Raw genomic sequence first — 57,671 nt, forward strand, 5'->3', positions numbered from 1 at the left:
CACCTTCTCCAGTCAAAAAAGCAGAAAAGCATCCATATGCAATTGTAACGATTGCAATGGGCGAGGGAGTTGCTGAATTACTTCGTTCAATTGGTGCTTCTTATGTTATTGAAGGCGGTCAAACAATGAACCCTTCAACTGAAGATATTGTGAAGGCGGTACAGGAAATTGGTGCTGAAAAAGTATTAATTTTACCGAATAACAAAAATATCGTCATGGCAGCAGAACAAGCAGTAGAGCTTTTAGATATAGAAGCGGCTGTAGTTCCAACGAAAACAATCCCTCAAGGTATGGCAGCGATTTTATCGTTTAATCCAGAGGCGACAGTTGAAATGAACCAAGCAACAATGACAGAAGCTTATGCAAATGTTAAAACAGGTCAAGTAACTTATGCAGTTCGAGATACATCTATTGATGGTGTGGAAATTCATAAGGACGATTTCATGGCTCTTGCAGAAGGTAAAATTGTATTATCTACTCCGGCATTAAAAGATGCCGCTGAGAAGGTAATTACTGATTTAGTGGATGAAGACGCAGAAATTGTAACAGTCATTTATGGTGAAGATACAACGGAAGAAAATGCTTCAGAATTAGTGAAATTTATAGAAGAGAATTATCCAGAGGTTGAAGTAGAGTTATTTAATGGTAAACAAGGATTATATCCGTATATTATTTCAGTAGAATAATTCGATGCTACTTTGTGAATGAGTAGATAAAGCAGTGCACACAATGTGTACTGCTTTTGTTTATGGTACAAAGAGACTAGGGGATTATATTGGATATAAATCAGCTGGAATAAACGATTTGGTGTGCGTATCCAGAAGACAATGCATTTGTAAATGCTAGAATATCAGCAGTTTGAAATTATTGTTTATTTGGAGTAGACAAAAGTTAATCAATATTTCCACTGTGTAAATTATAGTCGCTTAAATTTTCTGAAAGTTGATAAAGAAATGCTTTGCTTTTATAGTAACTATCAAGCATTATATAAGTAAAAAATCAAAAATATTATATAGATAGAATAGAGGGGTGTTAGTATGAAGTTTACTTCAGTATTTGATATTATTGGACCGGTGATGATTGGACCTTCTTCTTCCCATACGGCAGGTGCGGCACGAATTGGGCGTGTTGCTAGAGATTTATTTGGAAGACAACCAAAGTGGGCAAAAATACACTTATATGGTTCGTTTGCGGAAACGTATAAAGGACATGGAACAGATGTAGCTTTGATTGGTGGTCTATTAAATTACGATACATTCGATGAACGAATAAAAACAGCTTTTGCCGATGCAGAAAAGGCGGGATTAGACTATGAGTTTATCCCAGAAACAGCTAACATGGAACATCCGAATACGGCTCGCCTTGTAATTGGCGATGATGAAGGAGAGATGTCCGTTGTTGGTATTTCGATCGGTGGAGGTAAAATTGAAGTTAGTGAGGTTAATGGCTTCAAGCTGCGACTAACAGGTGGCATGCCAGCAATTCTTGTTGTCCATGATGATCGAGCTGGCTGTATTGCCAATGTGGCAAATTGCTTAGCGATGCATGCGGTCAATATTGGGCATATGGAAGTTTCACGTATTGAACGTGGTTTAACAGCCCTTATGGTAATAGAAGTCGATCAAAACATCGAGGATAAAGTATTGCAACAAATTTCTTTAATACCACATATTTCGAAGGTTTCTAAAATTAATAACTAAGGAGGTGTCCCAATATGGACGTATTGTTTCATAATGTTCGTGAACTAGTTGAACGAGCAGAGCAAGAAGGAAAACTAATTTCTGAAATTATGATAGAGCAAGAAATGTTAATAACTGGACGCACTAGAGAAGAAATTATACAGCAAATGGACAATAATTTGACGGTGATGGAGGAAGCTATTGAAAGAGGCTTAAATGGTGTTAAATCTGTAACGGGCTTAACAGGCGGTGACGCGGTATTGCTTCAGAATTACATTGCGCAGGGAAATTCATTGTCAGGAGATTTATTACTAGATGCGGTAAGTAAAGCGGTTGCGACAAATGAAGTTAATGCGGCTATGGGGACAATTTGTGCTACCCCAACTGCAGGCTCGGCTGGAGTTGTACCAGGGACATTGTTTGCAGTGAAGAACAAGCTAAATCCGACACGTGAGCAAATGATTCGTTATTTATTCACATCGGGTGCTTTCGGCTTCGTAGTTGCCAATAATGCTTCGATTTCAGGTGCTGCTGGTGGCTGTCAAGCAGAGGTTGGCTCAGCTGCTGGAATGGCGGCGGCTGCAATTGTTGAGATGGCTGGTGGTACCCCGCAGCAATGTTCAGAAGCATTTGCCATTACACTCAAAAATATGCTAGGGCTTGTTTGTGATCCAGTAGCTGGATTAGTAGAGGTTCCTTGTGTTAAACGGAATGCTATGGGAGCGGCGAATTCACTTGTGGCAGCGGATATGGCACTTGCGGGGGTTACAAGTCGCATCCCGTGTGATGAAGTGATTGGCGCGATGTATCGAATTGGACAATCTATGAGTCCGAATTTAAAAGAAACTGCTCGTGGAGGCCTAGCTGCAACTCCAACAGGTAAAGCTATTAGCAAAGCCATTTTTGATAATGGCAATTTAGAAAGTATTAAGTCACTTCAAAAATAAAAGATAGTAAACACGCTTCCTCAGGGGGAGCGTGTTTTTTTTGAGGTGAAAATGAAAAGCGTAATGGTGAAATGGTACGGGTGGATATTTTGGACAAAGAGTATAATTTCTCTTGTTGATACTCCCAATTCTAGTCTCATCACCATAACGTGTGGTTGATTTCCGTTCCGACTGGAGCGGCAGCAGCACCGATGTTGGTCACGAAGGCGTTATCACAGGATGTGATACTCTTAGCTTTTGTTCCCCTTTTAGATAAATTGAAGTTATGGGGAAATTGGATGAAAAAGTGATAATTTTTTCGATATAATTAACTTTCAATCAATTATTAATGAATTGAATTGCTATCTTACTTAAAATGAAAAGTTATATAATGATGTGGAGAATAATACGTGTTCAAATGTTTAAACGCTAACAACGATATAATGAAATCTTAGGGTAATCGTAAGAAAGGGGAAACTCATATGCTGAAAAATAGTATAGTGATACGAATGACTGTAGATAAAGTACTTGTGGTGAAAAATTTAGAAGGGGCTGTCGTGCAAGGTGACTGATTTAACGAACCCCGTTACTAATTTAAAGGGAATCGGGAAAGAAACAGCAGGACATTTAGAAGCATTGGGCATCGAGACAGTAGCGGATTTATTATGGACGTTTCCGCATCGACACGAGGATTTTCGTTTAAAAGATTTGGCGCAAACACCACATAATGAACGTGTCACTGTTGAGTGTAAAGTTGAGCGTGAACCAACAGTATTGTTTTTAGGTCGCAATAAATCACGATTACAAGTGACGGTGCTGGCAGGTCGACATTTAGTGAAGGTTGTTTTTTTTAATCAAGGATACTTAAAGCAAAAGCTTGTACCTGGAGCTATTATTACCGTTACAGGTAAATGGGACCGAGGCAGACAAGTTATTAATGGAACGTCTGTAACATTTGGTCCTAAGACAGATCAAGTTGACTTTGAACCTGTTTATAGTTTAAAAGGTTTAATTCCGCAAAAACGTTTTCGTAAATATATGCGCCAGGTGCTAGATGAGTTTGGTGCTGATATACCTGATGCTGTTCCACAGCGCTTACGCACGGATTATAAGCTCGCTACAATACGTGATGGGCTTGAGGGAATCCATTTCCCTATTGATGCAGGACATGCAAAGCAGGCTAGAAGGCGCTTTGCTTATGAAGAGTTGCTAAACTTTCAACTACGTATTCAGGCGTTACGTAAAATTCGAAAGGACAGTGAGCACGGTACTGTCATACAGTTTGATTTGCAAAAGATACGTGCCTTTATTGCATCGTTACCATATGAATTGACTGGTGCGCAAAAACGCGTTGTCAATGAAATTTGCAAAGATTTAAAAGAGCCACATCGTATGAACCGCTTACTCCAAGGTGATGTAGGGTCAGGGAAAACTGTTGTCGCGGCAATATGTTTATATGCGGCTATAACTGCTGGTTTTCAAGGGGCATTAATGGCACCAACGGAAATTTTAGCAGAGCAGCATGCTGAGAGTTTGAAGGAATGGTTTGAGCCATTTGGCGTACGTGTAGCTTTATTATCGGGATCGACAAAGGCGAAGGAGCGTCGCTTGCTTTTGGAAGAACTAGTAAATGGAGATATCGATATTTTAATTGGTACACATGCGCTAATTCAGCCAGATGTCGTTTTTTACAAACTAGGTTTTGTTATTACAGATGAACAGCACCGTTTTGGTGTTGAGCAGCGTAGAATATTGCGTGATAAAGGAGAAAACCCAGATGTGCTCTTTATGACGGCAACACCAATTCCTCGTACACTCGCTATTACAGCATTTGGAGAAATGGATGTTTCAATGATCGATGAAATGCCGGCAGGGCGTAAGCAAATTGAAACACATTGGATGAAAAAAGAGCAATTTGGCTCTGTGATGTCAAAGCTAGAATTAGACCTTGCCGCCGGTAGACAGGCGTATGCTATTTGTCCGCTGATCGAGGAATCAGACAAGCTAGATGTACAAAATGCTGTAGAAATCTATGAGCAGCTTGCAGCGTATTTTAATGGGCGTTACAATGTCGGATTAATGCATGGTCGCCTATCTGCGGATGAAAAAGACACTGTCATGCGAGCCTTTAGTGAAGGAACTATTCATGTGCTTGTGTCTACAACCGTTGTTGAGGTTGGGGTTAACGTGCCGAATGCAACGTTTATGATTATTTATGACGCTGAACGCTTCGGCTTAGCACAGCTACATCAGCTACGAGGGCGTGTTGGACGAGGAGAACATCAGTCGTATTGTGTGTTGCTTGCCGATCCAAAATCCGATGAAGGTAAAGAGCGAATGCAGTCGATGACGGAAACGAATGATGGTTTCCGCCTTGCTGAAAAGGATTTGGAACTACGTGGTCCAGGGGATTTCTTTGGTCGTAAACAAAGCGGCTTGCCAGATTTTAAAGTAGCGGATTTAGTGCACGATTATCGAATACTTGAAACTGCGAGAAAAGATGCGACGGATATGATTGAAACAGATTCTTTTTGGCGTGATGATGAGTATAAATATTTACGTGACATGCTTGAAAATTCTGGCGTTTTACAAGGAGATCGCTTCGATTAGTTGAATATTAATGTTCAATTAGGAATGTGAGCACTTGTTTATAAAACAAGTCTTGCATTCTTTTTTTATACTCTATATACTGATATTAGTACCAAGTGCTAATAACAACTAAAAAGGTGGCGAATGATGTTGAGACGAACGAAAAAAGAGCGACAGCGACTATTATCCGAAACGATAGCTGATAATCCATTCGTCACAGATGAACAGCTAGCAACACAGTTTCAGGTTAGTGTCCAAACAATTCGTTTAGATCGTATGGAGTTAGCGATTCCGGAATTACGAGAACGAATTAAAGATGTTGCTTCAAAAACCTATGAAAATGAAGTGAAATCACTACCGATTGATGAAGTAATCGGAGAAATAATTGATATTGAATTGGATAATCGTGCATTATCTATTTTTGACGTAAAAGAAGAACATGTTTTTCAGCGCAATGGCATCGCACGTGGACATCATTTGTTTGCGCAGGCAAACTCATTAGCGGTAGCAGTTATTGACGATGAACTAGCATTAACAGTACATTCTAACATTTCCTTTGTGAAACCTGTTAGAGCTGGAGATCGTGTTATTACAAAAGCAATCGTTATCGGACGTGATGAAAAAAGTCATCGTACAAAAGTAGAGTTAACGTCCACTGTTAACGGTGAAACAGTTTTTGTTGGTGAATTTGATATGTACCGCACGAAAGGTAAAGGTGAACAACAATGAAATTAGCGCTTGATGGAATGGGTGGCGACAACGCACCGAAATCAGTTGTTGAAGGTGCTTTATTAGCATTAGAGCAAATTCCGAATTTAGAAATTCAATTATATGGTCAGCAGGAAAAGCTTGAACCATTTATAAAAATACATGATCGATTAACTGTAGTACATTGTGGTGAAGTTGTCGAAGGGACAGACGATCCAGCACGCGCGGTTCGTCGTAAAAAGGATTCATCGATGGCACGAATGATGGATGCAGTTGAAGAAGGTAAGGCGGATGCTTGTCTTTCAGCTGGTAATACAGGTGCTTTAATGGCAGGAGGCTTATTTAAAGTAGGACGTATTGAAGGCATTGCTAGACCTGCTCTAGCTACTACACTTCCTACTTTAGATGGTAAGGGCTTTTTAATGCTTGATTTAGGAGCAAATGCAGACGCGCGACCGGAGCATTTATTGCAATATGCAATTATGGGCGATATTTATGCGAAAAAGGTAGGCGGCTTACAAAAGCCACGTATCGGCTTGTTAAATATCGGTACCGAGGATAAAAAAGGAAATGAATTAACGAAGGCGGCTTTTGGTTTATTAAAAGAAGCGGATTTAAACTTTATCGGCAACGTAGAAGCTCGAGATTTACTTGAAGGGGTAGCAGACGTTGTTGTAACAGATGGCTTTACAGGTAATATGGTACTTAAATCAATAGAAGGTACTGCTGGTGCGTTATTTTCAATGTTAAAAGAGGCGTTTATGGCTTCAACAAAAACAAAAATTTCGGCAGTACTTATGAAAAATAATTTACGTGACCTAAAAAACAAAATGGACTATACAGAGTATGGTGGTGCAGGCTTGTTTGGTTTACAAGCACCTGTGATTAAGGCACATGGCTCATCCAATGCTAAAGCAATATACAGTGCAATTCGCCAAGCGAATACGATGGTTGAGCATACAGTCATCTCGACAATTACAGAAACAGTACGTCACGTAGAAATCGATTAACTTTTTTTAGCAGATGTTTTTTTGTACCGAAAGCCTAGCGACAAGTACAGGTGTCCAAACACCCGCTGAAATATAGGAACTCAGTCTAAGAACGCCACGTCCTGTGGCATTACCGAAATGACCGACATCGTGTTGGCCTTCGTGCAGGCCTGAGCTCAAAGCCGATTCCTATGCCGAGGCATAATTGATTAAAAAAGGGGATTAATGAGAAATGACGAAAATAGCATTTATTTTTCCAGGCCAAGGTTCTCAAGTAGTGGGGATGGGGCAAGAGTTTATTGAGAATTCGGCAGAAAGTAAAGCATTTTATGAGCGTGCAAATCAATCACTTGGCTTTGAGTTATCTAAGCTTATGCTAGAGGGACCGGCTGAGGAGTTAACGTTGACTTACCATGCTCAACCTGCACTCCTAACTACAGGTGTGATGGTTGCTGAAAAATTACGTGCAGCAGGTATTATGCCAAATTATACAGCTGGACATTCACTTGGGGAATATGGCGCATTAGTAATCGCTGGTGTGCTATCGTTTGAGGATGCCGTGTCTGTTGTGCATAAGCGTGGACTTTATATGAATGAAGCTGTGCCTGCAGGGCAAGGTGCTATGGCTGCCATTTTAGGGATGGAGCTTGAGGCATTGCATGCAGTAACTGAAAAAGTATCTGTAGCAGGTGATCCAGTTCAAGTTGCAAATGTAAACTGTCCTGGACAAATTGTTATTTCTGGCACAAAGGAAGGCGTTGAAAAAGCTTCTTTAGCGGCTAAGGAAGCTGGTGCAAAACGAGCAATTCCTTTAGTTGTTAGTGGTCCATTCCATTCAGAGTTAATGCGACCATCATCTGAAAAGCTGAGAGAAACGTTGGCTGATATATCATTGTCAGTTCCGCAAATTCCAGTAGTCGGTAATGTAATGGCGAAAGAGCTAGAGGATGTTCTGGCTATTCAACATGAATTAGTAGAACAAGTATATAGTGCTGTGCAATGGGAAGCATCTGTGCGTGAAATGATTTCGCAAGGTGTGGATGTCTTTATTGAATGTGGACCAGGCAAAGTATTGAGTGGATTAGTGAAAAAAATCGATCGTTCTGTCACGACATACTGTGTTTATGATGAAACATCATTAGAGGCTGTACTAGAAGCATCGAAGGAGTGGACGATTAATGCGTAAATTAGAGGGTAAAGTAGCTGTTGTAACTGGTGCTTCACGTGGAATAGGACGTGCTATTGCATTAAAGCTTGCTAATGAGGGTGCTAAAGTTGTCGTAAACTACAGCGGTTCTCAAGCAAAAGCCGAAGAAGTTGTCGCAATGATTCAAGAAAATGGTGGCGAGGCAATAGCTGTACAAGCAAGTGTTTCAAAAACAGAGGAAGTTACAGCGTTAATGGATGCAACGGTGAAAACATTCGGCTCGCTTGATATTTTAGTAAATAATGCGGGGATTACACGTGATAACTTGTTAATGCGTATGAAAGAAGATGAATGGGACGATGTGTTAGATACGAACCTAAAGGGCGTATTCCTTTGTACAAAAGCAGTAACACGTCAAATGATGAAGCAACGTGCAGGCCGTATCATTAATATTTCATCCATTGTCGGTGTAGCTGGTAATGCGGGGCAAGCTAATTACGTAGCTGCAAAAGCAGGTGTTATTGGATTAACTAAAACGACTGCTAAGGAATTAGCATCACGTAATATTTTAGTAAACGCGCTTGCACCAGGCTTTATTGAAACTGAAATGACTGATCAACTACCAGAAGATATAAAGCAAGGTATGCTTACGCAAATTCCGCTAGCGAAACTTGGGCAGCCTGAGGATATTGCGAAGGCTGTAGCTTTCCTAGCTTCAGATGATGCCAACTATATGACGGGTCAAACGTTACATATAGATGGCGGCATGGTCATGTAATTTCAATTAGTCATAAATAATGATTTTTTGTATAATCATTTGAGGGGAGGTGAATGATTTGACTACAGTATTAGAACGCGTAACAAAAGTAATCGTAGACCGTTTAGGTGTTGAGGAAAGTGAAGTTACTCTAGAAGCTTCTTTCCGTGATGATTTAGGTGCTGACTCATTAGACGTTGTTGAGCTTGTAATGGAGCTTGAAGACGAATTCGATATGGAAATTTCTGATGAAGATGCTGAAAAAATCTCAACAGTTGGTTCTGCAATTTCATACATCGAAGGTAAAATCAACTAATTCGTTTTAACTTTATAGCAGAAATTAATCACCTCTAGCGGTGTTGACATGACTGCGGTCATTTTACAATAAAAGTTTATGATTCAATAAAGTTAAAGCCTTTGGCAGAAATTACTCTTGCTTTTCTTTCATGTGAAGAGCAGAAAATGCTAAGGTGTATTTTTAAAAAAAGGGACGAAATGGTTCGTTGTGCGAACTGTGAACGTCCCTTTTTTTTATTTTGGAAAAAAATTAAATGATTAAACTTCCAAAACATTGCATTTAAGCCGAAATACTTTTGCATAAATGCCTTGAAAAAGGTACACTTAAACGGTAGAAACTATTAGGAAGGCAGATTGTTCAATGGCTATGAAAAGAAAAGGAACTATGCAGAAATCTGGCGTGCTTCCTGAAAAAGTACGCAATCAATTCGAGCTGTTACAGCATGAATTAAATATCACATTTAGTAATAAAAATTTATTGTATCAAGCATTCACGCATTCATCTTATGTGAATGAGCATCGCCGTAAATTGTTTACGGATAATGAGCGTCTTGAATTTTTAGGAGACGCAGTACTTGAACTGTCTGTTTCTAAATACCTTTTTGAGAAATACCCTAATATGAGTGAGGGTGAGTTGACGAAGCTACGAGCATCTATAGTATGTGAGCCATCACTTGTTATCTTTGCAAATGAATTAGGTTTTGGCCGCTTTGTATTACTCGGAAAAGGTGAGGAACTAACAGGTGGACGGGAACGCCCAGCGCTACTTGCAGATGTATTTGAGTCATTTGTTGGCGCCCTTTATTTAGATCAAGGCTTACAAACGGTTGTGTCCTTTTTAGAACGAATCGTATTCCCGAAAGTAGAAGTCGGTGCTTTTTCGCATGTGATGGATTTTAAAAGCCAATTGCAAGAAATGGTGCAGCAAACAAATAACGGTCTTCTTCATTATGAAATTGTTGATGAAAAGGGTCCAGCGCATAACCGTACCTTTGTATCGAGCGTACTGTTGAATGGACAGGAGCTTGGAATTGGTCGTGGGAAATCAAAAAAAGAAGCCGAGCAGCAAGCAGCGCAATGTGCAATGCGTACGATGCGTGAACGCACTGCAAAAGAGGAGGCTTAATAGATGTTCCTAAAACGACTCGAAGTGATTGGCTTTAAATCTTTTGCGGAGCGCATTGGAATTGATTTTGTACCCGGTGTTACAGCAGTGGTTGGACCAAATGGCAGTGGAAAAAGTAATGTCATCGATGCCATTCGTTGGGTACTTGGGGAGCAATCGGCAAAGTCGTTACGTGGGGCAAAGATGGAGGATGTTATTTTTGCTGGGAGTGACTCACGTAAGCCACTGAACTTTGCAGAGGTAACGCTTATTTTAGATAACACAGATGAACAGCTTGCTTTTTCATATACAGAAGTCAGCGTAACAAGACGCGTATACCGTTCAGGTGATAGTGAATATTTACTTAATAACCAGCAGTGTCGCCTGAAGGATATTACGGACTTGTTTATGGACTCGGGACTTGGGAAAGAGGCCTTCTCCATTATTTCGCAGGGCCGTGTCGATGAAATTTTAAATAGCCGACCTGATGACCGTCGTTCAATTTTTGAAGAGGCAGCTGGCGTGTTAAAGTATAAACTAAGAAAGAAGAAGGCAGAGCATAAGCTTGTTGAAACAGATGAAAATTTGTATCGTGTTTTAGATATTTTACATGAGCTAGATAGTCGTCTAGAGCCGTTAGAAATTCAGGCTTCAAGTGCAAGAGATTATGTGCAAATGTCAACAGAGTTAAAGGATTTTGATATCGCCATCCTTGTGCACGATTTAAAAAATTGTGCACAATCTTTGCATGCTCTAAAAACTGAGTACACAGAACTTTATGAAACAGAGCAAAAACAAGCTCATCATATTTCTTCGATAGAAAAGCAAACTGCCAGTATACGTAAGCTTTTAAAAGAGCTAGATGATTATTTAGATACTACTCAGGCTGAGTTTGTTAATGCAACGATGGAGGTAGAGCGTTGGGATGGTCGTAAAGCGTTAATGGCTGAAAAGCGACAAAATGCTTCTAATCAACTACTTCAATTAAATACGGCATTACAAGAAGCAAAAGATGAGGTTGAGTCTCTTATAGCTCAAGAACAAGAGAAAAAAGAGTTGTTTGGTGAAAAGCAGCAAGAGGTATCGGAGCTGAAACAAGGCATTAAGCAATTAGAACAATCTTTAAATCGCTCTGTTTCTGAAATTGAACAAGAAATTGAAGAACAAAAAAACCGATATATCGACTCCTTAAACGAAGAAGCAACGGTAAAAAATGAATTAAAAAATATTGAACAACAAATAGTGCAGCAAAAAGCGATGGCGGCACGAATGTCAGGCCAAACGGATGAAATCGGGCAAGAACTTTCGCAAGTTTTAGCGGAAAAAGAGAAGCTAGTTGTTGCGCATACTACAACAACAAGCGAATTACAGGAAAAGCTTGAGCAATATGAAGCATTGCAAATACAGCTTAAGAACGTGAATGCATCGTTTAATGAAAAGCAGGAAATGCTTTATAAAGCTTATCAGCATCAGCAACAACTTAAGGCTAGAAAAGATACGTTAGCTGAACTGGAAGCTGATTTCTCTGGGTTCTTCCATGGAGTAAAAGAAGTATTATTAGCGCGTGATAAAGGTGAATTAGCTGGGATTGAGGGAGCTGTTGCTGAGTTAATTCAAGTGGATGGGAAATATTCACAGGCTATTGAAACGGCATTGGGGGCAGCCTCTCAGCATATTGTGACAACCGATGAACGATATGCTCAACAGGCGATTCGTTGGTTAAAACAAAAGAGAGCTGGACGCGCAACATTTTTACCGAAGACAGTTATCAAGTCACGAAAAATTAATCTATCTATGATTCAGCTAGCTACTGAGCACCCAGCATTTGTTCAAATGGCTGATGCACTTGTCACGTTCGGTGAAGAGAACCGTACAATTGTCGAGAACCTCCTTGGTAATGTCATCGTTGCATCAAGTTTAGAAGGTGCAAGTCAAATTGCTCGATTATGCGGATTTAGATATCGTGTTGTAACACTTGATGGTGATATCGTCAATGCGGGCGGTTCATTAACAGGTGGTGCAACGAAGCAACAATCTTCACTTTTTACAAGGAAAGCAGAATTAGATGGTTTAATAGTAAAGCTAGAATCGTTGGAAGCAACTATTTATAGTGCTGAACAGTCTGTCTCGGATGAAAAAGAGAAGCTTGCAGTATTGCGAGACAAAGTAGAGCAATTGAAACTTGACGGTGAACAACTTCGAAAAGATGAAATGCAGCAAGCGAGTCGTATTCGTGAGTTAGAGGTTGTCGAGAAAAGCTTATCGGCACGAGTATCTTTTGCTTCTAATGAAACGCAAGATGTAAAAACTCGCGAAGAAGCATTATTAGCTCAAAAGGAAGTGGCCACGGAGCGTTTAACTTCATTAGCGACAGAGCTGTTAGAAATAAATGAAACAGTGGAACAGCTAAGTAAAGTGAAGCTACAAAGTGAATCGGAAAAAGATGAACTTCGTGAGCAGTCAGCAGAAAAACGCTCGCAGTTAGCGGTAATGCAGGAGCAAATGTCACAAGTGCAAATTGCTACAGCAGAGTTAGCCCTACAATTAAACAAAGCTCGTCAAAAAGTCGACAATATTTCTCAGGAAATAATCTGGCTTCAATCTGATGAATCGACAAATCTTTTAAGCGATGAAGAAGTAGATGAGCAGGTTGCTACGTGGAAAGTGAGAAGAGATTCTCTGCAGGATACTATTTCACAGAAAAAAGATGAAAAAGTAGCACAACAACAAGAGCTTACTACTTTAGAAGAACAGTTGAAAGAATTGCAACGTACGCATAAAGGTTATCTTGAGGCAATCCGTGCAAATGAATTGAAGCGAAGTCGCGTAGAATTCGAAATCAATAATTTCAATGAACAGCTAGATGAAAATTATCAGCTAACATTTGAAGAAGCTGAAGAATTAGCTCTAGCCATTGAAGATGAAGAGCATATGCGACGTCGAGTGAAATTATTGAAGAAATCTATAGAAGAGCTAGGTCCGGTTAACTTGAGCGCCATTGAGGAGTACGATCGGGTACTTGAACGCCATTCATTTTTAACTGAGCAGCGTGAGGATTTACTTGCTGCACAGGAAACTTTGCATGAGGCCATTAAAGAAATGGATGAAGAAATGACGCTACGATTTAGTGAAACATTCTATGCCATTCGAGAGCAATTTAAACGTGTATTCCGTGAATTGTTTGGTGGAGGTCAGGCAGATTTAGTATTATTGGACCCTCAAAACCTGCTAGAAACAGGTATAGAAATTGTAGCTCAACCACCAGGGAAAAAACTACAAAACCTAAGCTTGCTTTCAGGTGGCGAACGTGCACTAACTGCAATCGCTTTATTATTCTCCATTCTAAATATACGACCTGTACCTTTCTGTATTCTCGATGAGGTAGAGGCGGCTTTAGATGAGGCAAATGTCGTTCGATATAGCCAATATTTGAAGAAATTTAGCCGTAATACGCAATTTATTGTAATCACACATCGTAAAGGAACGATGGAGGGAGCAGATGTGCTGTATGGTATTACAATGCAGGAATCTGGTGTATCTAAACTTGTTTCAGTAAAATTAGAAGATGAACCCGTACTTGCGGAGCAAAGGAGCGAACAAGCATGAGTTTTTTTAAACGTTTAAAAGATAAATTGGTAGGCAACCCAGTCGAAGAAGAAAAAGTAAAAGAGATTACTGAAGAAGAAGTTGTTGAACAGAAGCAAGACGAAGCAACTGAGCCTGCTCAAATTGAAGCAACAATAGAGGAAGTTGAAAAAGTCGAGGAAGTTTCTGTAACAGAAAGCTCAATTGAAACAGAAATTCCTGAAGAAATTGACCAAGAACAACTTGAGCAACAAGAAGTACAAGAGGTCGCGCTAGTGGAAGAACCAGTAGAGGAGAAAAAGCCTTCTGCATGGTCTATTACACAAAAGTTCAAGGCTGGACTGGAAAAAACGCGTAATTCATTTACTTCAAAAGTGAATGATCTAGTTGCTCGTTATCGAAAAGTAGACGAAGATTTCTTTGAAGAATTAGAAGACTTATTATTACAGGCGGACGTTGGCTTTGAAACAGTAATGGAGCTAATGGATAAATTACGCTTCGAGGTTCAGCGTAAAAATATTAAAGATACAAACGGAATTCAAACGATTATTTCTGAAAAGCTTGTGGAAATTTATGAGCAAGGAGAAGAAGATTTAATCGAACTTAATATGCAACCTGAAGGGGAGCTTACTGTCATTTTATTCGTTGGGGTAAATGGTGTTGGGAAAACGACTACTATCGGTAAACTTGCCCATCGTCTAAAATCACAAGGTAAAACAGTTGTTTTAGCGGCAGGTGATACATTCCGTGCTGGTGCCATCGACCAATTACAAGTTTGGGGAGACCGTGTTGGCTGTGAAGTGATTAAACAATCGGAAGGCTCAGATCCAGCAGCGGTTATGTACGATGCTATTCGTGCAGCGAAAAACCGTAAAGCAGATGTGTTGATTTGTGATACAGCAGGGCGCCTGCAAAATAAAGTGAACTTAATGAATGAGCTTGAGAAAGTTCATCGAGTAATCTCTCGAGAGATACCGAATGCTCCGCATGAAGTACTATTAGCATTAGATGCAACGACAGGTCAAAATGCACTTGTTCAAGCACAAACATTTAAGGAAGCTACAAATGTAACAGGAATCGTTTTAACAAAGCTTGACGGCACTGCTAAAGGTGGTATTGTCCTTGCTATTCGAAATAAATTACACATTCCTGTGAAGTTTGTAGGTCTTGGTGAAAAGATGGATGATTTACAACCATTCGATGCAGAACGCTATGTGTATGGTTTATTTGCGGATGGTTTAGATAAAGAATTACAAAATAATGAGGATTAACAAATAATTGTTAATTGAAGCGCTCGTCTGTGCAGGGGAATCGCGTTGTTTAAAAGGGAAATACTGGCTATAGGTGAAAAACGCCTAAAAAGCGGTTAATTAAGGCTTTTAGACAAGGAGATTACCTTGACACAGACGGGCGCTTTTCGATATGATACAAATGACTAATAACGGGAGGAGAAACATTCGATGCTACTTGAAAAAACAACACGCATGAACTTTCTCTTCGACTTTTATCAAGCATTATTAACAGATAAGCAACGAAGTTATATGGAGCTATATTATTTAGATGATCACTCGCTTGGAGAAATCGCTGAATCGTATGGAGTTTCCCGCCAAGCTGTTTATGATAATATTCGTCGAACAGAAGCGATGCTTGAAGAATATGAAGAAAAACTATGTTTATTGGAAAAATTTCAACAACGTACACAAATGCTTGCGCAGCTTACAACAGGGATTACAGAACAAAGTATGACAGGTGAAGAGCAGTTGGCGCTTATAGAACAGTTGAAAGAATGGGATTAGGAGGCGAAAGCAATGGCTTTTGAAGGATTAGCGGAACGACTCCAAGGAACGATCCAAAAGATTAAAGGTAAAGGTAAAGTATCGGAACAAGACGTTAAAGAAATGATGCGAGAAGTCCGATTTGCTTTAATCGAGGCGGATGTTAACTTAAAAGTTGTCAAAGAATTCGTTAAAAAGGTCAGTGAACGTGCTGTCGGCGTGGATGTTATGCAAAGCTTAACGCCAGGTCAGCAAGTTATTAAAATCGTACAAGAGGAATTAACAGAATTAATGGGTGGCGAGCAAAGCCCAATCAAATTTAATACAAAGCCACCGACAGTTATTATGATGGTCGGCTTACAAGGTGCGGGGAAAACGACTACTACTGGTAAATTGGCAAATGTGTTACGTAAAAAATATAATCGTAAGCCATTGCTAGTTGCTGCTGACGTTTATCGTCCAGCGGCTGTTCAACAGCTACAAACATTAGGAAAGCAGTTATCCCTACCTGTTTTTGCGTTAGGAACTGATGTATCTCCAGTAGAAATCGCACGACAGGCAATTGAGTTGGCCAAAGAAGAACATCATGATGTTGTGATAATCGATACAGCAGGGCGCTTGCATATTGATGAAGAATTAATGCAAGAGTTAAAAGATATTCGTGCGTTAAAAGAGCCGGATGAAGTGTTCCTAGTTGTAGATGCTATGACAGGTCAGGATGCTGTAAACGTGGCAGAAAGTTTTAATGAAGCAATCGGTATTACAGGGGTTGTTTTAACAAAGCTTGATGGTGATACACGTGGTGGTGCGGCGTTATCAATTCGTTCCGTTTCGCAGAAGCCGATTAAGTTTGTCGGTATGGGTGAGAAGATGGATGCGCTAGAACCTTTCCATCCAGAGCGTATGGCGTCTCGTATATTAGGTATGGGTGACGTTTTATCGCTTATAGAAAAGGCTCAGGCAAATGTTGATGAAGCTAAGGCTAAAGAACTAGAGGAAAAATTTAAAACTCAGAGCTTTACATTCGATGATTTTGTTGAGCAATTGCAGCAAGTAAAGAAAATGGGTCCACTTGAGGATATTTTAAAAATGTTACCAGGTGCCGGCAAAATCAAAGGTTTAGACAATGTTAAAGTTGATGATAAGCAAATGGGCCGCGTAGAAGCGATTATTTATTCGATGACACCTGCTGAAAAGACGAATCCGGAAATCATTAACGGTAGCCGTAAAAAGCGCATAGCGAAGGGTTCTGGGACATCAATTCAAGAAGTAAATCGTTTAATAAAGCAATTTGATGAAATGAAAAAAATGATGAAGCAAATGACAGGCATGGCAAGTGGCAAAGGAAAGAAAAAGATGAAACTACCAGGCTTTGATTCATTGTTTAAATAATAATTTTTAGGTGTTAAGAAAAAACACTTTACAAACAACCTAAACATTGATAATATACTATCTTGTGTGAAACTTATTCGGAGGTGCTATTAAAATGGCAGTTAAAATTCGCTTAAAACGTATGGGAGCTAAAAAATCTCCTTTCTATCGTATCGTAGTTGCAGACGCTCGTTCACCACGTGACGGTCGTTCAATCGAAACAGTTGGTACTTACAACCCACTAACTCAACCAGCTACTGTAAACATCGATGAAGAGAAAGCTCTTAAATGGTTAACTGACGGTGCAAAACCATCAGATACAGTGCGTAACTTGTTCTCAGAACAAGGAATCATGGAAAAATTCCATAACCAAAAATTCAGTAAATAATCGGGGGCGACGTCTTTGAAGCAGCTGATTGAAGCAATCGTTTTACCGTTAGTCGATTATCCAGAAGAAGTTCGTATTGAGACGGATGAAAATGCAAATCGAATTGTTTATAAACTTTTTGTTCATCCAGAGGATCGAGGGAAAGTCATAGGCAAGCAAGGGCGAGTAGCGAAAGCAATTCGTACAATTGTTTATTCAGCGGCGGGTAGTCACCATCAAAAAAAGACCTACGTCGATATATTGGATTGATAGAAAAGATTTTCACGCTCTTTTACATGCAACAAGCACTGGAGAGTCCTGATAGGTATGTTTACATGCACTTAGGAATTCGAAGTGGCTTTGAGGTAAAGCGGAAAATCTGGACTACAAAGGAAGGAGCTTGCCGGTTCCTTCCTTTTTTCATTATCATCATTACTTTGAGAAGTAATTGAACATAATGACATTAAGGGACTTCTTAGCTATAACATCGTCCGCCAAAAGTTAATCTGCTACTTTAGGTGAAAGTGAGAGAAGGTTACTTTTGTTCTGGCTAGCTAGTAGCTTGACGGGGATAGGCATGTTTAGCAATTGTGTACTGTGCGAAAGAGAAGTGACAGCACAATTATGTCAAGGCGAAATTCATACGAGGTGAGATTTGAATGGAATGGTTTAATGTAGGTCGTATTGTCAATACACACGGTATTCGCGGTGAGGTGCGTGTGTTATCAACAACAGACTTTGAAGATGAGCGCTTCGCAGTAGGAAATAAGCTTGCGGCGTTTAAAAAAGACGATAAAAAGCCAACATGGGTAACGATTGAATCAATGCGTCGTCATAAAAACTTCATTTTATTAACTTTTGAAGGCATGAACAACATTAACATTGTTGAAACTTTTAAAGAAGGAATGCTTAAAATTACGAAGGATCAAATGACAGATGATTTATTAAAGGAAAATGAATATTTCTTCCATGAAATAATTGGCTGTACAATTGTATCTGAAGAAGGCGAAACGATCGGAGTAGTAGCCGATATTCTTCAAACAGGAGCAAATGATGTATGGGTAGTCAAGGGTAATAAAAAAGAGCATTACATCCCATATATCGAAGACATCGTCAAGGAAATTGATGTGGATGAGAAGAAAATTGTGATCCATGTAATGGAAGGCTTGTTATGATGAATATCAATGTGTTAAGTCTATTTCCTGATATGTTTACAGGCGTTTTTGGTGCATCCATGTTAAAGAAAGCACAGGAAAAAGGTGCTGTAAAGCTAGAAGTAACTGATATCCGTGGGTTTTCGGGTAACAAGCATAATCAAGTAGATGATTATCCGTATGGCGGTGGTGCGGGCATGGTATTAAAACCAGAGCCGATGTTTAGCGCTGTCGAGTCTATTACAGAAGGAAGAAATCCTCGTATCATTTTGATGTGTCCACAAGGTGAGCGTTTTACTCAAAAAAAGGCAGAAGAGCTAGCGCAAGAACAAGAACTAGTATTTTTATGTGGTCATTATGAAGGTTATGATGAACGCATTCGCCAACATCTTGTTACAGACGAGATTTCAATTGGAGATTTCGTATTAACTGGTGGCGAACTAGGGGCTATGACGGTTATAGATAGCGTTGTACGACTTCTACCGGGGGTTTTAGGACAAGAGGATTCCCACATACAAGATTCGTTCTCAACAGGCCTTCTAGAGCACCCACATTATACACGACCTGCTGATTTTCGCGGAATGAAAGTCCCTGATATTTTACTATCAGGCAATCATGCGAAGATTGAGCAATGGCGTGAAGAAGAATCTTTGAAAAGAACGTTCGAACGTCGTCCGGATTTACTCGAGAATTATCCGTTAACAGATAAGCAAAAATTGTATTTAGAAAAACTTAAAAACAATAATAAAGATGCTTGATTGCTATCTATATTTATGATAACATCTAATCTGTACTTCTATGTGGAGTACTGAATTACGGTGTTCCGCTGTGGCATAGATTGCGTGCAAGAGCATCTGTCTAAGGAGAGAAAACAATGTCAAACATTATTACAGAAATTACTAAAGCTCAGCTTCGCACGGATCTACCATCTTTCCGTCCAGGTGATACTGTTAAGGTACACGTGAAAGTAGTAGAGGGTACACGTGAACGTGTCCAAGTATACGAAGGTGTAGTAATTAAACGTCGTGGTGGCGGTATTAGCGAAACTTTCACAGTTCGTAAAATTTCTTATGGTGTAGGTGTTGAACGTACATTCCCTGTACACACACCAAAAATCGCTAACTTAGAAGTTGTACGTCGTGGTAAAGTACGTCGTGCTAAACTTTACTACCTACGTAACCTACGTGGTAAAGCTGCTCGTATTAAAGAAATTCGATAATTATGACTTAAAAGTGAGGGGCTTGTACAACAAGCCCCTTTTCTTTTTGCTTGTCATCTTAAATAGCTATCAACTAAAATGAGGTTAGACAAGGGGGCAATTCTCGATGGAAAAACAGGTTAAGGAAAAGAATGAGCTATGGGAATGGACTAAGGCACTTCTAATTGCATTTGCGATTGCAGCGATTATTCGTTATTTTTTATTTACACCTATTGCAGTAGATGGAGAGTCCATGATGCCAACCCTTGAAGATGGCGATCGTATGATTGTGAATAAAATTGGTTATAAAATAGGTGAACCAAAACGCTTTGATATTGTTGTATTCCACGCTCCTGAAAAGAAGAACTATATTAAACGTGTTATTGGGCTACCAGGAGATACTTTGGAATATAAAAATGATCAATTATACATTAACGGCGAACCGATAGACGAACCTTATTTAGATGCTTACAAATCAGAAATTACAGAAGGTACTTTAACAGAGGATTTTAAGTTAAACGACATTGATGTAAACCTAAAAGGAGATGTAATTCCAGAAGGTTATGTTTTCGTTATGGGAGATAATCGTCGATACAGTAAGGATAGTCGTCATATAGGACTTGTCGATCAGAAAGAGATTATTGGTAATACAAGTCTTATTTTCTGGCCGTTTAGTGATATTAAAATTGTAAAGTAATTCTTGAAAGGGAGGGCTAAGTACTCCCTTTTTCTTTTAGTTTAGGAGGTATAGATATGACTATACAATGGTTTCCAGGGCATATGGCAAAGGCCCGCAGAGAAGTAACAGAAAAATTAAAGCTCGTTGATATTATTTTTGAATTAATAGATGCACGTTTACCTCTATCTTCCCGAAATCCGATGATAGACGAAGTGATCAATCAAAAACCACGTCTTCTTATTTTAAATAAATCAGATATGGCAGATGAGCATGAAACACGTAAGTGGGTAGAGTACTTTGCGCAACGTGGTCATAAGGCGGTAGCAATTAATTCTCTTGAAGGCAAAGGGTTACAGCAGGTGACAAAGGCTGCTCAAGAAATATTGAAAGAAAAATTTGACCGTATGAAGTCACGTGGCATGAAGCCGAGAGCTATTCGCGCAATGATTGTTGGAATTCCTAACGTAGGGAAATCGACGCTAATTAATCGTCTTGCAAAGAAAAATATAGCCAAAACAGGTAATACGCCTGGGGTAACTAAGGCTCAGCAATGGATAAAGGTTGGGAAGGAGCTTGAATTACTCGATACGCCAGGTATTTTATGGCCGAAATTTGAAGATCAAGAAGTAGGCTACAAATTAGCCTTAACAGGTGCTATAAAGGATACGATAACGAATATGGAGGATTTAGCAGTATATGGACTACGCTTTTTATCCGTTCATTATCCAGCACGAATGGAAGAGCGCTATGGCTTCCAGTTTGTACATGAAGATTTAGTTGAGACTTTCGACCATATCGGTAAACTTCGTCGTGTGTTCGGTCCTGGTGGAGAAATCGATTATGATCAAGTAGCTCAACTAATCGTTCGAGATATTCGTGGTCAACAATTAGGCAAACTAACATTTGACTTTGTTCACGAACAACTTGAAAAAGAAACAGAGCAGCAATAAAGAAAACTGTCATACTCACGTCATAAATCGTGAGCGTGACAGTTTTTCTTTTAGGAATACTTCTTCTTGCCGATAAATGATATAGAGCGTGAAAAAGAAGTTATAATTATTTTGGGATTAGCGTCCTTCTGAAATGAATGTGCATTCAAGTACATATTGTGGAACACGCCAAAATGTTTAGACGAGCCCTTAGCCCGAAAGAAATAAGATTAACGTTTAACTGTAAGAACCAAAAAGGGAGTAAATAGATGAAAACGATTAAAGAAATTACAGCAGCTTTGAAGGAAGCGGAGGAATGGCAAGACTGGATGTCCGGTGTAGAGACAGACGAGCGTGCCGGTGTGCAAAAGGCTTGGCTAAGCTGGAAAAAGCGTCAAGATAAAAAACAACAGCTACTACAGGAACATCAAGCAAAGGTCGATTTCGATCAAAGCTACGGAGGAGAAGATGCCTTCATTGCAGGGGTAGATGAAGCAGGACGTGGACCGTTGGCAGGACCAGTAGTAACAGCTGCTGTTATTTTACCTGCAAACTGTGAAGCGCTAGTCGGATTAAATGATTCAAAGCAATTATCAAAAGATAAACGCAGTGCCTATGCTGCTTTAATAAAGGAGCATGCATTAAGTTATTTTATCCATTTCCAATCAGCGCAACAAATTGATGAATTAAATATTTACGAAGCGACGAAGCAATCGATGAAGACAAGCGTAGAATCGTTATCTATGAAACCTAATTATGTGCTAGTAGATGCTATGACGCTACCAATTTCTATTCCGCAGGATTCAATCATTAAAGGAGATGCGAAAAGCTTAGCTATTGCAGCAGCGTCGATATTGGCAAAAACGGCTCGAGATGATTATATGGATCAACTGGATGAGGATTTCCCTATGTATGGTTTTGCTCAGCATGCGGGGTATGGGACAAAGCAGCATTTAATAGCACTGGAAGAATACGGTCCGACTATTCATCATCGCAAATCATTTGAGCCAATTAAGTCAATGCTTTAACTTCTTTCAGCAGATGTCCAAACATTCGCTAAAGTAGAGGAACTCAGTCTAAGAACGCCACGTCCTGTGGCATTACCGAAATGACCGACATCGTGTCGGCCCTCGTGTTGTTGCTGTCGTGCGCTGTCGCACAGACAAAAACATGTTGCTGACGCTGCGCTTTCGCACAAAAAACATCTGCAGGCCTAAGCACAAAGCCAATTCCGAACGCAATTATGCCGAGGCATAATTGATAGTATTTTAAAAACATAATAGCATTCAGAAAAAGGCACATCACCAAAAATGATATTTGCTAAAACGATCATGTGCATAAGTTGATTGGAGCTCCGACTGGACGCCCCAGGCAAAGCGTCCAGTCGGAGCAGAAATCAACCCCACGCTATAAAATGATAAGCTAAATAAAAATAGAAGCCAATTACGCCAAGGAGTAATTGATGAAAGGAGTATGTATATGACAGCCACATCTTTTAATCCGATTCAAATGCAACAAGCTGCTATAACCTCTGCTAATCAGCCACTTACTTTAAAACAAGGACAAATATTTCAAGGAACAATCAAACAATTATATCCAGATCAAATGGCAGAAATACAGGTTGGTCAACAAAAGTTTATTGCAAAACTCGAAGTGCCGCTAAAAGCAGGTGATGCGCATTTCTTTCAAGTAACTGGTACAAGCCCACAAACCGAACTAAAAGTTGTTACGGGTCCTATGGCGCAAACGGCTTCCCAAAGTCAACAGATTAATCAGTTACTTGAATCAATGAATTTACCTAAAACAGCTGAATCACAGCAGCTTCTAGCTCATTTTATGAAGGCGCAGCTACCGATTTCAAAAGAGCAGCTAATGCAGGCAGAAATGTGGTTAAAGGCATTGCCGGAGGGCGTAGCAAAAATGGATGCCCTGCAAGCCATTCAAAAAATGGTAGAGTTTAAAATGCCAATGACAAATGATGTTTTTCAAGCTCTTCTAAGTGGACAAAAAACTGCAGGCATGGTTTCCATAATGGAAAACTTTACACAGCTTTTAACGAAGGATATAGCTTTATCAGAAAACCTTAAGCAAAATCTAATGCAACAACTACAAGCAATTGCAAAGCCTTTTGAAGTAGAAACAGGTAGTTTAGTCCTTGCTAAGTCCATACAAATATTAACTAATAGTGCGGCTTCTATGAGTGAAAAGATTCAAGCTATGAATAGTTTAAAAGAGGCGGGGATACTACCTCAGCAGGCAACCTTGCAAAATTGGTCCAGCCTTAGCGATGTAAAGCCGATACAGTCAAATCAGCTGCAACAGGCTGGAGAAGTTATTCAAACAATTTTAACGACAAAATCTGACAACATTCATCATCTTGTTGATCAGCTTAGATCATGGACAGCGAATCAAAGCTTGTTAACTAATGAACAAAAGCAATCATTAAATGAACTTATCGATCGATTTAAACAGCTACCAGCAACTAAACAAACGCTAGAGATTTTTGCAAAACAAATGCAAGAACACCTTATAAAGGCGTTTTCAGAAAATTCTTCGGCGCGTCTATTTACACAAGACGCGAATGCTCTTTCAGTGAAAGACCATTTATTATCGCTTTTAAAGCATGAAGCAACTACTCCGCTACAAAACGAAGCATTTATGCGAAATCTCATGAGAAATAGTGTTGAATCCCCGCAAGCAATGATTCAGCAAATTGTTACACAAGCGGATGCTCATGTACAAAATTCTATGGACAGTAAAGCAATGGAACATGCGCTTAAAACGGTATTAAAAAATCTAGGAGTTAGCTATGAAGCGACTCTTAGTAATAAGTCAGCCGATTTACAGCAGATTGCACATCAATTAAAACCGCAATTACATACATTATTGCAGGAAGCGCATGTTACTCCGCAGCTGAAGGAAGCTGCAGAAATGTTAATGGCACGTATGAATGGTATGCAGCTAGCATCAGGAGAAAATGGCCATCAGCATCAGCTTATTATGCAAGTGCCATTAGAATTTTTCGGCAAGAAAATGGATGCAACATTACAGTGGAATGGACGCATGAAGGAAGACGGTAAAATTGATGCCAATTACGCACGCATATTATTTTATTTACAAATGGAATCTATGAAAGAAACGGTTATTGATATGCAAGTCCAAAACCGTGTCGTTTCTGTGACAGTATTTAATGAAAATAATGATATTATTCCGCTTGCCGAACCACTAAAAGCAGCGTTAAAAATAGGATTAGCTGAAAAAGAGTATCAACTTTCAGGCGTTTTTATTAAACAATTTGAGAAAGCCCAACCAGAAAAAAACCCTGTAGTAGAACAGCAGGAGGAACATAGTGGGGTGGATTTTCGCATATGAGTGAAGAAAAATTTGCTCGAAAAGAGGCTATCGCCCTCACGTATAAGTTAGGCCGTTTTGATAGTCCAACGGTAGTAGCAAAAGGAAAAGGGAAAGTAGCAGAAAATATATTAGCGCGTGCGAATGAGCATGATGTCCCGATATATGAGGATCCTAACCTCGTTCAATTACTCGGACAATTAGATTTAAATGAGTCAATTCCTGAAGAATTATACGAAGCCGTCGCTGAGGTTTTTGCATTTATTTATCGTTTAGATCAACAACATGCGCAAAAATATAGAAAAAATAGAGAATTCTGATTTTCGGAAATATCTGTTTTAGTACACGAAGTAGAAAAAACCGTCATATTTTTATGTAAAAAATGAATAAAAGACAAGGTATAGACTTTATCAGAATCTTTCGTTAGAATAGATTATGTTAGTAAAACAATTTTGCAAATGTTTGATGGGAGGATGTATTATGAATATCCATGAATATCAAGGGAAAGAGATTCTTAGAAAATATGGTGTAGCTGTACCAAACGGAAAAGTTGCTTTTTCCCCTGATGAAGCTGTGAAAGTAGCGAAGGAACTTGGCTCTAATGTGACTGTAGTCAAGGCGCAAATTCATGCAGGTGGACGCGGGAAAGCAGGGGGCGTGAAAATCGCTAAAAACCTTGACGAGGTGCGTACATATGCAAAAGAATTACTAGGTAAAATTTTAGTAACTCATCAAACAGGTCCTGAAGGAAAAGAAGTAAAACGCTTATATATTGAAGAGGGTTCTGATATTCAAAAAGAATACTATTTAAGTTTAGTATTAGACCGCGCAACATCCCGTGTAACAGTGATGGGATCTGAAGAGGGTGGCATGGATATTGAGGAAGTAGCGGAATCACATCCGGAAAAAATCTTCAAAGAAGTTGTGGATCCTGTTGTAGGGTTAACAGGTTTCCAGGCACGTCGCATGGCGTTCAATATGAATATTCCAGCTAACCTAATAGGGAAAGCTGTTAAATTAATGTTAGGCTTGTATCAAGCGTTTATCGACAAGGATGCTTCTATTGTAGAAATTAATCCACTTGTTATAACTGGACAAGGAGAAGTTCAAGCATTAGATGCTAAATTTAATTTCGATGCAAATGCGTTGTATCGTCATAAAGATATTGTCGAATTACGTGATTTTGATGAAGAAGATCCAAAGGAAATCGAAGCATCAAAATATGACCTTAGCTATATTTCATTAGAAGGCAACATTGGCTGTATGGTTAATGGAGCTGGTCTTGCAATGGCTACAATGGACACAATTAGTTATTACGGCGGAAGCCCTGCTAACTTCTTAGACGTAGGTGGCGGTGCAACGGCTGAAAAAGTAACAGAAGCTTTCAAAATTATCCTTTCTGATCCACATGTAAAAGGTATCTTTGTAAACATTTTTGGCGGAATTATGAAGTGTGACATTATCGCTGAGGGTGTTGTAGCAGCTGCCAAAGAACTTGGCTTAACTGTGCCGTTAGTTGTACGTTTAGAAGGTACAAATGTAGAGCTTGGAAAAGAGATTTTAAATGCATCTGGTTTAAACATCGTTGCAGCGGATTCAATGGCTGACGGTGCACAAAAAATTGTGGGACTAGTAGGCTAAGGAAGGCAGGGAGAACAATGGCTGTATTTATTGATAAAGATACGAAGGTAATTGTGCAAGGGATTACGGGAGAAACAGCGCTTTTCCATACGAAGCAAATGCTTGAGTATGGTACTAAAATTGTAGCTGGTGTAACGCCGGGTAAAGGCGGTCTTGAAATCGAAGGAGTGCCTGTATTTAACACTGTAGCGGAAGCTGTAGCTGCAACAGGTGCAACAACTTCAGTTATTTATGTACCTGCTCCATTCGCGGCAGATGCTATTTTAGAGGCTGTTGATGCTGAATTAGAATTAACGATCTGTATAACTGAGCATATTCCTGTACTTGATATGGTTAAGGTAAAACGTTATATGGGAGGTAAAAAGACTCGTCTAGTCGGTCCTAACTGTCCTGGTGTTATTACAGCGGATGAATGTAAGATTGGTATTATGCCTGGTTACATCCATACAAAAGGGCATGTAGGAGTAGTTTCACGCTCTGGTACATTAACATATGAAGCGGTACACCAGTTAACACAAGCTGGTATCGGTCAAACTACAGCTGTAGGGATCGGTGGAGACCCTGTCAATGGTACGAACTTTATCGATGTTTTGGAAGCGTTTAACAACGATCCAGAAACATATGCAGTTGTGATGATTGGCGAAATTGGAGGGACAGCTGAAGAAGAAGCAGCTGAATGGATTAAAGCGAATATGACGAAACCTGTCGTTGGCTTTATCGGTGGACAAACAGCTCCTCCAGGTAAACGTATGGGTCACGCAGGTGCTATTATCTCAGGTGGTAAAGGAACAGCAGCTGAGAAAATTAAGGCTATGAATGCTGCTGGTATTGAAGTAGCAGAAACGCCATCTGTCATTGGCGACACGCTTATTAAAGTAATCAAAGAAAAAGGGCTATACGAAAAGTGTAAAACCCATTAAAATGGAAGATGTAGCACATTGTGGCTACATCTTTTTCTTTAACTTCTTTCAGCGGGTGTCCAAACACCTGCTGAAAGAAGTTAAAGCTTCCGGCGGATGTCATGGACTCTGCTGAATATGCTTGCTTCTAACTTCCTACTTACTTTTTTGAAAATGCGGTCATTTAATTTCTTCTATTATAAAAGGAGGCTCTTAAATGATTTTTTCAGTTGATACACAAAGATTGCTAGCTTTACATTATATATACCCATTACCACTTCAAAAACTTCAGCGATTATTGTCCCCGGTGGATATACTAAGTTATTTTGAGGAAGTGCACCCCTACGAGATTGCAAAAACACTGCAAATATCATCGAGTAGAGCTTTGGAGATATCCAGGGGTTTTCGACAAATTATGACATTGTCGTTTGCAGAAGCTTATGAAAGGGCCAATATTTCCCCGATACCTTTTCATCATCCTTTTTACCCGGCGCAATTATTTGAAATATCCAGCCCACCTACTGTATTGTATGTGAAAGGTCGGTATTCGCTATTGACGAAAGAAAAACAAGTAGCCATTATAGGTTCTAGAAAGGCTACATCATATACAAAAACTGCGATGGACCTAATCGTGCCACCTCTTGTTGAACACGGATATACAGTTGTAAGCGGGCTTGCAAGAGGGGCAGATACGATCGCTCATGAGACAACTATAAAAGTTGGCGGTTCCACAATTGCAGTGCTTGGTCACGGGTTTAATTATATATACCCTAAGGAAAACCAGTCTCTCTCTGAGCATATGGCGGAGCATCAGTTACTTGTCACAGAGTATCCTCCATATATGAAACCTGAGAAATGGCATTTTCCAATGCGCAACCGAATCATAAGTGGATTGTCCAAAGCTATAGTTGTTACGGAAGCGGCATTAAGAAGTGGCACGCTTATTACAACGGACAATGCATTAGAGCAAGGAAAAGATGTATTTGTTGTACCGGGTCCAATTAATGCAGAGCAGTCAAAGGGCACAAATAAACTACTATTAGAAGGAGCTATTCCAGTGTGTAATGGTCACGAAATCGTTGAAACACTTACGCTCTTTTCTAACAAAAATTGAAAAAAAGTTGCATTATCTTAAAATCTGTTATACATTTTGCAACAGGTAACTTAAAAAATTAGCAATAGACCTCGCTAAGGGGGAGACATAGATGGCGGATTATTTAGTGATTGTAGAATCACCAGCAAAAGCAAAAACAATTGAACGATATTTAGGGAAAAAATATAAAGTGAAAGCGTCAATCGGGCATGTTCGTGATTTACCACGTAGCCAAATGGGCGTTAGTCCAGAAAATAATTATGAACCTAAATATATTACTATTCGTGGTAAAGGGCCTGTTTTACAGGACTTAAAGTCTGCGGCTAAAAAAGTGAAGAAAGTCTTTCTAGCGGCCGATCCAGACCGCGAGGGAGAAGCGATTGCTTGGCACCTTGCGACTGCGTTAAATATCGATATTCAATCAGATTGTCGTGTCGTTTTTAATGAAATTACAAAAGATGCGATTGTAGAATCCTTTAAAAATCCACGTCCTATTAATATGGATTTAGTGGATGCACAGCAAACACGTCGTATACTGGACAGACTTGTTGGTTATAACATTAGTCCGATTCTTTGGAAAAAGGTTAAAAAGGGATTATCGGCAGGGCGAGTACAATCTGTAGCACTACGCATGATTATTGATCGTGAAAATGAAATTAAAAACTTCCAACCGGAAGAATATTGGACAATTGAAGGTTCTTTTGAAAAAGGGAAGAAAACGTTCGATGCGCTTTATTACGGTAATGGCAAAGAAAAAATTAAATTAACAAATGAAGAACAAGTAAAATCTATTTTAAAAAATGTTAAAGGTACAAGTTTTGAAGTTGTTAATGTATCGAAAAAAGAACGTAAACGAAATGCAGCACCTGCTTTTACAACATCTTCTTTACAGCAAGAGGCAGCACGTAAGTTAAATTTCCGTGCTAAGAAAACGATGATGCTTGCGCAACAATTATATGAAGGTATTGATGTTGGTAAAAAAGAGGGGACAGTCGGTTTAATTACTTATATGCGTACCGATTCTACACGTATTTCAGATACAGCAAAAACAGAGGCAGTAGCCTACATTGAATCCAAATACGGCAAAGAATTCATCTCAACAGAGTCGAAGCAGGCTAAAAAAGCATCAAATGCACAAGATGCCCATGAGGCTATTCGCCCAACTAGTACGATGCGAACTCCGGATGAATTAAAGGCAGTGCTTAGTCGCGATCAATTGCGCTTATATCGTTTAATTTGGGAGCGTTTTATCGCAAGTCAGATGGCGCCGGCTGTACTTGATACAGTAGCTGTTGATCTTCAAAATGGTGATGTTTTATTCCGTGCAAACGGCTCGCAAGTTAAATTTGCCGGCTTTATGAAACTCTATATTGAGGGTACAGATGATCAAACAGAAGAGACAAACAAGCTTCTACCTGAAATGGAAGTTGGCGATCAAGTAAAATCTCTTGAAATCGAGCCGAAGCAACATTTCACACAGCCACCACCACGTTATTCAGAGGCGCGTCTTGTAAAAACAATGGAAGAGTTAGGTATAGGGCGCCCGTCCACATATGCACCGACCCTCGATACAATTCAGCGCCGTGGCTATGTCGTATTAGATGCGAAACGATTTATGCCGACAGAGCTAGGAGAAATCGTGCACCAACTCGTACTAGAGTTTTTCCCTGATATCATAAATATCGAATTCACAGCACAGATGGAACAAGATTTGGATGATATTGAAGAAGGCGGTCGTCAGTGGAAAGAAGTTGTGCATGAGTTTTATAAGGATTTTGAGGTCCATGTAAAATATGCAGATGAGGCTATGGAAAAGGTTGTTATAAAAGATGAACCGGCTGGCGAGGATTGTGAGCTTTGTGGATCTCCAATGGTCTTTAAGCTTGGACGATACGGAAAATTTATGGCTTGTTCAAACTTCCCGGATTGCCGCAATACAAAAGCTATTATGAAACCTATTGGCGTAAAATGTCCTTCTTGTGAAACAGGCGAAATTGTAGAACGAAAGAGTAAAACAAAGCGTTTATTCTATGGTTGCAATCAGTACCCTGAGTGTGAATTTGTTTCATGGGACAAGCCAATTAGTAGACCATGTCCGAAATGTAGTGCATTATTAGTAGAGAAAAAAATTAAAAAAGGTGTTCAAATTCAGTGTACGAAATGTGACTATGAAGAGACACCTACTCAATGATAGAAAGATGGTAAGAACATGACTGAACGAGTAGTAAATGTAATAGGCGCAGGGCTTGCAGGCAGTGAGGCTGCTTGGCAAATTGCTCAACGTGGTGTGAAAGTTAAACTTTATGAAATGCGTCCAGTAAAGCAAACACCAGCTCACCATACTGATAAATTTGCGGAGCTTGTTTGTTCGAACTCACTACGTGCAAATGGATTAACGAATGCCGTAGGTGTGATTAAAGAAGAAATGCGTATTTTAGACTCTGTAATTATGAAGGCAGCCGATGCATGTTCAGTACCAGCAGGCGGTGCCTTAGCAGTGGATCGACATGAATTTGCAGGCTATGTGACAGAAGCGGTGAAAAATCATCCTCTTGTGGAAGTTATTCATGAAGAAGTCACTGAAATTCCAGAAGGTATTACTGTTATTGCCACAGGGCCACTAACATCGAAAGCTTTAGCTGAAAAAGTTCAGGGCTTAACAGGTTTAGATTATCTATATTTCTATGATGCAGCAGCACCAATTATTGAAAAAGATAGCATAGATATGGAAAAAGTTTATTTAAAATCTCGTTACGATAAAGGGGAAGCAGCTTATTTAAACTGTCCTATGACAAAGGAAGAATTTGATCGTTTCCGTCTAGCGTTAATCGAGGCAGAGGTTGTGCCATTAAAAGAATTTGAAAAAGAAATTTACTTTGAAGGATGTATGCCTATCGAAGTAATGGCTGCTCGCGGTGAGAAAACAATGTTATTTGGACCGATGAAGCCAGTAGGTCTAGAAGATCCAAAAACAGGGAAACGACCTTATGCAGTTGTCCAGTTACGTCAAGACGATGCAGCAGGAACTCTTTACAATATCGTTGGCTTCCAAACGCACTTAAAATGGGGACCACAGAAAGAAGTACTGCAATTAATTCCGGGATTAGAGAATGTGGAAATCGTTCGTTATGGCGTAATGCATAGAAATACATTCATTAATTCGCCAAAGGTTCTAGAGAAAACGTACCAACTTCGTGAGCATAAAAATATTTTCTTTGCTGGTCAAATGACAGGTGTAGAAGGATATGTTGAATCTGCTGGTAGTGGATTAATTGCCGGTATTAATGCAGCTCGATTAGCATTAGGACAAGAGCAAATTATCTTCCCGTTTGAAACGGCTTTAGGTAGTATGGCGCGTTATATAACAGAAGCGCAATCGAAAAATTTCCAGCCGATGAACGTTAACTTCGGAATTTTCCCTGAACTACCACCAGGACGTCGTTCGAAGCCAGAGCGTGCAGAGATGCATGCTACACGTGCAATAAGCACAATTCGTAATTTTGTGAATTCACAAACAATTTGATTGCAAAAAGCCTCTAAAAGTTGGTATACTCTTAGAGGCTTTTTCTTTTTTGTAGCAAAATGCTAATTTACACGTGTTTTATTATTTTGTATGGAGATTTTCTCGAAATATAAACATTTTCACTTGCTATATGATGAAGATAGGTATAGTGTCAATATGTATGTTTTGTACATTAACGATACCCAAAGTGACAAACTAAAGAGGATCATCGAAAATTGACATTCTTTTAATGGCAAGTGAAAGCACTTTAGGCTCATCAGCCAACGTTGAGGGTGGCATTTGTAAAAATGTATGCCGTTTATATAAGTTGATTGGAAGTGTAGACTAAGCGACTCCTTAGGGATCCAGCAATAGAGGGACGAAGGCTAAAACCATCATGTCCTGTGATAATGCCTTCGTGATCAACATCCTTTTGCCCAAGTGGCTCACTGGACGCCTTTAGGAAAGAGGTCATGTGGAACGAAAAATCAACCACTCGTTATGGTGATGCCCTGTAATTTGAGAAGATTATCAATAAATCCATTGGTGGTGAATCTTTTTATGTTAGTTTCGTCCCAAGATGCACTTGAACAGTTTATGCTTTATATCCAAATTGAAAAAAACTTCTCTGTTCATACAGTGCGAGAATATGAATCGGACCTACTAGATTTTTTAGCGTTTTTGCAAGCGGAGGGCGTAAATGATTTAGCTAGCGTTGAGTATATACATGCACGTCTTTATGTAACAAAGTTGTACGATGAAAAGAGAGCAAGATCATCTGTATCAAGGAAAATCTCCTCAATACGCTCCTTCTTTCGCTTTCTAAATAAACAGCACGGATTAGATGATGGGGCATTTCGATCACTTTATCATCCGAAAAAAGAATCACGTTTACCTAGCTTTTTCTACGAGGAAGAATTGAAGCAGCTATTTGATGCGAATGTCGGCGATGATTTGAAATCATTAAGAAATATAGCTATATTGGAGCTGTTATATGCGACAGGTATTCGTGTAAGTGAGCTCACCTCAATTCAAGTAGAAGATGTTGATTTCCATTATTCGATTATTAGGGTAATGGGAAAAGGGCGAAAAGAACGTATTATTCCATTCGGGCAATTTGCGAGTTTAGCTATGCAGGATTACATAGAACAAGCTCGTCCACGATTGATGAAAAACACAAGTCATCAGCAATTGTTTGTCAACATGCGCGGTGGGGAACTTACTCCACGAGGTGTACGTCATATTTTAACAGAAATGATTGACAAAGCCTCGCTCCATACGAAAATATATCCACATATGCTTCGCCATACTTTTGCCACACATTTATTGAATAATGGCGCAGATTTACGTACGGTGCAGGAGTTATTAGGCCATGCTCATTTAACTTCTACACAAGTTTACACTCATGTAACAAAAGAGCATCTACGTCAAACATATATGAATGCTCATCCAAGGGCATAATAAGCTAAGGAGGAAGGCGAATGGGACAAATTCATGCGACAACGATATTTGCAGTTCATCATAACGGAGGTTGCGCGATGGCAGGTGATGGTCAAGTGACCCTGGGAAATGCGGTTGTTATGAAAGGTACAGCAAGGAAGGTCAGACGTCTGTTTAATGGTCAGGTGCTTGCCGGGTTTGCGGGATCGGTTGCTGATGCTTTTACACTTTTTGAAATGTTTGAAGGAAAGTTAAATGAATACAATGGTAACTTACAACGTGCAGCAGTAGAAGTTGCTAAGCAATGGCGCGGTGATAAAATGCTACGTCAATTAGAGGCTATGCTACTTGTAATGGATAAAAGTACACTCCTTCTTGTTTCGGGTACGGGAGAAGTAATTGAACCGGATGATGGAGTTTTGGCAATTGGTTCAGGGGGTAACTATGCATTATCAGCAGGTCGTGCTCTGAAAAAGTATGCAGGTGATACAATGTCTGCTCGTGAAATTGCAGAAGCGGCATTAGAAACCGCTGCTGGAATCTGTGTGTTTACGAATCATAATATTATCGTGGAGGCGCTTAACTAATGACAAAAAATAATTTAACGCCAAGACAAATTACTGAGCATTTGGATCGTTATATCGTTGGACAAAATGAAGCGAAGCGAGCGGTAGCTATTGCACTACGTAATCGATATCGTCGCTCGCTGCTAAGTGATGAGATGAAGGCTGAGGTAATTCCGAAAAATATTTTGATGATTGGACCTACAGGTGTCGGAAAAACAGAAATTGCACGAAGAATTGCAAAGCTAACGGGTGCACCATTTGTAAAAGTTGAAGCAACGAAGTTTACAGAAGTAGGATATGTAGGGCGAGACGTAGAGTCAATGGTACGTGATGTAGTAGAAGCTTCACATCGTCTTGTAAAAGAAGAAATGATGGAGTCTGTGAAGGACCAAGCCGAAGAATTAGCAAACGAAGCGATAGTTAAGTTGTTAGTTCCTTCATTACGAAAAAAACAGTCCATGCAAAATCCGTTTGAAATGTTATTTGGCGGAAAAGAACAGCAAGCCAATGATGATTCTTCTTCTGAAGAAACTGAAGTACGCTCCAAACGTGCGCAAATCGCTATCGATTTACGTAATGGTAAATTAGAAAATGAATGGATTACAGTTGAAGTAACTGAACAAAATCCTTCTATTTTTGATGCGTTACAAGGAACAGGTATGGATATGTCTGCAAACAATGGCATGCAGGATATGCTGTCTAGTTTAATGCCTAAAAAGCAGAAAAAACGTCGTCTACAAGTGAAAGATGCACGTCGAATTTTAACGATCGAGGAAGCAAATAAACTCATAGATGCAGACGAAGTTGCTCAAGAAGCCATTTCAAGAGCAGAACAATCAGGTATTATTTTTATTGATGAAATTGATAAAATCGCTAGTAAGGATAGTAACTCCTCTGCAAACGTATCGCGTGAAGGTGTGCAACGTGATATTCTACCAATTGTTGAAGGTTCTACTGTAACGACAAAATACGGTGCTGTAAAAACTGACTTTATGCTTTTCATTGCTGCTGGAGCGTTTCATATGTCGAAGCCTTCAGATTTAATTCCTGAATTGCAAGGTCGTTTCCCGATTCGAGTGGAGCTTGAAAAATTAACTAAACAAGATTTTGTACGTATTTTGCAAGAACCAGATCAATCACTTATTTTGCAATACAAGGCATTATTAGAAACTGAAGGCGTGGAGATAAACTTTACGGAAGACGCGATTGAGCGAATTGCAGAAATCGCAACTGAGGTCAATCAGGAGACTGATAATATTGGAGCTCGACGTTTGCACACAATTTTAGAACGCTTATTAGAAGAATTATCATTTGAAGCTGCTGAAATTGCACCTGCAAATATTCCAATCACTGCTGCTTATGTAGATCAAAAACTTGCGGGTATAGTAAAAAACAAAGATTTGTCACAGTTTATATTGTAAGATAAGGCTGAATAGTTTTATTAAGTTGAAAAAACATTTAGAATATTAAGAAAATACTCTTCGGATTATTTATAGGAGGAACATATAATGAATTTATTAGAAAAAACGCGTAAAATTAACTCGATGCTCCAAGCATCTGCTGGTAAACCGGTAAACTTTAAAGAAATGGCAGATACATTAGGAGATATTATCGACAGTAATGTTTATATTGTAAGCCGTAAAGGGAAGCTTTTAGGTATTTCAATTCACCAACAAATTGAAAATGAGCGTATGAAAAAGATGTTCGAAGAGCGTCAATTCCCAGAAGAATATACACATAGCTTGTTTACAATTTCTGAGACATCTTCAAACTTAGATATTAATGACGAACATACTGCTTTCCCAGTTGAAAACAAAGAGTTATTCCAAAATGCATTAACAACGATCGTACCGATTGTTGGTGGTGGTGAGCGTCTTGGTACATTAATTCTTGCTCGTTTATCTTCACAATTTGAGGATGATGATTTAATTTTAGCTGAGTACGGTGCAACAGTAGTTGGTATGGAAATTTTACGTGAGAAATCTGAGGAAATTGAAGAGGAAGCTCGTAGCAAAGCTGTTGTACAAATGGCAATCAATTCACTTTCATACAGTGAGTTAGAGGCTATTGAACATATCTTTGAAGAGCTTGATGGCCATGAAGGCTTACTTGTTGCTTCAAAAATTGCAGACCGAGTTGGTATTACACGTTCAGTAATCGTAAACGCATTACGTAAACTAGAATCTGCAGGTGTAATCGAATCTCGCTCTTTAGGTATGAAAGGTACTTACATTAAAGTACTGAACGATAAATTCCTAAATGCATTAGCTGAAATTAAAATGAAATAATAAAATAGCGTCCTTTTGGGACGATCTGAGGCATCTGGAATAATTTTGTTCCAGATGCCTTTTATTATATAGAGAATAAAAATCGCTAAGGGAAACTTTGTGATCGTTGTGGCCTTCCGATTCCCTTTCCAGACTGCTTACTTTCCTATGAAGAGCGTCGACCACCACTTCCTCCTCTTTAGTCCCTATATTGGCACTGCGCTTACGTACAAAAAAACCGTGTTGCTGTCGCTAAATTAACACTGTGCTTTCTCACAAATTTGTTGGCCTAAAGCCTTCGGCGGATTTGACACAAAAAATTCATTGGAAACACAAAGGTATCTGGGATAATCTTGTTCAGATGCCTTTTGTAATTCGACGAAGTTTCGACGAAATTTGCGGTTGAGTTTACATGCTTTAATTATGTCGAATCATGTTTTAGTACTAAATAGGGGGGAGGAATCATCTATATTTTAATCCTTTCGCTCATTTTTTATAGGTATGTTTTCGACCTTCCTAGACGCTAATGTCATTGCTTTATCCCTAAATTTGTCTTTTGACATATGCGCTACTTTTTGCGTAAGTGAAAAAAACATATGCTCCAATTGTTACTTGTAAGACAGTATGGAATGACTATTCTGAATTTTGCGTAATATTATAGCCTTATGTTTAAATAGTAAAAAGGAACTCTAATTTAGACATTGTGTCTACTGTTGTTTTGGTAAAAAAAGGAATAAAATAGATCCTAAAACCGTAAACACTGTCGAAATGGTGTAAATAGACTAGTATTGAGTAGGGTGGCTATGAATCCAGTAATATCAAGGGATACGGAAGTATTGTCCTGGTTATTTGTGAATAAAAATGGGTCGTTTATACTATCAAAAAGTGACAAAAGACAATAGACACTACGTATCATCTTAATTACAATTGTATTATTGGATAAAATAAGAAGTACATGAATGAGGTGAGCTTTTTGGATTTGTTTGGAGGAACTATTAGTAAGCTGGAAAACGGACTTTCTTATGCAACTTTGAATCATAAAACGATCGCTAATAACATTGCGAATGTCGATACGCCGAACTATAAGGCGAAAAATGTAAGTTTTAAAGATATGTTGGAGAAAGAACAACAAATGTCAATTTCGGCATATCGTACGGATAATAGACATTTTGATTTCGCGATTCGACAATCAACGCCTGGTGTGAATAATAGAAATGGTTTGCGATATCGAAATAATGGTAATGCCGTAGATATGGATGCTGAACAGACAAAGCTTGCGGAAAACCAAATTTATTACAACGCATTAATTGAACGCATGAACGGTAAGCTAAATACTCTAAATACGGTTATTAAAGGAGGTAAGTAATAAATGTCTATTTTCCATGGTATGAATACTACTGCCTCAGCATTAACGGCACAGCGTTTACGAATGGATGTAGTTTCGTCAAATATGGCGAACATGGATACAACGCGCGGTAGACAAGTGAACGGGGAGTGGGAACCATACCGCAGAAAGTCTGTAACGCTTACGGCGCAAGAGGGACAGTTTTCAAAGTTCTTTAATGCCGCGGTTGGCAAAAATGCAAAGAGTGGTGTTGGCAACGGCGTAAAAGTTACACAAATAAAAGAAGATAGAGAAACACCTTTCAAACTTGTGTATGATCCAACTCATCCAGATGCAAATGCAGATGGCTATGTAAATATGCCGAATGTAGATCCATTAAAAGAAATGGTAGATTTAATGTCAGCTACTCGTTCCTACGAGGCAAACATAACTGTATTGAATGCAAATAAATCCATGCTGACAAAGGCTTTAGAGATTGGAAGATAAATAAGAGGAAAGGAAGATACATAATGACAATTTCGTCCGTTTCACAAATGACACCTACGCAGGTTGTAAATGAAACAAATAAACTTAATACGACACCTTATGAAGCACAACAGAGCTTTGCGAACTCGTTAAAAGAAGCAATATCAAAGGTTAATGATCAACAAATTACTTCTGATAACCTTACTCAAAAGTTAATTAATGGTGGAGATGTAGAGTTGCACGAAGTGATGATTGCATCACAAAAGGCGAGCATTACATTAAATGCAACAATTGAAGTTCGCAATAAGGTGATTGAAGCTTACCAAGAAATAATGCGTATGAGTGTCTAACTTTATTTGAATAAGCACTATTGAAGTAAAGAATTTATCCCATATTTTAAATGGATGATTGATGTGGAGGTTGGATGACTCCTAAGGGATCACGTTCATGATACAGAAGGTGATAGCCTTGAAGTGAGTGAGACAATAGAAAAACGAAGGCAAATACATCATATCTTATGATTATGCTTTCGTGGCCAACATCCTGATTGCCCCAAATGGTTTATCGGACGCTCCTAGTCGAAACGGAAATCAATACGTTATGGTGATGATAATGATTGAATGTTATGGGATATCACTGTTTTCGCGAATTATTAGATGGATAGGTTGTTCACTATAACCGGAGGATTCATAATGAATGAACGATTGACGAAAATAAAAAACGACACCAGCCAATTTTGGACAAGTCGTAGTAAAAAACAAAAATTTGTAATGATTGGTTCTGTGGTAGGAGTACTAGCACTTGCTGCCGTTATTACACTTTTTGCTACAAAAATTACATATGTACCACTTTATAAGGATTTATCGACAAGAGAAATCGGACAAGTGAAGGAAGCGTTAGATACCCAAGGTGTAAAATATGAACTTGCACCGGGGGGGACATCGATTTTAGTGCCTGAGGAACAAGTTGATTCATTGTTAGTACAGTTAGCATCGGAAGGATATCCGCAAACGGGGTCGATTGATTACTCTTTCGCAAATAGCTCTGGATTTGGTATGACAGATAATGAGTTTAACCTATTAAAAAAAGCTGCGACTGAAACAGAAATCGCAAAGCTCATTAAAAATCTAGAGGGTGTAAAAGATGCAAAGGTAATGATTAACATTCCAGAAGAGGGCGTATTTTTAAAAGATGTTAAAGAAGAAGCGACTGCATCTATTGTTTTAAATACTGACCCGGGCTATAAATTTACAGAGCAACAAATTGCCACTATGTACAATCTAGTTGCAAAAAGTGTTCCAAATTTAAATACGGATAATATTGTTATTTCTAACCAATTTTCTGAGTACTTTGATCTAAATGCTGCAACTACTGATGGGGCTTCAACTACGACAGCTGAAGGTCAGTTACAAGCGAAGAAATTGGTTGAGCGTGATCTACAACGTCAAGTCCAAAATATGCTAGGTACGCTTATGGGACAAGACAAAGTAATCGTTTCTGTGACAACAGACATTGATTTCAAAAAAGAAGTTCGTGAAGAAAACCTAGTAACACCAGTTGACGAAGAGAATATGGAAGGAATCGCGATTAGTGCTCAACGTATTACAGAGCAATATTCTGGTACAGGGGCTGCAGCCACTGGTACACCTGAAGCTGAAACGACGACGGATAACTTCACAACGTATAACGAAGGTGTAAATGGTGACGGGGAATATGAACGTACTGAAGAAACAATTAATAATGACGTAAACCGTATACGTAAAGATATCCAAGAGGCACCATATAAAATTCAAGATATTGGTATCCAAGTAATTGTTGAACCACCGACAGCAACTGACGCGGCAACATTACCAGATGGGATTCGTGAGGATATCCAGCAAATTTTAAGTACGATTGTTCGTACGACGATTTCTAAAGATGTAGCAGCTGAGCTTACTCAAGATCAAATCGATGAAAAAGTAGCTGTTTCAGTGCATCCTTTAAATGGTAAAGCAACAGAGACAGCTAGCGAAAAATCTGTTATTCCATGGTGGGTTTGGGTAATCGGCGGCATTTTACTTGCTGTTATAGTATTGCTTGCATTCTTCATTGTCCGTTCACGTAAACGTGCACAGGAAGAAGAAGAACTAAGTATCCTAGATGAACAAGAAGAACTAATGATTGAAGATATAAATGAAGAAATTGAAACGGAAGCTACAATGCGTCGTAAGCAGCTTGAAAAAATGGCAAAAGAAAAGCCAGACGATTTTGCGAAGTTACTGCGTAGTTGGATTGCGGAAGACTAACTAGGAGGTTCGGCTGTGTCCAAGAAAGATAAGGAATTAACAGGCAAACAAAAGGCCGCTCTCTTGTTAATTTCATTAGGGCCTGAGGTTTCAGCTTCTGTCTATAAACACTTAACAGAAGAAGAAATTGAACGTTTAACATTAGAGATTTCAAGCGTAAAAAAAGTAGAAGCAAATGTGAAAGAGGAAATTATTGAAGAGTTCCACAATATTGCACTTGCGCAAGATTATATTACACAGGGTGGTATTGGTTACGCGAAGACAGTATTGGAGAAAGCTCTTGGTGTAGAACAGGCGCAAACAATTATTAATCGCCTTACATCTTCTTTACAAGTACGTCCTTTTGACTTTGCGCGTAGAGCTGATCCAGCACAAATTTTTAACTTTATTCAAAATGAACATCCACAAACAATTGCCCTTATCCTCTCTTATTTAGAGGCAGGGCAAGCGGGTGTGATTTTATCTTCATTACCACAGGAAGTACAGGCTGATATTGCTAAGCGTATTGCTGTAATGGATTCAACTTCCCCAGAAGTTATTAGTGAAATTGAATCTGTTTTAGAGCGTAAGTTATCATCGACTGTGACACAAGATTACACTGAAACGGGTGGCATTGATGCAGTTGTTGAAGTGTTAAATGGTGTAGATCGACAAACGGAAAAAACGATTCTCGATGCACTCGAAATTCAAGATCCAGAGCTTGCAGAAGAAATCAAAAAACGTATGTTTGTATTCGAAGATATTGTTACGCTTGACAATCGTTCGATACAACGTGTTATTCGCGATTGTGAAAATGAAGACTTACTGCTTTCAATGAAAGTTTCTAGTGAAGAAGTAAAAGACATTATTTTCCGCAATATGTCACAACGTATGGCTGAGACATTTAAGGAAGAAATGGAAATTATGGGTCCTGTTCGACTGCGTGACGTAGAGGAAGCGCAATCTCGAATTGTTGCGGTCATTCGTCGCTTAGAGGATGCTGGTGAGATTATTATTGCACGTGGTGGAGGAGATGACGTCATTGTCTAGAATCATCCGTTCTGTACATACACAGTCCAATGGTGATCATGTCAAAAAGATTCAAATCCGTGAAATGTTTGAGCTGCATGAGATAGAAAATGGAGAAATTCAACCTCAAAAACAGATTACTATGGAAGAAGTGCTAGAAGAGCGCGAGCGCTTGCTTGCGGAAGCTAGAGCTACTATACAGGCTGAACGCGAGGCTTTTGAACAAGAAAAGCAAATATTCTCCCAGGAAATTGAACATTTAAAGCAAGACTGGGAAGAAGAACGACCTAATCGAGTGCAAGAAGCTTATGATGAAGGATTTGGTCAAGGTTATGAGGATGGGACAAACAAAGCGAATGAAGCGATGGCGCAATCTCTCCAAACGGCCAATGAAATAATTATTCAAGCGGGGGAGAATGCTCGGAAATATATTGAAGAACAAGAATCGATTATTTTAGAGCTAGGCTTAACCGCCGCAGAGCGAATTATTGATACATCTTTAGAGCGAGACAACGAATTATTTGTGTCAATCGTTCGTAGAGGGCTTAAAGAAGCAAGAGAAATGAAAGAAATAAAAATCTATGTTTCACCTACTTACTATGCATTAATTACTGGTAATCGTGATGAACTAGCTGAAATGTTCCCAACTGACGTACCATTTATGATTTTTGTAAATGAAGATTTAGAAAATGAAACAGATTGTTATATAGAAACAAATCATGGTCGTATTGTTGTAAGTATCGATGAGCAATTAAACGAACTAAGATTGAAGTTACATGAAATATTAGAAAGTAAGGAATGATCTAGATGAAAACGGCTCAATTAATCGAACAAATTCCTCAAATACCAACCTTTAAAAAGTTTGGTAGAGTTACTAGAGTTGTCGGCTTGATGATTGAGTCGCAAGGTCCAGATAGTTCCATTGGTGACGTTTGTAAAATTTATGTGGAAACTTCTAAAAACGGTCATCAAATTATCTTGGCAGAGGTTGTAGGCTTCAAAGATGAAATTGTCGTCTTAATGCCTTTTACCTCACTAAGAGAAATATCAATTGGCTGTCTAGTTGAAGGTACAGGGGCACCACTTGAAGTAAAAGTTGGCCCCGAACTAATCGGTAAAGTACTTGATTCTATGGGGAATCCAATAGATGGAACTTTATTACCGAAAGGATTAATGTCAGTTCCGACAGAGCAGGACCCACCAAATCCGCTAACACGCCCACCTATTAATGAAAGACTTGAAGTAGGTGTTAAAGCAATTGATGGCATGCTTACAGTGGGTAATGGACAACGTGTTGGTATTTTCGCAGGATCTGGGGTCGGGAAAAGTACATTGCTCGGTATGATTGCGCGAAATACACAAGCGGATTTAAACGTAATCGCATTAATTGGAGAGCGTGGTCGTGAAGTTCGTGAGTTTATAGAGCGAGACTTAGGGCCAGAGGGTTTAAGTCGTTCTATAGTTGTTGCTGCCACTTCCGATCAGCCTGCGCTGATGCGTATTAAAGGAGCCTTTACTGCAACAGCGATTGCCGAATACTTTAGAAATCGTGGTTTAAATGTCATGTTGATGATGGACTCCGTGACTCGTGTTGCTATGGCACAGCGTGAGATTGGTCTTGCGACAGGTGAACCTCCAGCTCAAAAAGGGTACACACCATCTGTTTTTGCGATTTTACCTAAATTATTAGAGCGCACAGGCACTAATGAGAAAGGCTCTATTACTGCATTTTATACAGTATTAGTAGATGGTGATGATATGAATGAGCCGATTGCAGATACTGTGCGAGGGATTTTAGACGGTCATATAGTACTTGATCGAAACCTTGCCAATAAAGGTCAATATCCAGCTATTAATGTATTAAAAAGCGTCAGCCGTTTGATGAATCATGTGGCAGAACCAGAGCACAAAAAGGCTGCGGAACGATTAAGAGAACTTTATTATACATATGACAAGTCGGAAGATCTAATTAATATCGGTGCATATAAGAAAGGAACGTCAAAAGAAATTGATGAAGCTATTTACTATGAACCGCTCATTACCGCTTATTTAAAGCAAGGATATTTAGATAAAGTGACCCTTGAGGAAAGTATGAATGAGTTAATTTCATTATCGAACGGTGGTGGACATTAGGGTGGTAAGTTATATTTATCGTTTTGAGAAAGTGTTAGCCATTCGAGAGCAGGAAAAAAATGAAACTGAAATTGCCTATAAAGAATCTGTACGTTCTTTTGAAGAAGTAGCGACAAAGTTATATGAGTTGTTAAAAAAGAAAGAAGATTTAATAGAGTTTCAACAGGAGCGTTTAACTGTAGGTTCATCAATAGAGGAAGTTCATCATTATGCACGTTTTATTGATAGCCTCGAAAAAACAATTGCTGATGTACAGCAGAAAGTTGTTCAAGCTCGTGCAAAAATGAATTGGCACGAAGAAAAATTATTAGAAAAAAACTTGGAAGTACGTAAATTTGAAAAAATGCGAGAAAAAGATTTCAAAGTGTTCCAGCAAGAGCAGGATCGTATCGAAGGCATTTTTTTAGATGAGATTTCAACGCTTACGTATAACAAGAGGGAAATCAGGTGATTTCATGAAAAAAGACAATCGACTTAAGACGGAATTAGAAGAACAACCGCCTAAACGTAAATCAGGAGGCCTTCGAAAGTTTTTTACATGGTTTGTAATACCGGTTATGTTTGTAGCGGCAATTTTACTTGTTGTTGCAACCCTAATGAATACGAATGTCTTTGATTTAGGGAAGAAGGCATTTGAAAGTTTACCATTCGTTCCTTCTGAAGAACAACAAGCAAAAGATGCAGTAGTAAATAATGATTCGAAGGTTGTAAATTTACAGGCTGAAATACAAGAAAAAGAAGCAGAAATTGTACAGCTACAAAAAAAGATCGATACATCAACAACTGAAAAAGAAAAGTTAACGACAGAAAATGAGCAGCTGAAATTTGAAGTTGAAAAATTAAATAGGGAGCAAAGTGACGTAAAGCGTGACTTTACTGATATTTTAAAAACATTCGATAAGATGTCCCCTAAAGCAGCTGCGCCAGTTCTAATTAAAATGAGTGATACAGAAGCACTACGTATTTTAACAAATTTAAAGCCAGATAAATTAGCGGCGATTCTAGAAAAAATGGAACCACAAGATGCAGCTAAATATACAGAAATGATGGCTAAACAATAAGAACATCTGAAAGGAGGTGAAATGATGGATGTATCAATGATGCAAATGATGTCTAAGGCTTTACCAACTAAAAACGCGGCTACAAAGTCTTCGACAACAGGCGATTCCGATGTGAAAGCAAATGGACCGTCGAACAAAGAAAAGTTAGCAACGTTTGGATCAGTGTTTGGAAAGGTTATTTCTTCTTCAGATAAAACACAGCAGCAAACACAGTCAACAGATACAAAAGATACCTCTGATTTAGCAGCAGTTTTAAATGCTGAGTCTATAGAAGAAGTACTAGATGTACTAGGTATCCCACATGACGATGGCTTGTTAATGCTTCAAATTGGTGAAGAAGGTAAAGCTGTTGCAATAGATGAAATGTTAAATCTTGATCATTTAATGGATGCATTGGGGATTGATACTGAGCAACTCCAACAATTAGTACAACAGTTGCTAGGGGAAGATCAAGAAGCAAGAGATATATGGGAGCTTTTAGCACTAGTGGATGCTCAGGCACCAGCGCTTCAAACACAAATCGTAGCAGCTATACAAGGTGAAGGACAAGTGACACCGAAAGAAATAGCGCCATTGCTTCAAGTATTAAAGTTAGCACAGCTAGTTGGACAAAAAACAGACTTAACAGCTTCACAAGAAAACGTGCTAACTAACGTCAAGAGTCTTTTGACAACGATGCAAACACAAGTTGAGACGCTTCAAACGGCACAGCAAGTAACAACGAAAACAACAGTAACACTTCCGTTACAAGGCTTTCAGAAAGTAGTTCAACAAGTTCAAGTTACAAAACAGACAGACACAAGTGCGAATGAAATGGTGACTTCCAATACAGTCCAAACAAAAGCAGATACGTTCCAAGTGACACTACCTGCTGCAAAACCGGCGCAGTCAGAGGCATTATTAAAAGAGATGCAAGCAATTATCAATAGAGCCCAAATCTCGAATGCACAAGGTATTACACGCTTAACATTGAAATTGTATCCAGAAAATCTAGGAACAATTCGTATCGAGCTTGTGCAAAATGACGGTGTCCTTACAGCACGTTTGCTTGCTTCAACAGCACAAGGTCGTGAATTACTTGATAGTCAAGCACATCAATTAAAGCAAGCCTTTGTACAGCAAAATATTCAAGTGGATCGTCTTGATATTGCCCAAACCTTACAAGATGCAGATCGTCAACAACGTGACCAAAGCTTCTTCAATAATTTCTTTAAGCAACAACAGCAAGAAGAGGAAGAGCACAAAAGCGACGATGACGATGAAGGCAAGTCCTTTAGTGACTATCTAATAAGTGAGGAGGTATAAATATGGCAGATACAAAGACTGATAAAATGACTGGAAAAATAACGGATGACTTATACTATCAGAATTATAAGAAGCCAGTAAGGCAAACAGGTAATAAAGAACTCGGTAAGGATGCTTTTCTTCAATTGTTAATTACGCAATTGCAACATCAGGATCCAACAAATCCTATGGACGACCGAGACTTTATTGCTCAAATGGCACAATTCTCTTCTTTAGAGCAAATGCAAAATATGACAAAGGCGATGGAATCATTACTTGCTTCACAGCAACAAACACAGATGATGAGTTATTCATCTTTTATTGGTAAGGAAGTAAAATGGCATGAGTTAACAGATGAGAAAGATGAAAAAGGTAACTATGTAGTCAACGAAGGATCAGGTGTTATTGAGTCATTAAAATTTGTTGATGGTAGTGTAGAGTTCTTATTAACTGATGGTAAGAAAATACAACCTGGCAATATCTCGGAAATTTTAGGCGGTTCAGAAACGAATTCGAATGATAACAATATTGAAAAAGAATCTCCTCTTGTACAAGCAAGCAAGCTAATTGGTAAAAAAGTTACCTATAAAGACGGCGAGCAAGAACTACAAGGGCGTATCGTTTCTGTTTCGAGTAAAGATGGCGTTATTTATTACGTATTAGATAATGACAAAAAATTAACACAAAAAGAATTTACCGAAATAACCGAATAAAGGTGGAGAAGAATGATGGATCAGTTTTCATTGCATCGTGTACCATTACATCCATCTATTCGCCAGACACAACCAACGCCAATAAAATCACAGCAATCTTTTAAAGCTCATTTACAAGAAGCTACCAAGCAACAAGAACTGAAAGTGAGCAAGCATGCGCATGAACGTATTATCCAGCGTAATATTGCGATTACTGAACAAGAATGGCAGGTTGTATCGGACAAGGTATTTGAAGCGCACTCAAAAGGTGTCAAACAACCATTAGTCTTGATGGATCAAGCAGCTTTAATTGTCAGTGCTAAAAATGCTACTGTCATTACAGCGATGGACCGCACGGAAGCAAAACAGCAAATATTTACAAATATTGATGGCACAATCGTGCTGTAAGGGCTGGACCTGTGATAGGAGGCCTAGGTGTGCTGATTGATAGAGGCACACAATTAATAGACGAAGGGAGAACGACATTATGTTACGTTCTATGTATTCTGGTATTTCAGGTTTAAAAAACTTCCAAACAAAGCTGGATGTAATTGGTAATAATATTTCTAACGTTAATACTTATGGCTTTAAAAAAGGACGTGTAGTATTTAAAGATTTAATGTCTCAAACGTCAGCGAGTGCCTCTTCACCGACTCAAACTCGTGGTGGTATTAACGCTAAACAAATCGGTTTAGGTTCACAACTTGCTGCAATCGATACAATTCACGGTTCAGGTTCAATGCAAACAACGTTTCGCGAGTTAGACTTAGCTATAGCTGGTGATGGATTCTTCATGGTAGGTGATGCAAATGGTGCACCTAATGAAGACGGGGACCTAGATGCTGAAGGTTACAGCAATATTCTCTATACACGTGCTGGTAACTTCTACATGGATAGAAATGGATATCTAGTGAATGCCGATGGTAAATATTTAGTAGGTCACGCAAATGATGAGTTATCCATTTCTGCTGATGGCGATTCAATCGATGGTGCTCAAGCTGAGGAACATAAAGCAGACAATGGACTTGCTGATATAGAAGGTAATATCGCTGAGGGTCTGGATTTCGCAACTGAAATTTCACCGATTCGTATCCCTACAACAGCACAATCAATGTCAATTAGTCAGGATGGTACAGTTGAGTATGTAGACTATAAAGGTGATAAACAATATGCAGGTCAACTTATACTTTCAAAGTTCCCAAATGCTGGTGGTCTTGAAAAAGTGGGTGGTAACTACTACCAAACTTCAGCAAACTCTGGACAACCATACGCTCAAGTTGGAACAGTAGGAGGGGTTGGTGCCGTTCAAGCTGGTACCCTAGAAATGTCCAATGTAGACCTTTCAGAGGAGTTTACAGAAATGATTGTAGCGCAACGTGGTTTCCAAGCAAATACACGTATAATCACAACTTCTGATGAAGTTCTTCAAGAGCTTGTAAATTTAAAACGCTAAGTAATTTGTAAGTAAGAAATACCAGTTAAGATTTCAAGATGCTCAAAATTAAAAACATAATTTCATATGAGGGAGGGTCGGGCCGGCTCTCGAGCTAGACCCGGCCCTATTTCAATGATTGAACTAACACGTTTAAATGGCAAAGCATTTACATTGAATGCTTTATACATAGAAACGGTCGAATCTTTTCCAGATACGACCATTACATTAACGACTGGAACCAAAATCATTGTTTTACAGAGTGAAGATGAGGTGCGACAAAAGGTAACTGCCTTTTATAAAAATATACAAATACTATCAAACCCGCATCTACGAGGTGAAGAAGATGAAGAATAATAAAGTGTTAACGATGATTATCATCGTACTAGTAGCAATCATACTTATCGGGGGTATTGGGTTTGTGTTATATACCCAATTTAATAAGCCAGCAGGATCTCTTGAGCCAACCATTGATGAAATCGTAGAAGCTTCTGTAGAAATTCCAGAAATTACGACAAATCTAGCTGATAACAAAATTGTACGCATATCGTTAAAAATTCAAACAACAAATAAAGATGCTGGTACTGAGTTAACGAAGCGTGATTTCCAAGTGAAAAACATTGTTATTCAAGAGCTTTCTGAAATGGAGCAAAAGGATTTAGAAGGTAAGAAAGGTAAACAAATTTTCCAACAATCATTAAAAACACGATTAAATGAACTGATGCAAGAGGGAGAAGTTCAGGAAATTTATATTACCTCCTTCATCACACAATAATAAAGAAACTGCTTGAAATGGAGGTGGGCAAATGGCAGGAGATGTATTATCTCAATCAGAGATAGATGCGCTGCTTTCCGCAATATCAACCGGGGAAATGTCAGCTGATGATATAAAAAAAGAGGACGAGGTGCGTAAGGTTAAAGTGTATGACTTTAAACGTGCACTACGTTTCTCAAAAGATCAAATCCGAAGTTTGACCCGAATACATGAAAATTTTGCACGATTACTGACAACTTTCTTTTCTGCACAGCTGAGAAGCTATGTGCAGATTACTGTTGCATCAGTGGACCAAATACCATTTGAAGAGTTTGTACGTTCGATTCCGAATATGACACTCATTAATGTGTTTGAAGTGCCGCCATTAGATGGTAATATCTTAATGGAAATAAACCCAAACATTGCCTACTCTATGTTAGATCGTTTAATGGGCGGTAGTGGGGCGAGTCATAGTAATGTGGATAACTTAACAGAAATTGAAACTAAAATTATGACAAACCTTTTTGAACGCTCATTCGACAATTTACGCGAGGCATGGGAAAATGTTGCGGAAATTGATCCGATTTTAGTGGAGCTTGAGGTCAACCCTCAATTTTTACAAATGATTTCGCCAAATGAAACGGTTGTCGTTATTTCCTTAAATACGATAATCGGTGAGACAAGCGGTATGATCAATATTTGTATTCCGCATGTTGTATTGGAGCCTATTGTTCCAAATCTTTCTGTTCGCTACTGGATGCAGGCAAATACAAAAGAAATGTCTCCAGAGCAAACAAAGATGCTTGAAACAAGCGTGAAACAAGCACAACTACCGGTTTCTGTTGAACTAGGTATTACCGACATTACCATTGAGGATTTCCTCACTATGCAGATTGGGGATGTCATTCAATTAGAACAAAAAATTGAAGATCCATTACTATTAAAGGTAGGAACATTACCGAAATTTACGGTTCAACCAGGAAAACAAGGTAAAAAATTAGCAATCCAGATTATCGACCCTTTGAAAGGAGGAGACGAAGATGAGTGATGAAATGCTCTCCCAAGAAGAAATTGAAGCGTTATTAAGGGGCGAAACGTTGGAAGATAAAAACAGCGGCACTGAAGCTTCTACAAGTGAGGATATGAATGATTTAAGAGTAGAGGATTACCTCGATTCGTTTGCCCAAGATGCGTTAGGTGAAGTAGGAAATATATCTTTTGGAAGCTCTGCCACAGCGCTTTCAGCGTTATTAGGGCAAAAGGTAGATATTACTACCCCAAGTATTTCAATGATTAACCGAAATAAATTAGAAGAGGAATTTCCTCATCCTTATGTAGCCGTACAGGTTGAATATACAATCGGATTAACAGGTATGAATTTACTCGTTATTAAGCAATCTGATGCAGCGATAATTGCTGATTTAATGTTAGGTGGAGATGGCTTAAATCCGAAACCAGATTTAGGTGAGATTCAGCTAAGTGCCGTGCAAGAAGCTATGAATCAAATGATGGGTTCTGCGGCTACTTCAATGTCGACAGTATTTAATAAAAAAGTGGATATTTCTCCACCTACTATCGATTTAATGAATATTTCTCAAAATGAAGGACGAGAAAATATTCCTGAAGATGATTTACTCGTAAAAGTATCGTTCAGATTGAGAATTGGTAATTTAATTGATTCGAATATCATGCAATTATTACCGCTGAAATTTAGTCAAAACATTGTCAAATCTTTATTAGGAGAAACAGAATCAATCGAGGAACCTGTGGCTGCAACACTAGTACCTGAAGCGCCAGTAGCACCGTCGCCTGTCCAACAACAAGCGCCTATGCAACCACAAGCACCTGTAACACCGCCACCTGCGCAGCCAGTATATCAACAGCAGCCAGCGCCGGTGCAACAACCAATGTATCAAGAGCAACAGCCGATTCCGCAAGCAACAAGACCTGTTCAACCGGTCAATGTTCAACAAGCACAGTTTGCTAGTTTTGATCCGAACGTTATCTCGCAATCTGAAGCTAGAAATTTAAATATGCTACTTGATATTCCATTGCAAGTTACTGTAGAGTTAGGACGTACAAAGCGTTCTGTAAAAGAGATATTAGAACTATCTAGTGGTTCGATTATTGAACTAGATAAATTAGCTGGTGAACCAGTTGATATTTTAGTTAATAGCCGTTTAATAGCTAAAGGTGAAGTCGTTGTTATTGATGAAAACTTCGGTGTCCGTATTACAGATGTTTTAAGTCAAGCAGAGCGTTTGAATAATTTAAGATAGTTTCAATTGGAGGAGTTAACCATGTCTAAAAGAATTTTGATTGTAGACGATGCTGCATTCATGCGCATGATGATCAAGGATATTTTATCGAAGAATGGATTTGAAGTTGTTGGGGAGGCAGCTGATGGTTTGCAGGCTGTTGAAAAGTACAACGAATTAAAGCCAGATTTAGTAACAATGGATATTACAATGCCAGAGATGGACGGTATTGCAGCTCTTAAAGCAATTAAGGGTTCACATCCAAATGCAACTGTCATTATGTGTTCAGCAATGGGACAACAAGCAATGGTAATCGATGCAATTCAAGCAGGTGCGAAAGACTTTATTGTGAAACCTTTCCAAGCTGATCGTGTAATTGAAGCGATTCAAAAAGCTCTAGGATGATTGAATGCAAATGTTAAAATCATTTCGTCTAACGATGATTTTCGCATTTCTTGTATCCTTCCTGTTTTTGTACCCTACAACGACTTCTGTATATGCAGAATCTGACACGAATTTTGTGAGTGACTGCATTAAAGGAGATTGTAAAGAAGATAGTACTCCAGCTGCTAAGAAAGATTCAGATATACCAGCGGCTGGAGGCTTATCTGCGTGGGAATACATAAAAATGGTTTTGGCGCTTATTTTTGTTGTAGCTTTATTTTATGGATTAATGAAGTTTTTAAATAAAAGAAATTTAAACTTTCAACGTAATCAATTAGTACAAAATTTAGGCGGTTTATCACTAGGTGCCCAAAAGTCAGTACAACTATTACAAGTAGGTAAAACACTTTATTTAGTTGGGATCGGTGAGGATGTCCAGCTATTACGTGAAATTACTGATCCCGATGAAGTTGCAACACTTTTAGCACTATATAATGAACGACAAGAACTTGCAGCAACATCACCGTATATTGCAGAAGTATTATCTAAGTTTAAGAGAAAAAATAATGAGAGTTCATCCGTACAGCAAAAACAAACCTCTTTTGGTGAGCTGTTCGAAAAAAAGATTTCCGAAATTAAACAGGAGCGCAATGAAGAACTGGAGAAATGGAAGCAAAAGGAGAATGATGATAAATGAATGATGTAATCAGTATTTTTTCCAACAGCGACCCGACAAATGTCTCCAGCTCTGTGAAGCTTCTATTACTGTTAACAGTTCTTTCACTGGCACCGAGTATTTTAATTTTGATGACATCGTTTACACGAATTGTTATTGTGTTATCGTTTACGCGTACTGCATTGGCGACACAGCAAATGCCACCAAACCAGGTCATTGTAGGTCTTGCTTTATTTTTAACTTTCTTTATCATGGCCCCAACATTTCAAGAGGTCAACAAAGAGGCATTACAGCCATTGTTTTCTGAGGAAATTGGCATTGAAGAAGCGTATGATCGTGCCAGTGAGCCTTTTAAAGAGTTTATGAGTAAGCATACAAGGCAAAAGGATCTTGATTTATTTTTAAAGTATAATAAGGCAGAAAAGCCAGCATCTGTAGAAGAAATTCCTCTTACAATGCTAGTACCTGCTTTTGCATTGAGTGAGATTAAAACAGCGTTTCAAATCGGCTTTATGATTTTTATTCCATTCCTAGTAATCGATATGATTGTCGCAAGTACGCTAATGTCGATGGGGATGATGATGTTACCACCGGTTATGATTTCATTGCCGTTTAAGATTTTATTATTTGTACTCGTGGATGGTTGGTATCTTGTGATGAAATCATTACTAGAAAGTTTTTAGGGGATGATACAGTATGACAGGTGAATTGGTTATTTCAATTGCAGAGCGTGCCATTATGATTATCCTTCTAACAAGCGGTCCGCTACTATTAGTTGCTTTAATCACTGGTTTAGCGGTAAGTATTTTTCAGGCAACAACATCGATTCAAGAGCAAACTTTAGCATTCGTTCCAAAAATCATCGCTGTATTTGCAGCCATCGTATTTTTCGGTCCTTGGATGTTATCACAAGTGACTAGCTATGCGAGAGACATTTTTGAGAATTTAACGCGTTATATAGGGTGAGAAGATGAATGAATTAATCCCGCATTTTACGGTTTTCTTATTAGTACTTGTGCGCGTATCGGCATTTTTTGTCACGGTGCCCTTTTTCTCGTACAGAACGATTCCGCCACAAGTTAAAATAACTCTCGCATTAGTTTTAGCTTGGATGATGTATTACACAATTGACGTCGAACCATTTGTATTTAATGGTGATTACATACTTTTAGTGATGAAAGAAGCGCTCATTGGACTGTTGCTCGGTTTAGTAGGCTATATCATCATGTCGGCAATTCAAATTGCCGGAAGCTTTATAGATTTTCAAATGGGTTTTGCCATTGCCAATATTATCGACCCGCAAACAGGTGCACAAAGTCCATTGATCGGACAATTTTTTAATACGCTAGCATTACTTTTCCTACTAGCTATCAATGGACATCATATGATTCTCGATGGAATTTATTATAGTTATCAATTTTTACCGATGGATCAAGGATTTCCTAATTTCGCAAATGAGGGTTATATAGAGTTTATCATCACAACATTTACAGCTGTTTTTGCGATTGCCTTTCAAATGGCTGCTCCTGTTGTAGCAACTTTATTTTTAGTCGACTTGGCGCTAGGGATCACAGCGAAAACTGTACCACAATTAAATATTTTTGTTGTCGGTTTTCCTATTAAAATAGGTGTTAGTTTTCTAGTATTATTTACAATGATGGCTGTAATGATTCAAGTTATTCAAAAGCTTATTACCATTATGATTTATGCTATGCGTGATGTAATGGCTATTTTAGGTGGTGGGTAAAATGAGGCTACTGCTGGATTTAGATTTACAGTATTTTGCGGGAGAAAAAACGGAAAAGGCGACACCTAAAAAACGACAAGATGCTCGAAAAAAAGGTCAGGTTGTTAAAAGTCAGGATATTTCCAGTGCAATTGTCATGCTCATGGTATTTATCTTTTTATTCTTCTTTGCAGGTTCACTGCGAGACGATCTTTTAGCTTTTTTCAGGCAAACTTTTATTCATAACATACGCGTAGAAACACTAACAATTGATAGTGTGATGAGCTTATTTACAGAAACATTAGTGCAAATGGCTTTTATTATTGTCCCAATAATGGGAATTGCATTTGTTGGAGCATTAGCAGGTAACTTCCTACAGTTCGGTTTCCTATTTACATTAGAGCCGATGAAGTTTGATTTGAAAAAAATGGACCCAATCAAAGGGTTGAAAAAAATATTTTCTGTAAAAGCCATTATAGAGCTTCTCAAGTCAGTATTAAAGATTGGCTTTATTGGTGGCGTTACGACAATTATCGTTTGGACGAATTTGCCGGAAGTTTTGGCGTTATCCTTTAAAAGCCCATGGATGACTCTTATTACAGTGGGTAAGCTTGTTGGTATCATGGGGATTGCTGCTTCGCTCGTCTTACTATGTGTATCCCTTTTAGACTGGATGTATCAAAAACATGATTACGAAAAAAATCTTAAAATGTCTAAACAAGACATTAAAGATGAATATAAAAATAGTGAGGGCGATCCGCTGATAAAATCGAAAATTAAACAACGCCAACGCGAAATGGCGATGCGTCGAATGATGTCAGAGGTTCCAAACGCCGATGTTGTCATAACAAACCCAACTCACTATGCGATTGCCATCAAATATGATGATGAAAGTATGGATGCCCCACGCATCGTTGCAAAGGGTACGGACTTTATCGCTCAAAAAATTAAACTGATTGCGAAAGAACATGATGTAGTTATGGTTGAAAATAGACCATTAGCACGGGCAATGTATGATCAAGTAGAAATTGGCGATCAAGTACCAGAAGAGTTTTTCAAAGCAATAGCAGAAGTGCTTGCTTATGTTTATCGAATTAAGCGGAAAATTTAAAGCTTTTAGTAGGAGGGACACAAATGAAAGTTCGCGATATAGGGGTATTAGGTGCGGTTATTTTAATCGTTGCGATGCTCATCATCCCTCTTCCTCCGTGGATGTTAAGTTTCTTAATCGTCATTAATATTACATTAGGATTAATAGTACTTTTAACAGCAATGAGTATGAAGGAAGCACTAGACTTTTCTATTTTTCCTTCAGTTATTTTATTGTTAACTTTGTTCCGACTCGGACTGAGTGTTTCTACAACACGTGCCATCTTAGCAAAAGGTGATGCTGGTTCTGTTGTAGAAACGTTTGGGGACTTTGTAGTCGGCGGTAATGTGCTAGTTGGTTTAGTTGTATTCTTAATTCTTGTGTTAATTCAGTTTATCGTTATTACAAAAGGAGCGGAGCGTGTAGCAGAAGTAGCAGCACGTTTCACACTTGATGCGATGCCAGGTAAACAAATGAGTATTGATGCTGACTTAAATGCAGGAGTTATTTCTGAGCGGGAAGCACGTGAACGACGCGAGAAAGTAGCGGGTGAAGCGGACTTCTACGGAGCGATGGATGGTGCCACAAAGTTCGTAAAAGGGGATGCCATTGCCTCAATGGTCATGGTTATTATCAACTTATTATTTGGTATCATCATCGGTGTTGTGCAGATGGGGCTTCCATTTGCAGATGCAGCAAATCATTTTTCTAAGTTAACAGTGGGAGATGGTATTGTCTCACAAATTCCTGCGCTACTGATTTCTACAGCGACAGGGATTGTCGTAACGCGTGCATCTTCTAAAGGAAGTCTTGGTGAAGATATTACAGGACAGTTATTTGCCCAAGCAAAACTGCTTTATGTAGCGGGTGGAACAATACTTTTACTAGGATTTTTCACACCTATTCCACTTTGGATAACAATTCCAATTGGAGGTTCACTAATTGCTGGTGCTTATATGATGGATCATAAAAAACCAGAGGATGAAGAAGAATTACTTGAAATTGAGGAAGAAGTGGCAACAGACGGCATGAAGAGCCCTGAAAACGTTGTGAATTTATTAAATGTGGACCCAATCGAGTTTGAGTTTGGCTATGGTTTAATACCGTTAGTAGATGCTGCACAAGGCGGCGATTTATTAGATCGAGTTATAATGATACGTCGACAGTTAGCATTAGAATTAGGGATTGTCATTCCAGTTGTCCGTATTCGCGATAATATTCAATTACAACCAAATGAATATCGAATTAAAATAAAGGGTAATGAAATGGCACGTGGTGAACTTCTGCTTGATCATTATTTAGCAATGAGTCCAGGAGATGATGATTCTATCGAAGGAATTGACACGGTTGAACCGTCATTTGGCCTACCTGCAAAATGGATTACGGAGCAAGTGAAAGAGGATGCCGAAATGTTTGGCTACACAGTTGTTGACCCACCGAGTGTTGTGTCGACTCACTTAACGGAAATGATTCGTGCAAATGCTTATGAATTACTCGGTCGTCAAGAGACGAAGCAGTTAATCGATCATTTACGTGAAACGCATCCAATTTTAGTTGAAGAGTTAACACCTGCTCCATTATCGACTGGAGAAATTCAAAAGGTACTAGGTAAACTTCTACGAGAAAATGTGTCAGTGCGAAACTTACCAATTATTTTTGAGACTCTAGCAGACTATGCAAAATTAACGAGTGATACCGATATATTAACTGAGTATGTACGTCAAGCATTGGCGCGTCAAATTACTTCTCAATACGTAGGGGACAGCTCGTCATTAAAAGTTATTACTGTTTCCGGTAAAGTAGAAAAATTAATTGCTGATAGTATTCAACAAACGGATCATGGAAATTATTTAGCGATGGATCCACAAGATTCTCAAACGATTTTAGAGACCATTGCTGCAGAAGTGGAACGCGTTTCCTTTATGGAACAATCTGCTATTATTTTATGCTCTCCAGCAGTTCGTATGTATTTACGTCAACTTACGGAGCGCTATTTCCCGCAAATTCCAGTTCTATCTTACAACGAACTTGATGCTACGGTTGAAATTCAAAGTGTTGGGGTGGTGAATGTTGAATGAAAATGAAAAAATATTATGCATCCTCCATACCAGAAGCGATGAAGCTTGTGCGTGCTGAATTAGGTGAGGACGCTGTCATTTTGAACTCAAAAGTAGTCGTTACAAAAAAGTTTTTTGGAATCATTAAAAAGAAGAGCTTTGAAGTTGTTGCAGGTATTGATTCAATGGAGCCAAGTAATATGGCTCCAGCACCTGTAGCTTTGCCTACATCAACAACTAAACATGAAAGTGCAAGGTTACAAGAGATTACGAACGCTGTTCAAGCTAAAATACACCAAGTACAGCCGCAGAATGATGCGCCCTTATATGGGGAAGCCAGCATTTCTGAAGATTTGAGGAAGGAAATTGCAGATTTAAAATCTTTAATGCATTCGATGCATAAGAAGACTATCCAAGATCAATATCCAGATGAACTCTTATCCTTCATTGAATACTTAAGACAGCAAGAGCTAAGTGAGGAGCTCATCACAACGATTGGTGATGAGCTTTTTACGCATGTCAAAGAAGCTTCAGACATCAATTTTTCTCAATGTAAGATGATTACGAAAAGCTTATTGCGCAAAGAGTTAGAGGATCTACCAGTTGGAGGTATATCCTATGAAAAAAAATATATTAATGTGTTAGGACCAACAGGTGTCGGCAAGACTACGACAATTGCTAAAATGGCTGCTAGAGCAGTTTTAGAAAAAAAGAAAAAAGTAGGATTTATCACGACAGATACTTACCGTATTGCCGCAATTGAGCAACTAAAAACGTATGCTGGACTGTTACAGGCTCCTGTTGAAATTGCTTATAATGCAACAGATTTTGAACAAGCAATCCACCGATTGGCCCATTTAGATATAGTGTTTATAGATACGGCAGGCCGCAATTATAAAGAGGTAAAATATGTAGACGATTTACAGCGTCTTATAAAATTTGATGATCAAGCAGAGTCCTTCTTAGTACTTGCAATGACAACAAAAGAAAAGGACATGGCAAACATT

Annotated in this window: 58 protein-coding genes (2 of these 58 cut by a window edge); all 58 read left to right on the forward strand. The window is 38.9% G+C overall.

Features of this window, described 5'->3' with window-relative positions; genetic code table 11:
* Positions 1-686: the 3' portion of a DAK2 domain-containing protein gene (locus B1B04_RS06000; RefSeq protein ID WP_079560427.1), read on the forward strand. The gene continues 964 nt to the left of window position 1, outside the view; only the last 686 of its 1,650 coding nucleotides appear in the window; its start codon lies beyond the left edge, outside the window; it ends in the stop codon at positions 684-686.
* Between the two features lie 351 nt (positions 687-1,037).
* A complete protein-coding gene (gene sdaAB, locus B1B04_RS06005) occupies positions 1,038-1,700 on the forward strand; it encodes an L-serine ammonia-lyase, iron-sulfur-dependent subunit beta (protein ID WP_079560428.1) in 663 nt (220 codons plus the stop codon).
* Positions 1,701-1,714: 14 nt separating this feature from the next.
* Complete coding sequence (sdaAA, locus tag B1B04_RS06010) at positions 1,715-2,626, forward strand: L-serine ammonia-lyase, iron-sulfur-dependent, subunit alpha (protein ID WP_079560429.1); 912 nt, start codon at positions 1,715-1,717, stop codon at positions 2,624-2,626.
* A 543-nt stretch (positions 2,627-3,169) separates the two neighbouring features.
* Entirely contained in the window at positions 3,170-5,215 is a 2,046-nt protein-coding gene (gene recG / locus B1B04_RS06015) for an ATP-dependent DNA helicase RecG (RefSeq protein WP_079560430.1), read from the forward strand.
* Between the two features lie 129 nt (positions 5,216-5,344).
* Positions 5,345-5,923: a transcription factor FapR gene (gene fapR / locus B1B04_RS06020; protein ID WP_079560862.1), complete on the forward strand. Its 579-nt coding sequence runs from the start codon at positions 5,345-5,347 to the stop codon at positions 5,921-5,923.
* Complete coding sequence (gene plsX, locus B1B04_RS06025) at positions 5,920-6,912, forward strand: phosphate acyltransferase PlsX (protein WP_079560431.1); 993 nt, start codon at positions 5,920-5,922, stop codon at positions 6,910-6,912. The genes fapR and plsX overlap by 4 nt, the downstream gene beginning before the upstream one ends.
* 211 nt (positions 6,913-7,123) lie before the next feature.
* Entirely contained in the window at positions 7,124-8,077 is a 954-nt protein-coding gene (fabD, locus tag B1B04_RS06030) for an ACP S-malonyltransferase (protein ID WP_079560432.1), read from the forward strand.
* Complete coding sequence (gene fabG, locus B1B04_RS06035) at positions 8,070-8,816, forward strand: 3-oxoacyl-[acyl-carrier-protein] reductase (protein WP_079560433.1); 747 nt, start codon at positions 8,070-8,072, stop codon at positions 8,814-8,816. Before fabD ends, fabG begins: the two co-directional genes overlap by 8 nt.
* Positions 8,817-8,874: 58 nt before the next feature.
* Positions 8,875-9,111 (forward strand): acyl carrier protein, encoded by a 237-nt coding sequence (gene acpP / locus B1B04_RS06040; RefSeq protein WP_024362063.1) that lies wholly within the window; start codon positions 8,875-8,877, stop codon positions 9,109-9,111.
* A gap of 342 nt (positions 9,112-9,453) precedes the next feature.
* Positions 9,454-10,218, forward strand: a complete 765-nt coding sequence (gene rnc / locus B1B04_RS06045; RefSeq protein WP_079560434.1) for a ribonuclease III — start codon at positions 9,454-9,456, stop codon at positions 10,216-10,218.
* A gap of 3 nt (positions 10,219-10,221) precedes the next feature.
* Entirely contained in the window at positions 10,222-13,803 is a 3,582-nt protein-coding gene (gene smc, locus B1B04_RS06050; protein WP_079560435.1) for a chromosome segregation protein SMC, read from the forward strand.
* Positions 13,800-15,053 (forward strand): signal recognition particle-docking protein FtsY, encoded by a 1,254-nt coding sequence (gene ftsY, locus B1B04_RS06055; protein ID WP_079560436.1) that lies wholly within the window; start codon positions 13,800-13,802, stop codon positions 15,051-15,053. The genes smc and ftsY overlap by 4 nt, the downstream gene beginning before the upstream one ends.
* 189 nt (positions 15,054-15,242) lie before the next feature.
* Positions 15,243-15,578 (forward strand): putative DNA-binding protein, encoded by a 336-nt coding sequence (locus B1B04_RS06060; protein WP_079560437.1) that lies wholly within the window; start codon positions 15,243-15,245, stop codon positions 15,576-15,578.
* Between the two features lie 12 nt (positions 15,579-15,590).
* Positions 15,591-16,949, forward strand: a complete 1,359-nt coding sequence (ffh, locus tag B1B04_RS06065; protein WP_079560438.1) for a signal recognition particle protein — start codon at positions 15,591-15,593, stop codon at positions 16,947-16,949.
* Between the two features lie 94 nt (positions 16,950-17,043).
* Complete coding sequence (rpsP, locus tag B1B04_RS06070; RefSeq protein ID WP_053483320.1) at positions 17,044-17,316, forward strand: 30S ribosomal protein S16; 273 nt, start codon at positions 17,044-17,046, stop codon at positions 17,314-17,316.
* A gap of 15 nt (positions 17,317-17,331) precedes the next feature.
* Positions 17,332-17,565 (forward strand): KH domain-containing protein, encoded by a 234-nt coding sequence (locus B1B04_RS06075; RefSeq protein WP_004269410.1) that lies wholly within the window; start codon positions 17,332-17,334, stop codon positions 17,563-17,565.
* 389 nt (positions 17,566-17,954) lie between these two features.
* Complete coding sequence (gene rimM, locus B1B04_RS06080; protein WP_079560439.1) at positions 17,955-18,470, forward strand: ribosome maturation factor RimM; 516 nt, start codon at positions 17,955-17,957, stop codon at positions 18,468-18,470.
* The gene (gene trmD / locus B1B04_RS06085; RefSeq protein ID WP_079560863.1) at positions 18,470-19,207 is read left to right on the forward strand and encodes a tRNA (guanosine(37)-N1)-methyltransferase TrmD; all 738 of its coding nucleotides are present in this window, start codon (positions 18,470-18,472) and stop codon (positions 19,205-19,207) included. The genes rimM and trmD overlap by 1 nt, the downstream gene beginning before the upstream one ends.
* Before the next feature lie 116 nt (positions 19,208-19,323).
* Positions 19,324-19,668 (forward strand): 50S ribosomal protein L19, encoded by a 345-nt coding sequence (gene rplS, locus B1B04_RS06090; RefSeq protein ID WP_079560440.1) that lies wholly within the window; start codon positions 19,324-19,326, stop codon positions 19,666-19,668.
* Between the two features lie 106 nt (positions 19,669-19,774).
* A complete protein-coding gene (gene lepB / locus B1B04_RS06095; protein WP_079560441.1) occupies positions 19,775-20,344 on the forward strand; it encodes a signal peptidase I in 570 nt (189 codons plus the stop codon).
* 56 nt (positions 20,345-20,400) lie between these two features.
* Positions 20,401-21,276: a ribosome biogenesis GTPase YlqF gene (gene ylqF / locus B1B04_RS06100; protein ID WP_079560442.1), complete on the forward strand. Its 876-nt coding sequence runs from the start codon at positions 20,401-20,403 to the stop codon at positions 21,274-21,276.
* Between the two features lie 248 nt (positions 21,277-21,524).
* A complete protein-coding gene (locus B1B04_RS06105; protein WP_079560443.1) occupies positions 21,525-22,283 on the forward strand; it encodes a ribonuclease HII in 759 nt (252 codons plus the stop codon).
* 451 nt (positions 22,284-22,734) lie between these two features.
* Positions 22,735-24,627, forward strand: a complete 1,893-nt coding sequence (locus B1B04_RS06110) for a hypothetical protein (RefSeq protein ID WP_079560444.1) — start codon at positions 22,735-22,737, stop codon at positions 24,625-24,627.
* On the forward strand, positions 24,624-24,926 hold the full coding sequence (locus B1B04_RS06115) for an EscU/YscU/HrcU family type III secretion system export apparatus switch protein (RefSeq protein ID WP_079560445.1): 303 nt from the start codon (positions 24,624-24,626) through the stop codon (positions 24,924-24,926). Before B1B04_RS06110 ends, B1B04_RS06115 begins: the two co-directional genes overlap by 4 nt.
* 160 nt (positions 24,927-25,086) lie before the next feature.
* Positions 25,087-26,247 (forward strand): ADP-forming succinate--CoA ligase subunit beta, encoded by a 1,161-nt coding sequence (sucC, locus tag B1B04_RS06120; RefSeq protein WP_079560446.1) that lies wholly within the window; start codon positions 25,087-25,089, stop codon positions 26,245-26,247.
* A 17-nt stretch (positions 26,248-26,264) separates the two neighbouring features.
* On the forward strand, positions 26,265-27,167 hold the full coding sequence (sucD, locus tag B1B04_RS06125) for a succinate--CoA ligase subunit alpha (RefSeq protein WP_079560447.1): 903 nt from the start codon (positions 26,265-26,267) through the stop codon (positions 27,165-27,167).
* A gap of 394 nt (positions 27,168-27,561) precedes the next feature.
* Positions 27,562-28,260, forward strand: a complete 699-nt coding sequence (gene dprA, locus B1B04_RS06130) for a DNA-processing protein DprA (protein WP_240518223.1) — start codon at positions 27,562-27,564, stop codon at positions 28,258-28,260.
* 91 nt (positions 28,261-28,351) lie between these two features.
* Complete coding sequence (gene topA / locus B1B04_RS06135; RefSeq protein WP_079560449.1) at positions 28,352-30,430, forward strand: type I DNA topoisomerase; 2,079 nt, start codon at positions 28,352-28,354, stop codon at positions 30,428-30,430.
* 18 nt (positions 30,431-30,448) lie between these two features.
* A complete protein-coding gene (gene trmFO / locus B1B04_RS06140; RefSeq protein ID WP_079560450.1) occupies positions 30,449-31,762 on the forward strand; it encodes an FADH(2)-oxidizing methylenetetrahydrofolate--tRNA-(uracil(54)-C(5))-methyltransferase TrmFO in 1,314 nt (437 codons plus the stop codon).
* Positions 31,763-32,302: 540 nt separating this feature from the next.
* Positions 32,303-33,202 carry a tyrosine recombinase XerC gene (gene xerC, locus B1B04_RS06145; RefSeq protein WP_079560451.1) on the forward strand — a complete coding sequence of 300 codons (900 nt, stop codon included), beginning with the start codon at positions 32,303-32,305 and terminating at the stop codon, positions 33,200-33,202.
* Positions 33,203-33,222: 20 nt separating this feature from the next.
* Entirely contained in the window at positions 33,223-33,768 is a 546-nt protein-coding gene (gene hslV, locus B1B04_RS06150) for an ATP-dependent protease subunit HslV (protein ID WP_079560452.1), read from the forward strand.
* On the forward strand, positions 33,768-35,168 hold the full coding sequence (gene hslU, locus B1B04_RS06155) for an ATP-dependent protease ATPase subunit HslU (protein WP_079560453.1): 1,401 nt from the start codon (positions 33,768-33,770) through the stop codon (positions 35,166-35,168). Before hslV ends, hslU begins: the two co-directional genes overlap by 1 nt.
* Positions 35,169-35,255: 87 nt before the next feature.
* Entirely contained in the window at positions 35,256-36,035 is a 780-nt protein-coding gene (gene codY / locus B1B04_RS06160; RefSeq protein WP_049668434.1) for a GTP-sensing pleiotropic transcriptional regulator CodY, read from the forward strand.
* Between the two features lie 952 nt (positions 36,036-36,987).
* Positions 36,988-37,380: a flagellar basal body rod protein FlgB gene (gene flgB / locus B1B04_RS06170; protein WP_079560455.1), complete on the forward strand. Its 393-nt coding sequence runs from the start codon at positions 36,988-36,990 to the stop codon at positions 37,378-37,380.
* A gap of 3 nt (positions 37,381-37,383) precedes the next feature.
* Positions 37,384-37,845 carry a flagellar basal body rod protein FlgC gene (flgC, locus tag B1B04_RS06175; protein ID WP_079560456.1) on the forward strand — a complete coding sequence of 154 codons (462 nt, stop codon included), beginning with the start codon at positions 37,384-37,386 and terminating at the stop codon, positions 37,843-37,845.
* A gap of 23 nt (positions 37,846-37,868) precedes the next feature.
* A complete protein-coding gene (gene fliE, locus B1B04_RS06180) occupies positions 37,869-38,174 on the forward strand; it encodes a flagellar hook-basal body complex protein FliE (RefSeq protein ID WP_049668437.1) in 306 nt (101 codons plus the stop codon).
* Between the two features lie 342 nt (positions 38,175-38,516).
* A complete protein-coding gene (fliF, locus tag B1B04_RS06185) occupies positions 38,517-40,109 on the forward strand; it encodes a flagellar basal-body MS-ring/collar protein FliF (RefSeq protein WP_079560457.1) in 1,593 nt (530 codons plus the stop codon).
* A 15-nt stretch (positions 40,110-40,124) separates the two neighbouring features.
* Positions 40,125-41,138, forward strand: a complete 1,014-nt coding sequence (gene fliG / locus B1B04_RS06190; protein ID WP_079560458.1) for a flagellar motor switch protein FliG — start codon at positions 40,125-40,127, stop codon at positions 41,136-41,138.
* Positions 41,131-41,919, forward strand: a complete 789-nt coding sequence (gene fliH / locus B1B04_RS06195) for a flagellar assembly protein FliH (RefSeq protein ID WP_079560459.1) — start codon at positions 41,131-41,133, stop codon at positions 41,917-41,919. The genes fliG and fliH overlap by 8 nt, the downstream gene beginning before the upstream one ends.
* 5 nt (positions 41,920-41,924) lie before the next feature.
* Positions 41,925-43,250 carry a flagellar protein export ATPase FliI gene (fliI, locus tag B1B04_RS06200; protein ID WP_079560460.1) on the forward strand — a complete coding sequence of 442 codons (1,326 nt, stop codon included), beginning with the start codon at positions 41,925-41,927 and terminating at the stop codon, positions 43,248-43,250.
* 1 nt (position 43,251) lies between these two features.
* On the forward strand, positions 43,252-43,701 hold the full coding sequence (gene fliJ, locus B1B04_RS06205; RefSeq protein ID WP_079560461.1) for a flagellar export protein FliJ: 450 nt from the start codon (positions 43,252-43,254) through the stop codon (positions 43,699-43,701).
* Positions 43,658-44,311 carry a MotE family protein gene (locus B1B04_RS06210; protein WP_079560462.1) on the forward strand — a complete coding sequence of 218 codons (654 nt, stop codon included), beginning with the start codon at positions 43,658-43,660 and terminating at the stop codon, positions 44,309-44,311. Before fliJ ends, B1B04_RS06210 begins: the two co-directional genes overlap by 44 nt.
* A 24-nt stretch (positions 44,312-44,335) precedes the next feature.
* Positions 44,336-45,616, forward strand: a complete 1,281-nt coding sequence (locus B1B04_RS06215; RefSeq protein WP_079560463.1) for a flagellar hook-length control protein FliK — start codon at positions 44,336-44,338, stop codon at positions 45,614-45,616.
* Positions 45,617-45,618: 2 nt separating this feature from the next.
* Positions 45,619-46,308, forward strand: a complete 690-nt coding sequence (gene flgD / locus B1B04_RS06220; protein WP_079560464.1) for a flagellar hook assembly protein FlgD — start codon at positions 45,619-45,621, stop codon at positions 46,306-46,308.
* A 15-nt stretch (positions 46,309-46,323) separates the two neighbouring features.
* Positions 46,324-46,695: a TIGR02530 family flagellar biosynthesis protein gene (locus B1B04_RS06225; RefSeq protein ID WP_079560864.1), complete on the forward strand. Its 372-nt coding sequence runs from the start codon at positions 46,324-46,326 to the stop codon at positions 46,693-46,695.
* Positions 46,696-46,774: 79 nt separating this feature from the next.
* Positions 46,775-47,740, forward strand: a complete 966-nt coding sequence (locus B1B04_RS06230) for a flagellar hook-basal body complex protein (RefSeq protein ID WP_079560465.1) — start codon at positions 46,775-46,777, stop codon at positions 47,738-47,740.
* Between the two features lie 114 nt (positions 47,741-47,854).
* A complete protein-coding gene (locus B1B04_RS06235) occupies positions 47,855-48,076 on the forward strand; it encodes a flagellar FlbD family protein (RefSeq protein WP_049668748.1) in 222 nt (73 codons plus the stop codon).
* Positions 48,066-48,494 carry a flagellar basal body-associated protein FliL gene (gene fliL / locus B1B04_RS06240; RefSeq protein ID WP_079560466.1) on the forward strand — a complete coding sequence of 143 codons (429 nt, stop codon included), beginning with the start codon at positions 48,066-48,068 and terminating at the stop codon, positions 48,492-48,494. Before B1B04_RS06235 ends, fliL begins: the two co-directional genes overlap by 11 nt.
* Before the next feature lie 31 nt (positions 48,495-48,525).
* Positions 48,526-49,521, forward strand: a complete 996-nt coding sequence (fliM, locus tag B1B04_RS06245) for a flagellar motor switch protein FliM (protein WP_079560467.1) — start codon at positions 48,526-48,528, stop codon at positions 49,519-49,521.
* On the forward strand, positions 49,514-50,752 hold the full coding sequence (gene fliY, locus B1B04_RS06250) for a flagellar motor switch phosphatase FliY (protein WP_079560468.1): 1,239 nt from the start codon (positions 49,514-49,516) through the stop codon (positions 50,750-50,752). Before fliM ends, fliY begins: the two co-directional genes overlap by 8 nt.
* Before the next feature lie 21 nt (positions 50,753-50,773).
* Positions 50,774-51,136 (forward strand): response regulator, encoded by a 363-nt coding sequence (locus B1B04_RS06255; RefSeq protein ID WP_079560469.1) that lies wholly within the window; start codon positions 50,774-50,776, stop codon positions 51,134-51,136.
* Between the two features lie 10 nt (positions 51,137-51,146).
* A complete protein-coding gene (locus B1B04_RS06260; protein ID WP_240518224.1) occupies positions 51,147-51,812 on the forward strand; it encodes a flagellar biosynthetic protein FliO in 666 nt (221 codons plus the stop codon).
* Positions 51,809-52,474, forward strand: coding sequence for a flagellar type III secretion system pore protein FliP (gene fliP / locus B1B04_RS06265; RefSeq protein WP_079560471.1), 666 nt, complete (start codon positions 51,809-51,811; stop codon positions 52,472-52,474). The genes B1B04_RS06260 and fliP overlap by 4 nt, the downstream gene beginning before the upstream one ends.
* A 13-nt stretch (positions 52,475-52,487) precedes the next feature.
* The gene (gene fliQ, locus B1B04_RS06270) at positions 52,488-52,757 is read left to right on the forward strand and encodes a flagellar biosynthesis protein FliQ (protein WP_079560472.1); all 270 of its coding nucleotides are present in this window, start codon (positions 52,488-52,490) and stop codon (positions 52,755-52,757) included.
* 4 nt (positions 52,758-52,761) lie between these two features.
* Positions 52,762-53,538, forward strand: a complete 777-nt coding sequence (fliR, locus tag B1B04_RS06275) for a flagellar biosynthetic protein FliR (RefSeq protein WP_079560473.1) — start codon at positions 52,762-52,764, stop codon at positions 53,536-53,538.
* 1 nt (position 53,539) lies between these two features.
* Positions 53,540-54,628: a flagellar biosynthesis protein FlhB gene (gene flhB, locus B1B04_RS06280; protein WP_079560474.1), complete on the forward strand. Its 1,089-nt coding sequence runs from the start codon at positions 53,540-53,542 to the stop codon at positions 54,626-54,628.
* Positions 54,629-54,651: 23 nt separating this feature from the next.
* Positions 54,652-56,685 carry a flagellar biosynthesis protein FlhA gene (flhA, locus tag B1B04_RS06285; protein WP_079560475.1) on the forward strand — a complete coding sequence of 678 codons (2,034 nt, stop codon included), beginning with the start codon at positions 54,652-54,654 and terminating at the stop codon, positions 56,683-56,685.
* A protein-coding gene (gene flhF, locus B1B04_RS06290) for a flagellar biosynthesis GTPase FlhF (RefSeq protein WP_079560476.1) crosses the window boundary here: on the forward strand, positions 56,682-57,671 show its 5' portion. Its footprint extends 207 nt past the window's final position; 990 of the gene's 1,197 nt are visible here — the first part of the coding sequence; the start codon lies at positions 56,682-56,684; its stop codon lies off the right edge, out of view. Before flhA ends, flhF begins: the two co-directional genes overlap by 4 nt.

This window comes from Lysinibacillus sp. KCTC 33748, assembly GCF_002237755.1.
GTDB lineage: Bacteria > Bacillota > Bacilli > Bacillales_A > Planococcaceae > Lysinibacillus.

Excerpts from the sequence above, each read along its gene's own strand:
- sdaAB (WP_079560428.1), top strand. The coding sequence starts at position 1,038 with ATGAAGTTTACTTCAGTATTTGATATTATTGGACCGGTGATGATTGGA.
- sdaAA (WP_079560429.1), top strand. The coding sequence starts at position 1,715 with ATGGACGTATTGTTTCATAATGTTCGTGAACTAGTTGAACGAGCAGAG.
- plsX (WP_079560431.1), top strand. The coding sequence starts at position 5,920 with ATGAAATTAGCGCTTGATGGAATGGGTGGCGACAACGCACCGAAATCA.
- fabD (WP_079560432.1), top strand. The coding sequence starts at position 7,124 with ATGACGAAAATAGCATTTATTTTTCCAGGCCAAGGTTCTCAAGTAGTG.
- fabG (WP_079560433.1), top strand. The coding sequence starts at position 8,070 with ATGCGTAAATTAGAGGGTAAAGTAGCTGTTGTAACTGGTGCTTCACGT.
- rnc (WP_079560434.1), top strand. The coding sequence starts at position 9,454 with ATGGCTATGAAAAGAAAAGGAACTATGCAGAAATCTGGCGTGCTTCCT.
- smc (WP_079560435.1), top strand. The coding sequence starts at position 10,222 with ATGTTCCTAAAACGACTCGAAGTGATTGGCTTTAAATCTTTTGCGGAG.
- ftsY (WP_079560436.1), top strand. The coding sequence starts at position 13,800 with ATGAGTTTTTTTAAACGTTTAAAAGATAAATTGGTAGGCAACCCAGTC.
- B1B04_RS06060 (WP_079560437.1), top strand. The coding sequence starts at position 15,243 with ATGCTACTTGAAAAAACAACACGCATGAACTTTCTCTTCGACTTTTAT.
- ffh (WP_079560438.1), top strand. The coding sequence starts at position 15,591 with ATGGCTTTTGAAGGATTAGCGGAACGACTCCAAGGAACGATCCAAAAG.
- rpsP (WP_053483320.1), top strand. The coding sequence starts at position 17,044 with ATGGCAGTTAAAATTCGCTTAAAACGTATGGGAGCTAAAAAATCTCCT.
- rimM (WP_079560439.1), top strand. The coding sequence starts at position 17,955 with ATGGAATGGTTTAATGTAGGTCGTATTGTCAATACACACGGTATTCGC.
- trmD (WP_079560863.1), top strand. The coding sequence starts at position 18,470 with ATGAATATCAATGTGTTAAGTCTATTTCCTGATATGTTTACAGGCGTT.
- rplS (WP_079560440.1), top strand. The coding sequence starts at position 19,324 with ATGTCAAACATTATTACAGAAATTACTAAAGCTCAGCTTCGCACGGAT.
- lepB (WP_079560441.1), top strand. The coding sequence starts at position 19,775 with ATGGAAAAACAGGTTAAGGAAAAGAATGAGCTATGGGAATGGACTAAG.
- ylqF (WP_079560442.1), top strand. The coding sequence starts at position 20,401 with ATGACTATACAATGGTTTCCAGGGCATATGGCAAAGGCCCGCAGAGAA.
- B1B04_RS06105 (WP_079560443.1), top strand. The coding sequence starts at position 21,525 with ATGAAAACGATTAAAGAAATTACAGCAGCTTTGAAGGAAGCGGAGGAA.
- B1B04_RS06110 (WP_079560444.1), top strand. The coding sequence starts at position 22,735 with ATGACAGCCACATCTTTTAATCCGATTCAAATGCAACAAGCTGCTATA.
- B1B04_RS06115 (WP_079560445.1), top strand. The coding sequence starts at position 24,624 with ATGAGTGAAGAAAAATTTGCTCGAAAAGAGGCTATCGCCCTCACGTAT.
- sucC (WP_079560446.1), top strand. The coding sequence starts at position 25,087 with ATGAATATCCATGAATATCAAGGGAAAGAGATTCTTAGAAAATATGGT.
- sucD (WP_079560447.1), top strand. The coding sequence starts at position 26,265 with ATGGCTGTATTTATTGATAAAGATACGAAGGTAATTGTGCAAGGGATT.
- dprA (WP_240518223.1), top strand. The coding sequence starts at position 27,562 with ATGACATTGTCGTTTGCAGAAGCTTATGAAAGGGCCAATATTTCCCCG.
- topA (WP_079560449.1), top strand. The coding sequence starts at position 28,352 with ATGGCGGATTATTTAGTGATTGTAGAATCACCAGCAAAAGCAAAAACA.
- trmFO (WP_079560450.1), top strand. The coding sequence starts at position 30,449 with ATGACTGAACGAGTAGTAAATGTAATAGGCGCAGGGCTTGCAGGCAGT.
- xerC (WP_079560451.1), top strand. The coding sequence starts at position 32,303 with ATGTTAGTTTCGTCCCAAGATGCACTTGAACAGTTTATGCTTTATATC.
- hslV (WP_079560452.1), top strand. The coding sequence starts at position 33,223 with ATGGGACAAATTCATGCGACAACGATATTTGCAGTTCATCATAACGGA.
- hslU (WP_079560453.1), top strand. The coding sequence starts at position 33,768 with ATGACAAAAAATAATTTAACGCCAAGACAAATTACTGAGCATTTGGAT.
- codY (WP_049668434.1), top strand. The coding sequence starts at position 35,256 with ATGAATTTATTAGAAAAAACGCGTAAAATTAACTCGATGCTCCAAGCA.
- flgC (WP_079560456.1), top strand. The coding sequence starts at position 37,384 with ATGTCTATTTTCCATGGTATGAATACTACTGCCTCAGCATTAACGGCA.
- fliE (WP_049668437.1), top strand. The coding sequence starts at position 37,869 with ATGACAATTTCGTCCGTTTCACAAATGACACCTACGCAGGTTGTAAAT.
- fliF (WP_079560457.1), top strand. The coding sequence starts at position 38,517 with ATGAATGAACGATTGACGAAAATAAAAAACGACACCAGCCAATTTTGG.
- fliI (WP_079560460.1), top strand. The coding sequence starts at position 41,925 with ATGAAAACGGCTCAATTAATCGAACAAATTCCTCAAATACCAACCTTT.
- B1B04_RS06210 (WP_079560462.1), top strand. The coding sequence starts at position 43,658 with ATGAGATTTCAACGCTTACGTATAACAAGAGGGAAATCAGGTGATTTC.
- B1B04_RS06215 (WP_079560463.1), top strand. The coding sequence starts at position 44,336 with ATGGATGTATCAATGATGCAAATGATGTCTAAGGCTTTACCAACTAAA.
- flgD (WP_079560464.1), top strand. The coding sequence starts at position 45,619 with ATGGCAGATACAAAGACTGATAAAATGACTGGAAAAATAACGGATGAC.
- B1B04_RS06225 (WP_079560864.1), top strand. The coding sequence starts at position 46,324 with ATGGATCAGTTTTCATTGCATCGTGTACCATTACATCCATCTATTCGC.
- B1B04_RS06230 (WP_079560465.1), top strand. The coding sequence starts at position 46,775 with ATGTTACGTTCTATGTATTCTGGTATTTCAGGTTTAAAAAACTTCCAA.
- B1B04_RS06235 (WP_049668748.1), top strand. The coding sequence starts at position 47,855 with ATGATTGAACTAACACGTTTAAATGGCAAAGCATTTACATTGAATGCT.
- fliL (WP_079560466.1), top strand. The coding sequence starts at position 48,066 with ATGAAGAATAATAAAGTGTTAACGATGATTATCATCGTACTAGTAGCA.
- fliM (WP_079560467.1), top strand. The coding sequence starts at position 48,526 with ATGGCAGGAGATGTATTATCTCAATCAGAGATAGATGCGCTGCTTTCC.
- fliY (WP_079560468.1), top strand. The coding sequence starts at position 49,514 with ATGAGTGATGAAATGCTCTCCCAAGAAGAAATTGAAGCGTTATTAAGG.
- B1B04_RS06255 (WP_079560469.1), top strand. The coding sequence starts at position 50,774 with ATGTCTAAAAGAATTTTGATTGTAGACGATGCTGCATTCATGCGCATG.
- B1B04_RS06260 (WP_240518224.1), top strand. The coding sequence starts at position 51,147 with ATGTTAAAATCATTTCGTCTAACGATGATTTTCGCATTTCTTGTATCC.
- fliP (WP_079560471.1), top strand. The coding sequence starts at position 51,809 with ATGAATGATGTAATCAGTATTTTTTCCAACAGCGACCCGACAAATGTC.
- fliQ (WP_079560472.1), top strand. The coding sequence starts at position 52,488 with ATGACAGGTGAATTGGTTATTTCAATTGCAGAGCGTGCCATTATGATT.
- fliR (WP_079560473.1), top strand. The coding sequence starts at position 52,762 with ATGAATGAATTAATCCCGCATTTTACGGTTTTCTTATTAGTACTTGTG.
- flhB (WP_079560474.1), top strand. The coding sequence starts at position 53,540 with ATGAGGCTACTGCTGGATTTAGATTTACAGTATTTTGCGGGAGAAAAA.
- flhA (WP_079560475.1), top strand. The coding sequence starts at position 54,652 with ATGAAAGTTCGCGATATAGGGGTATTAGGTGCGGTTATTTTAATCGTT.